The organism is Desulfovibrio faecalis (assembly GCF_053570625.1).
This window is the reverse complement of the sequence record NZ_JBRBQR010000001.1, coordinates 2,038,358-2,096,028: the sequence shown is the minus strand read 5'-3', so window position 1 is coordinate 2,096,028 and position 57,671 is coordinate 2,038,358. Positions and strand designations below refer to the sequence as shown.

The following is a 57,671-nucleotide window of genomic DNA, read 5'->3' as shown; positions in this document are numbered from 1 at the left end:
CCTGCGGCGTCTGGGAGTATTGCATGAGCGAACGCATGTCGAAGTTGGTAACAACAACACCAAGAAATTCCGTTCCATCATAGAGCGGCGAAGCAAGCAGAATTTCAGGCCCAAAAGAGGAGTTCTGGACGTCTGCGCGCAGGGCGCGCGTGCTCTGCTTTTTGTCTTCATAAAGCAGCGGAATGAAATCCAGCGGCTTCATGGGATTGGCAGGTTCCTGTCCAAGAATGGTGCCGTCGTACTTTACCCCGGCAAAACCACTGACCCAGGGGAAAGAGGTGAGGAAGGAAGCAAGCCACTCGCGCGTCGGCGGTTTGTCGGCATTGAGCATGGTCCGCTCAAGGCGGGTCAGCTCAACGTCAATACCCATCATGCTGTGCGTGAGGGAAAGCGCCTGGGGCGAAAGATTGCCCTTTTCTTCAAAATCCACGGTGGCCGGGGGGCTCACATAGGTGTTCCACAACGACTTTGTGGATTTCCAGACGTTCTTGGTGGGCTGGTATGAACTGCAACCCGTTACAAGAGATGCAGCAAATGCCAGCAAAAAGAAATAACGCACATATGATTTCAACACAGTGTTCTCCCTCATTAACTGTGCGCCCTGGCTTCGACACGTTCAGCCAAAGCTTCAAGCATGCTTATCAGCTTGTCCTTACCGCTGGCATGTTCTGCCGTTACAGCGGGTTGGACAGGATCTACCGTCTGGGCGTTGCCCAGTCGCGCAGTCAACGTAGTAATGCGCTGACGCAAATCAGCACTTTCTTCCGGATGTACCGCTGCAGCAGCAAGCTCATGGTAAATATCAAGTGCCCCCTTGATGTCACCCTGTTCTGCCAGCACTTCGGCCATTGAGCGGGTACGCAGCGAAAAACGCTCCTCCCCATCATCTGCATCGTCTACAACAACAGCTTCGGACTGTGTGACAGGGGCAGCATATGTGGCATATGCATCTGCACCGCGAGCCAGCATGGAAGGAGTGCCTTCCGGTTCTGCTGGCAGGGCCTCATCGTCCGCCATGGCAAGATCAGGATCAAAATCAATGGGATCGTGAGCGTCAACGTCATCAACATGAGCATCAACATCAAGCGGGGCATCCGCTTCATGCATGGAAGTTGCCGGGCCGGGAGCGGCTGCCAAGACAGGAGCGGCAACAAAGTACTCAGCCGCCTCTGCCACGGGCGCTACGGCCCCAGTTGCTGCATGGTGTGCAGACGTTGATGCCGCTGCAAATGCCACCTCATGTACGGATGAATCAGCAGCAGGGGTGGCAGCCTCAGAACGCGCCTGCAAACTAACCCCTGCGCCCGCAGTGGCTCCAGCTCCTGACAGAGAGGCCAACCCATGGTTGATGACCTCGTGCAATGATACCGGCCCCTTTGAAAAATTGAGGGCCAGGAAACGCAGCACGGCGGCAGTATCAGGCGCATCACCAGCAGCATTGATGCAGGCGGCCCATGCCTGCCAAAAGCCTGCATAGGTAGAAAACATTTTTGTCAGCCTGCCCACTTGCTTTTCGCAGGCCTCGAGCCGATTGGCGGTGTGCAGCAACTCTATGAGAAAAAGCCTGGCTTCAAGAAATTCCTCGTGCCGGGCAAGCCCCTGCTCCAGAATTTCAACGGCTTCATCTGTGCGACCAGCTTCGGAAAGCAGACGCGCCAGAGGGAAAAAGACCTTGGAATTGGGCTCAAGCTCCAGGACTTCTTTATACCATTCAATTTTTTCCGTCATGGTTTCTGCTCCCGCCCCGTTTTCGCCACCTCGCCAAAAAGATAGAGCACCTCATTATCGCGAATATAGTGGAGGCGCTGACGAATGACTTTTTCCATATACTGGCTGTCGGACTGCAAAAGGCGAATTTCACGGCTCAGAGAGAGGTTTTCCGCATCAAGGCTTGCAATCTGCTTTTCAAGCTCGGCGTACTGGTGCTTGAGCTCACGGTACTCAATAAGGCCGGTGGGCCCCCAGACCATGCGGGCAAAAAACACCACATTGACAAGGCCCAGCACAACCAGAATGAAGGTACGCCAAAACATTATTGCAGCAGCCGTTGTGGTTGAGAACCGTTACCCGCTGAAAGACGCAGTTCCGCCAAAAAAGTGGCCGTGGCTTTTTCAAGCCGCGTAACGTCTTCTTCCGCAAGGTTCATCTGGTCTACCTGATGCAGATAATCCTTGAGGGTATTCAGTTCCTGATCAAAGTGACGGCCCCAGACCCCGGCGCGCATGTCGGGCTCCAGCTCCAGAATGGTCTGGATGCAGTTTTTCAGGCGGATCTGCAACGTGCTCATGCGTTGTTCCCGTTAGCCTGCCTGTTTACGCGTATTGCGGTAAAAATCATAGCAATAGTTGGCCCCTGAAACCACGGCCAGCACCAGCGCTATATAGAGCAGCACAAGGCCTAGCAACCGCAGGTCCATACCCCACAAGGGATAATGCAGGGCCAGTGGCACAATGGCAAAAATCTGGAGCACAGTCTTGGCCTTGCCGAACTTGTCGGCGGCAAGCACGATGCCCTCGTCAATGGCAATGGCGCGCAGGCCCGTGACCACAAGCTCGCGGCATACAATAATGATAACCACCCAGGCGGGCGCCCAGTCCAGCTTCACAAACATGATCAGCACCGAGCAAATCAGCACCTTGTCGGCCAGCGGGTCCAAAAACTTGCCCATGCTGGTGACCATATTGGAGCGGCGGGCAATATAACCGTCTGCCCAATCGGTAAGGGAGGCAAAAATAAAGGCCAGAGTAGCCAAAATGCAGGTCATCGGGCCTTCAAAATAGAGCAGCAAAACAACCAGAGGGGTCATTAAAATGCGTAACAGTGTAATTTTATTAGCAAGATTAAGCATTCTTCCTCTCAGGCGCTCCGTGCGAATTTTTTAAAGCGTTACCACAAAAGAACACGGGAGAAAAGGAGAAAAAAGCTCCCCCGGCGACCGTGCACCAGCCGCCAGGGAAGCCTGCATTCTATCGGGACAAACCCGCAGGGGCGCAATTAGCTGCGCGAACCGGCAAGGGCTTCCAGGCTGCCGTCGGCGGCAGCAGCAATTGAGTCTGCCAAGCTAAGAAAGGCTTCCTTGGCTGCGCTTTCCGCATCAAGGTACACCACAGGAATGCCTTTGTCAGCCGCAACCACAGTTGTGGGATCCAGCGGCACAGCGCCGAGGAACTTGAGCCCGTAGCGTTTGGCCAGCTCTTCGCCGCCGCCCTTCTTGAACAGGTCGATTTCCTGATGGCAGTGCGGGCACACGAGGCCGCTCATGTTTTCCACCACGCCAAGCACGTTAGAGTTGGTGTACTGCAAGAAGTTGATGGCCTTGCGCACGTCTGCCAGCGAAATTTCCTGCGGGGTGGTCACAACCACGCACAGGGCATCGGGAATGGACTGCATGACTGTCATATGCTCATCGCCCGTTCCTGGAGGGGAGTCAATGAGCAGAAAATCCAGGTCGCCCCATTTCACGTCCGCAATAAACTGGCGGATAGCCGAAGTTTTTTTGGGGCCGCGCCACAGAATGGCCTGATCCTTGTCTTGCAGGAACGTATCCATTGAAATGACGGAAAGATTCTCGTCATAGGCGGCAGGAATCATGAGCTGGGTGGCTTCGTCAATTTCAACAGTGCTGGTAAGGCCGAGCAGGTTGGGCACGCTCGGGCCGTGCATGTCCACATCAAGAATACCGACTTTGAACCCGCGCCGCGCCAGGGCCGCTGCGGTGTTGACGGTCACGGAGCTTTTGCCCACGCCGCCCTTGCCGCTCATGACAAATATCTTGTGGCGTATATGGCCCAAGCGGTCAGCGATTACGCGGTCCTGCTTGGCCATAGGGTCATTGCACTCTCCATTGCCGCCATTGCTCTTTGCACTGGAGCAAGAGGACGCAGAAGAACAGGATGAACAGGATCCCATGACATCTCCTTCAATTGTAGCGGGTGCTTACGCTGGCCTGTCTACCAGCCGTGGTCGCCCACCAGATCTACAAAAACTACCGGCCCCAGGTCTTCGGAGCTAACGTGCCCCTGCTCTTTGCGCACACGCACAAGGCGCTGCGTACGGGGCTTTGACCCTACAGGGATAAGCATGATGCCGCCCTCGTCAAGCTGATCAACAAGAGGACGCGGCACTTCCGGCCCACCGGCAGTAACGATGATACGGTCAAATGGCGCGGCTTCGGGCATGCCAAGCGTGCCGTCACGCCGCTGCATGTGGATACCCCTAAGTCCCAGTTGCCGCAAGAGGCCTGAAGTAATTTGATACAGCTCGCGCATGCGCTCAACGGTAAAGACCGTGCAGCCCATGGTGGCAAGCACTGCGGCCTGATAGCCGGAGCCGGTGCCGATCTCAAGCACGCGCATCCCCCGCTGCACTTCAAGCAGCTGGGTCATCAGGGCAACAATATAGGGCTGGGAAATGGTCTGCCCGTAGCCGATGGGCAGGGGCGTATCTTCGTATGCCTGGGCGCGCAGCGCTTCCTGCACAAAAAGATGGCGCGGCACAGCAAACATGGCCCCCAGCACCGCAGGATCGCTGATTCCGCGCGCTTCAAGCTGCTCGCGCACCATCCTGCGCCGCAGACGTTTTGGGTCCACGGACGGAGAAGGCTCGCGGGACGTACCCCCAGCCGCAGAATATTTGCTGTACTGCATACTGCGGAAGTGAAAACAGATTTTTCCTGCCAAGTCAATGCGCCAACGGGGGGGCTTGCAGAGATATCAAGACAAGTTCCAGACTTTCCCTTGAAACTTGCCATTCTTTATGCAACCCTTCGGGAAGCGAGAATGAGGAGTCGGCAATGCGTAAAAGAAGTTTGTTTTCATCGGTACTAGGTGTTATAGTGGTCGCCATTCTGATTTTGGGCGGCTACACTTTTTTTAAAGATCTTGACGGCCCTACCGTTGACGTCACGCCAAATACAGGCAGGGTTTCGCCTGCCAGCGTGCTCAAAGTGCGCATGAAGGACCCCTCGGGCATCCGTTCCATTTCTGTAGGCGTGCGCAAAAACAACGTCCTCAACGTCATCTACAGCAAGCACTTTGACCAGTATCTTCCTGAACGCGAAGTGGATGTCCCCATGAAGGACGCCAACCTGCGCGAAGGTGCATTCGAGCTTGAAATCCGCGCTACGGACGGCTCCCTTGCCGGTTTTGGTCAGGGCAATACGCGCACCGTTCAACTGCCCATGCGCCTCGACACGCAGCCCCCGCGCATTTCTGTCAAAACCCTGCCGCCCAACGTGCGCAGAGGCGGCACCGCTGTTGTTCGTTACACCATTGATGAAGATGTGAGCAACAGCGGCGTTCTGGTGGCAGGTTACTTTGTGCCCGGCTACATGCAAAAAGACGGCAGCTATATCTGCTTTTTCCCTTTCCCGTACACAATGACCGCCAGAGACTACAAGAACAGCGTCGAGATCACGGCCACAGACCTTGCGGGCAACGTCACCAAAAGCCACCTCACAGTCATGTCCTTTGAAAGGACGTTCAAGGGCGACAGCATTGAAGTGACGGACAACTTCCTGATGGCGGTTGAAAGCAAGCTGCGCGATCTGGCCCCCGATGCCACAAACCCGCTGGAGTGCTATCTGTATATCAACAATCAGGTGCGCGCCGCCAATGTGCAGACCCTGCGCGAAATTGGGCGGGACACTGCCGCAGCCATGCTGTGGAGCGGCGTTTTTGAGCGGTTGCCGCGCTCTGCCCCGCGCGCCGGATTTGGCGACCACCGCTTCTTCAACTATCAGGGCAAGCCTGTGGGCGAATCCTATCATCTGGGATTTGACCTTGCTTCGGTGCGCAATGCCGAGGTGCCCGCCGCCAACAGCGGCCGCGTGGTCTTCTGCGGCAACCTTGGCATCTACGGCAATCTCATTGTCATTGACCACGGCCTGGGCCTCATGTCCATTTACTCCCACCTCAACGATCAGGCTGTAAAAGTGGGTGATGTGGTGCAGAAGGGCCAGCTCATTGGTCATACCGGCAGCACAGGTCTTGCCTTTGGCGATCATCTGCACTTTGGCATCCTGGTGGGCGGCGTGGAAGTGACCCCTCTTGAGTGGCTTGACCCCAAGTGGATCAAAGACAACGTCACTGGTCGCATTGATGCTTCCATGACACAGCAGTAGTTGTTGCAGAAAAGTATAGTTTAGCGTTTCAATATCCCTTTTTACTCCCGCTGATAAAATTACGGCCTGTAGATTTTGAACCGTTCCAAGAGTGGATGGTTTAAAATCAGCAGGCCGTAATTTTTTTATGCAAAGGGGCTTGAATTCTTTTCACGTTCAAGTGTAGCCTAAATTTATGAAAGAAAGTAAATAATTTCTGCTTCAGCTTTATTGAAGACATCAGGCCCAAATCACATAAACCTGTTTCATGTGAGGACTTGTACGTGTCTCCACCACTCTTTTATCTCGGCCTTGATATTGGCTCCACCACAGTAAAACTGGCGCTGCTGAACGGCGACGGCTCTGTTGCCGAAACCCGCTACAGCCGGCACGGCACGGCAGTTCGCGCTACCATGGCGGCCCTGCTTGCCGAAGTATCCCGGCTCTACCCCACAGCCGCCGTGCGCTGCGCCATGACTGGCTCCGGCGCTCTTGATCTCAGCAATCAGCTCTCCATCCCCTTTGTTCAGGAATTGCTGGCAACAGCCCGCGCCATTTCCTATGCTGCGCCGGATACATCCGTGGCTGTGGAACTGGGCGGCGAAGACGCCAAGCTGCTCTATCTGGGGCAGGATGTGGAACTGCGCATGAACGAATCGTGCGCGGGCGGCACCGGGGCCTTCATTGACCAGATGGCCCGCCTGCTCAGCACAGATGCGGGCGGCCTTAATGATCTGGCGGCACGGCATTCCACGCTCTACCCCATCGCCTCGCGCTGCGGCGTGTTCGCCAAAACGGATATTGTGCCCCTGCTCAACGGCGGCGTACCGCGTGAAGATATCGCGGCCTCCATCTTTCAGGCGGTGGTGGAGCAAACCATCGGCGGGCTGGCCTGCGGCAGGCCCATCACCGGCAAGGTTGCCTTTTTGGGCGGGCCTTTGCACTTTCTGCCCGAACTCAAAAATCTGTTCATCCAAAATCTTGATCTTGCGGAGGCGCACATTGCGCACCTGCCCCATGCCCAATGCACTGCCGCCATTGGAGCTGCGCGTTGCGCCATGTCGCTTGAAGAGCACGAAACAGACGCCGAGCCGCTCGATCTGGCCGATCTCGCCCGGCGCACCAGCAGCCTTTCGCACGCGCCCAAGGTCTCCGCAGAAAAGATTCTCCCTGCCATGTTTGCAGACAGCGCGGAATACGCACGCTTCCGCCAGCGGCATGCAACAGCCAACGTGCTGCCCTCCGCCGATATCCGGCAGGCACGTGGACCACTGTTCCTTGGGCTGGATCTGGGCTCTACCACTGTCAAGGCCGTACTGGTAGACAACGAACAGCGCATCCTTGATTCCTGCTACGCCTCCAACGGGGGCAATCCGTTACAAACCCTGCTGCCCCCGCTGGCAGACATGCTTGAACGCATCCCTGACGGCGCATGGCTTGCCGCATCCGGGGCTACGGGCTACGGAGCACATCTGGCGGAATCCGCCCTTGGCGTGGACACCGTGCTGGTGGAAACCCTGGCCCATTTCAAGGCGGCCACGCGCCTTGTGCCAGAAGTCAGCTATGTCATAGACATAGGCGGCCAGGACATGAAGTGCCTCAAGGTGGATAACGGCGTCATCAGCGACGTGAGCCTCAACGAGGCCTGTTCCGCTGGCTGCGGGGCTTTTCTTGAGAGCTTTGCCAAAGGCCTTGGCCTGAGCATGCAGGAATTTGTGGATATTTCCCTGTACGCCGCGCATCCAGCTGATCTTGGCTCGCGCTGCACGGTCTTTATGAATTCCCGTGTCACGCAGGCCCAGAAAGACGGTTTGCAGATTGCCGACATAGCGGCGGGGCTTTGCTATTCTGTTGTGCGCAACGCGCTGGACAAGGTGCTGCGCATCAAGAACATGGCAGAACTGGGCGAGCATGTGGTTGTACAGGGCGGCTCCTTCCTCAACGACGCCCTGCTCTGCGCCATGGAGCGCACTTTGGGGCGGCATGTGCACCGCCCTGCTGCTTCCGGCCTCATGGGAGCTTACGGGGCAGCCCTGGAGTCACTGGAAAAAGCGGAATGCGTGAGCGTGCGCTCTTCCATCACCGCCCCGCTTATCCGTGGGCTGGCCATGCGAACGCGCAGCTTTCGCTGCCGCGACTGCGGCAACAACTGCCTGCTCACAGAAACGCGCTTTTCGCACGGTTCGCGCCACATCGCGGGCAACAGGTGCGACAGGTTCAGCGAGGCGCGCCGTGGCGCAACCGTCACGGCTCCCAACCTTGTGGCCTGGAAAAACCAGCGCCTGTTCCGTTACGAACCGCTGCCGCTGGAATCCGCGCCGCGCGGCAGGCTGGGCATCCCCAGAGTTTTAAACGTCTACGCGCACTATCCTTTCTGGTTCACCCTCTTTACCGCGTTGGGGTTCCGGGTTGAAGTGTCGCCGCCGACCAGCCGCGCCCTGTTTGCGGCTGGCCTCTCGTCCGTGCCTTCCCAAAGTGTATGTTACCCGGCCAAACTGGCGCACGGCCATGTGCTGGCCCTGCTTGAAAGCGGCATCAAAAGCATTTTCTTCCCCTGCATACCGCGTGAGGCGCAGGAATTTGCCGAAATGTGCGATTCCTTCTCCTGCCCTGTGGCCTGCGGCTATCCGCAGGTAGTGCGCGAGAATCTGCCGGAACTCAAGGATGCGGGAGCCGTCATGCACTCGCCCTTTGTCAACCTCACGCATACGGCCTCTCTGGTGCGTAATCTCTGCCGCGAATTCAACCTGCCAAGGGGCGAAGTACGCTCCGCAGTACGTGCGGCGCGGCACGAACAAGCGCACTATTTGCGAGAACTGCGCGCCGAGGCGGAACACATCTATGCCGAAACCCTGCGCAACAAGGGCGTTCTGGTGGTTCTGGCTGGCCGCCCCTACCATGCGGACCCGCAGGTACACCACGGCCTGCCCGACTTTATCGCCTCACTGGGCGCTGCGGTCATCAGCGAGGACGCCATGCCCCGCAGCTGGACAGGACACCGCATGTCCTTTCCCCTGCGGGCGCGCAATCAATGGACATACGCCGCCCGTCTCTACCGGGCGGGATTATGGGCCTGCGAGGCAGATCATGGCAACGCGCGGGTGGAGCTTGTGCAACTGACTTCCTTTGGCTGCGGCATAGACGCCATCACCGCCGACCAGATGCGTGAACTCATGCGCGCCCACGGCAAGCTGTATACCCTCATCAAGATGGACGAGGGCAATGCACTGGCCTCAGCGCGTATTCGTATCCGCTCGTTGCTGGCGGTAAGCCGCAGCAGGGCTGGGGACAACACAGCAACCGAGGTTTCCCACGCACCGCCGATATTCAGCAAACGCGATGCAGCCACGCATACCATTCTTGTGCCGCAAATGGCCCCGCTGCATTTTCCGTTCATGACGCAGGCCATCGCGGGCAGCGGGCACACCATCCAATTGCTGCCCACGGTGAGCGCAGAAGCCGTGAGCCTGGGGCAGGCCTATGTAAACAACGATGCCTGCTACCCGGCCATCGTGGCTATTGGTCAGCTATTGCAGGCTCTGCGCGATGACGGGCTTGATCCGCGCCGCACGGCCCTGCTGCTTTCGCAGACCTGCGGCCCCTGCCGGGCCAGCAATTATCCGGCTCTGCTGCGCAGGGCGCTTATGGAATACGGCTACGACCCGGTGCCCGTGCTTACGCTCAATGCCTCGGGGTCAGAGAGCCAGCCCGGCCTACGGCCGGACCGCGCCCTGCTCTGGCGCATGCTGCTTGGCATGCTTGCCGGCGACATGCTGCAAAGGCTTTCGCTGTTTACAGGCACCTACGAATGCCATGCAGGGCAAACCGAAGACAGGGTGCAGCACTGGCTGCAAACCCTGATCCCGGTAGTGCGCAAGGGGGATGAAGCCGCCCTGCGCCAACTGCTGCCCCGCCTTGTGCAGGATTTTGCCTCTATCCGCACAGCACTGGCCCCCAAGCCTCGGGTGGCTGTTGTGGGCGAAATCCTGCTGACCTACCATGCTGACGCCAACAATCACATTGTCGAACAGATCAGGCAGGAAGGCGGAGAACCGCTCTTGCCGGACTTTGCCAACTTCATGCTCTACTGCCTGCGCGATGCCGTGTACGACTGGCGCTATCAGGGCGGCAGCGCCTGGGCGGCACTGGGCAATGCCTTTGTAATGCGCCGTATTGAAGGTGTGCGCCGCTACATGCGCGGCGCGCTCAACACCTCGCCCCTGAGCGCCCACGTCATGCCTGTGGCGCATATCGACGATCTGGCCCGGCTGGGCGAAAGCGTCATGTCCCTTGGCAACAGCGCCGGCGAGGGCTGGCTGCTGCCCGCAGAAATGCTGGAGTTTCTCGAACACGGCACAAACAACATACTCTGCCTGCAACCCTTTGGCTGCCTGCCGAACCACGTGGTGGGGCGCGGCGCGTTCAAGGCCGTGCGCCGTCAACGTTCCGAGGCCAACATCATGGCGCTGGATTACGACCCCGGCAGCAGCGAAGCCAATCAGCTCAACCGCATACGTCTTTTCATGGCTATCGCCAGAGAGAAGGAAAAGGAAAGGGAAGAAGCCGCCCGGCATGCCCGGCACACCTATACGGGCGCAATGGGAAGCGACAGAGTATACTGGCAGCAATAAACCGCAAAAAACCGCCCGCCGGAATACTTCCAGCGGGCGGTTTTATATTATCTGCACAAGATCACATCATGCCCAGTAAACTATCTGAAGCATGAGGGAACAAAAGGCCTGCTCCAGCTACGCTGAAAAAGGCTATTCTTCGCGGGGGGGCAGTTCCCGGCCGCCCTCTTCAAGGCGTTGCAGGAACTTGTCGCGGCATTCGTAGCTACAGAAACGGTGAACCTTTTCACCGTCACGCACGGAAATAGAGCCATCAACGGCCACATACGCGCCGCATTCGGGATCTTTGACCATTTCGCCAGCGGCAACCTTACGCTCCATTTCAGCAGCGCTTTCCTGCTTGTTTTCCTTTTTCTTCTTGTTCAGATCATTGGCAAAAAGGCGATATAGGGCGTAGCCCGCCAAAATCAGAATGAGCCACTTTACCATTTGTTATGCTCCTTAATCCCGTGGCACGGGTCGCGTAAGGCTGGAGTGCAGCCCTTTCAGGCATATTAAAGCCGTTGGAAACAGTATCACAGAGGGCGGCACCAGTCACTGAAAAATTCTGTCCCCTTCCACGCGGCATACTGTACGCGCCAGCCAATCCCTCACGGGCAGGCCATCTACAACGATCAGGGGCGCGACATCAAGTAATGGCCGCATGACAAAAGCCCGCACCGTCATCCGTGGGTGCGGCACAAGGCAATGGGGATCGGTACTCCGCTCCTGCCCAAAAAGCAGCAGATCAACATCAATCACACGCGGCCCAAAGCGCAGTACCGGGTCAGGGCTGCGCACCCGCCCAAGCCTGGCCTCTATGTCCAGCAAAGCATCCACAAGGCTGCAAGGCCGCCAGCTATCGCCGGGAAAAAGTTCAACAACCTGATTGAGAAACCAGGGTTGCTCCGTGTATTCCTGCGGTTCTGTGCGGTAGACAGGGGATACTGCGCCAATGCCCATTTCCGGCAGTTCCGCAAGGGCGTCCAGCGCTGCTGCAAGTTTTTCTGCCGCTGTGTCGCAGTTGGAGCCAAGGCTCACGTAAGACCGCAGCTTTGTTTGATCTGCCATCAGGTTTCCTTCAGATAGGTTCAGCCCGCATTTTAGCAAGGATTGCAGCATACCTTTTTTCGCGGAAAGGATAAAGCCCACCGCATGCAACGCATCCGGGCGGTTTTGATTGCAAAAGGCTTGCTCCGTTGCGGCAAGGCGGCTAGCATGGGCGCATGGCACATTCACGCACCAAAGCCCCTGCCCTGGCAACCCTTTTACCTCTGTGGCGGGATTTTTTACTGGCCCAGCGTGGCCTTTCGCCCAATACGGTTGAAGCCTACGGGCAGGATCTTGAGAGTTTTTTTCTGTACCGACAGGAGCTGGCTCAGGGCGCGGCGGAAGAATCCCTGCCCGACCCCGATGAGCAGGAGATTTTTCTGTACCTTGCCTGGTTGCGCGCGCGGCAGAACACGGGGCGCACCCTGGCACGCCGCCTTTCCGCCCTGCGGGCATTTTTTGCTTTTGCCGTTGATGAAGGCAGGTTGCGTAAAAACCCTGCTGAATTGCTGGAAAATCCCAAGTTGCCCCAACACCTGCCGGAGGTGCTGACAAGGGATGAAATGGAATCCCTGCTTGCCCAGCCAGACCTGCGCGACAAAAGCGGCAAACGCGACCGTTGCATGCTTGAACTTCTGTACGCCGCAGGCTTGCGTGTTTCTGAGCTGTGCACCATGTGTGTGCCTGATCTTGACCTGCAACGCGGCCTTGTACGCGTTTTCGGCAAGGGTTCCAAAGAAAGGCTGGTGCCCCTGCACGACATGATGCAGCAGATGCTGGCAGACTATATCAGCGCATGCAGACCCCTTTTTACGCCCACTGGCAACCAGCTTTTCGTCAACCGCTCGGGCCGTGCTCTGACGCGCCAGTACGTGTGGAAAATGGTTAAAAAATACGCACTTGAGGCGGGCATTCGCCGCGCCATTTCGCCGCACACGTTCAGACATTCCTTTGCCACCCACCTGCTCGAGGGCGGCGCGGACCTGCGCGCCGTGCAGATGCTGCTTGGCCATGCTGACATAAGCGCCACAGAAATTTATACCCATGTGCAGGCAGAGCGCCTGCGCGGCATACACCATCAATTCCATCCCCGGAGCCGCCAGTGACCCTTGCGCCGGAAACGACCCCACAGACGGCATCCGCCCAAACCACAGCTGGCCAGACTGCCCCCGTACAGGTGGCGTCCGCTTCTGCGGCCTCAACAGTGCAGCATACAGCCGGGACAACGCTCATCACCTGCCACGCAAGTGCAGATTTTGACGCCTTTGCGGCAATGCTGGCGGCACGATTCCTTTACACACCGCATGTGCTGCTCTTTCCCGGCACACAGGAGCGCGGCCTGCAAAAACTCATTGCCGGGCTGGATACGGCGGCGCTGGGCATTGTGGAAACTCCTGCAATTCGGTGGGATTCCATAACCCGCCTTGTGGTTGTGGATACCCGCCAGCGTGGCCGCATCAGCCATGTGGCCCAACTGCTCGACCGTGATGACGTAACCGTGGAATTGTGGGATCACCACCCGGATTCCACGGACGACATCACAAGCCCGCACACGCACATGGCGCACATAGGCTCTGTCACAAGCCTCATTGTGCAGGCCATTTCGGAGCGGGGCCTCAGCCTCAGCCCGGACGACGCCACCCTGCTGGGTCTTGGCATTTATGGCGATACCGGCTCTTTCACCTATTCTTCAACCACGCAGGCTGATTTTATGGCGGCTGCTTGGCTGCTCGGGCAGGGCATGGATGTGAACCGCATTGATGCCCTGGCGGCCCACGAACTCACGAGCCTGCACATACAGGCCTTGAACAGCCTGCTGGAATCCACCCAGACATACAACATCAACAATGTTCCGGTAACGCTTTCAGAAGCGGCCATGGAGCATTATCTGGGTGATTTTGCCTATCTGGCCCACCGCCTCATGGAGATGGAAAAATTCCCGGTGCTGTTTGCCATCGGGCTTATGGACGATCGTATTCAGGTGGTGGCCCGCAGCCGCAACGAGGCCATCAACGTGGGCGACATCTGCGCGGCCCTTGGCGGCGGCGGGCATGCCTACGCGGCTTCGGCCTCCGTGCGCACCATGACGGTGCATGAAGTGCGCGATGTAATTTTGCGCCACCTCTACGCCCAGGCTTACCCCGATAAAACCGCGCGCGAATATATGTCCTCGCCCGCCGTGGGCATTGAGGCCACCGCCACCATTCATGAGGCGGATGAACTCATGCTCCACTTCGGGCTCAAGGCCGTGCCCGTCTTCATGCCAGAAACCCGCCAGTGCACCGGTCTGCTGGATGCCCTCACGGCCTCGCGGGCCAGCGCCCACGGCCTTGGCGCATCCACGGTTGAAGACTACATGACCCGCAGAATCACCACACTGCCGCCGGATGCAACGCTCAAGGATCTGACCACAATCATCGTGGGAAGCCGCCAGCGCCTTGTGCCCATTGTGGAAGACGACAAGGTTATCGGCGTGGTCACGCGTACCGACCTTATCAATGTTTTTGCGCAGGAGCCGGGCCATATGCCGGAACCGCGCATCACCGGCGGCAAGGAGCGCAACCTTGGCAAGCTCATACAGGACAGACTGCCCCTTGCCAGCCGCAATATGCTGCACCTTGCGGGCCGGCTTGGCAGGGAGCTTGGCCTGCCGGTCTACGCCGTGGGGGGCTTTGTGCGCGATCTTCTGCTCCAGCGCCCCAACCAGGATATTGATCTGGTGGTGGAAGGCAACGGCATAGCCCTTGCGCGGGCACTGGCAAAAGAGCTCAACGGGCGGGTGCGCGAACACCAGAAGTTCCTCACCTCGGTGGTCATTTATACCGATGCCGCAGGGGCCGAAGCCCGCATCGACGTGGCCACGGCGCGCCTTGAGTACTATGAATACCCAGCGGCACTGCCCACGGTTGAGCTTTCGTCCATCAAGATGGATCTGTTCCGCCGCGATTTTTCCATCAACGCCCTGGCTGTGCGGCTTGATTGCGAGCCGTTCGGCCAGTTGGTGGATTTCTTCGGCGGGCAACGCGATATCAAGGAACGCGTCATCAGGGTGCTGCACACTCTGAGCTTTGTGGAAGACCCCACCCGCTGCCTCAGGGCTGTGCGCTTTGAGCAGCGCTATAACTTCCACATCGGGGCAGGTACGGAAAAGCTCATCAAGAACGCCCTCAAACTCAAGCTCATGGACAAGCTCTCGGGCTTTCGGCTGTTCCACGAATTTCAGCATATCTGCGATGAGGACGACCCTTCGGCCTGCATCCTGCGGCTCGACCAGCTTGGTGTGCTGGAGGCGGTTTCTCCCCTGCTGTCGCTCAATCCCACGCGCAAAAACCTGCTGTTGCGGCTTCAGGAAACGCTCACGTGGTACAGGCTGTTGTATTTTGAAGAGGCAGCCCAACCCTGGCTGGCCTTCTTTCTGGTTCTCAACCACAACATGAGCTATGCCGACACGGCCAACCATTATCAGCGCATGGGCCTGCCCGAACCACGGAGGGCCGACATTCTGCGCCAGCGCGAGCACATGCGCGTGGTGCGCGGCAAGCTGGAGCCGTGGCAAAAAGACCATGAGGCAGGCAAGGAGAGCATCAGCGCCCTGTGCGCCCTGCTGCGGCCCCTTTCGCTCGAATGCCTGCTCTACCTCATGGCAGACACAAGCGACGCCGCCCTGCAAAAAAATCTTTCGCGCTACATTACCCAGTGGCGCAAAGAAAAAACGGATGTGAGCGGCGAAGACCTGCGCATCATGGGGCTGGAACCCGGCCCCGCCTTTGGACGCATTCTGGACGCCGTGCTTGCTGCCAAGCTTGACGGCACCGCCGCAACGCCAGAGCAGCAGATGGACCTGGCGCGCAACCTCGTGTGCAGTATCGCTGCCAAATCCGGCAATGGGAATGAAGAACAAACCAGTCAGAATTCTTCACTTGCCCAGCGTTTATAAGAGGTGTATAGAAACCAACTATGAAACAACTATGGGCTCCATGGCGCATTGAGTACATTCTTGGCCCCAAGCCAGACTCCTGCGTGTTCTGCCTCCCCGATCATACGGCGGATGACGAGCAGCGCCTGGTACTGCACAGAGGCCGGATGGCCTTTGTCATCATGAACAAATTCCCGTATAATAACGGGCATATCATGGTGTGCCCATACCGGCACGTTATGCTGCTGGCTGACCTCAAGCCAGAAGAAACCCATGAAATCATGGATCTTTTACAACAGTGCACGGTAATCTTAAAGCAGCACTTTAACTGTGAAGGCATCAATATCGGCCTGAACCAGGGCCAGGCTGCGGGCGCGGGCATTCGCGAACATCTGCACTTTCACCTGGTGCCGCGTTGGACGGGCGACTCATCATTCATGGCAGTGTTTGACGAAGTGCGCACCATGCCCGAACACTTGAGCCGCACCTATGCGGCACTGAAACCGTATTTCACGAATGGCGCGGCCAATGGCAAGCAAGACCGCGCCGCTTCCACGCCCGGGCAGGAAGGTTGCGGCTCGTAAGGGCTGCATGACTTTGTGGCGGGGATTGTCTTTTTCGCAGGGGGCGACAAAGACCGGCTGGAGAGCGCGATGCTGTGCCCTCTTGGGCGATGCGGCATTCTCAAAAAGCCCGTGAAGTTTTTTTGAGATAGCTTTATTTAGCCTGAGGAGTATGTCTATGCGGTATATCAAAGTATTTTTGCTCGCCATCCTCTTTTTTCTCGCCCTTGTGTTCTTTTTTCAGAACCAGGGCGCGCTCTCCCAGAGCATGGTGCTCACGCTCAACCTGTTCTTTATTCCCGCCATGTCTTCCATCGCCCTGCCCTTCTATTTTCTGGTCATCGCGGCCTTCGCCTGTGGCGCCTTGATGACCCTGGGCTTTCTGGTGTGGGACAAGGTCAATCTGACCGCCCGCCTGATGAAGCAGAAATGGCAGATCAGCAGCCTTGAGCGTGAACTGGAAAAGACCAAGAAAAAGCTTGGCGCAGACACAGCCCGCGCGCAGTTCTTGAGCAAGAACGGCAAGGCCGACGCCCAGCCCGCGTCTGTGGCCCCCGTTGCCGCAACTGCTGCTGCCGAAGAATCTTTGGTTCCGGATCCTGACAAGCAGCACTAGACGTTTCGCAATCCGCTTTGTGGCGCTGTTCGGCTGAGGGTCTGGGCAGCGCCACAATTTTTTTATGGCTGCGGTAAACCGCACCCGTCACCGTCACCCCAAGAATTACTATGTCTGAAGCCCCCGCAAAACTGACCCCCATGTTTGAGCAGTACATGGGCATCAAGGCCGAACATCCCGATGCCCTGCTGTTTTACCGCATGGGCGATTTTTATGAACTGTTTCTTGAAGACGCCAAGGTCGCGGCCCGCGAGCTTCAGATTGCCCTCACCAGCCGCAGCAGGGATGCAGAAAACCCCATTCCCATGTGCGGCGTGCCGTGGCATGCGGTGGAGGGCTACGTGGCCCAGCTCATCGACAAGGGCTACCACGTCGCCATCTGCGATCAGACAGAAGACCCAAAGGCCGCCAAGGGGCTGGTCAAAAGGGCCGTTACGCGCGTTATCACGCCCGGTACCGTACTGGAAGACGCCAACCTCGCCAGCAAGAGCCATAATTTTTTGGGTGCGCTGTGCCTTTCCGCCTCGGGTGGGGCTGGCGGCCTGGCCTGGGCGGACATTTCCACGGGTCAGTGGTCAGGCGTTGAGTTCAAGCGCGAGGCCGAGCTGTGGCAGTGGGCGCAAAAGCTTGCCCCTCGCGAACTGCTGGTGCCGGAAGGGGTCGAGCCGCCCCAACGTTGCATTCTGGAAGGCATAAGGCTTGTGCGCATGCCAGCACCCCAGTTTGACCTTAAACGCGCCACAGAGCGCGTTGTGACCGCTCAGGGCGTGCGCGAGGCTGGCGCTCTTGGATTGGAAGGCAAGCCGGAACTTATGCGGGCCTGCGGCGCGCTGCTGGTCTATCTGAGCCAGACGCAGATGCGCAACCCCGATCACCTCATGCCCTTTGCTCCGCTTGATCTTGGCCGACGCCTGCTCATTGACGATGTGACCGAGCGTAACCTTGAAATTTTCTGCCGCCTTAATGGCCGCAAGGGCAAGGGCACCCTGCGCCACGTGCTGGACGATACCATGACCCCCATGGGCGGCAGGCTGCTTGAAGACATGCTGCGCCACCCCTGGCGAGAGCTTGGCCCCATCACCCGCGTTCAGGATGCTGTGGCCTTTTTTCATGCGGACGATGCCCGCCGCGCCGCACTGCGTGAAGCTTTGAAAAATGTCTACGACCTTGAGCGCCTCTCCACGCGCATCAGCCTGAATCAGGGCGCGCCGCGCGATTTTATTGCCTTGCGCAACAGCCTTGCGGCCCTGCCGGATGTGTACGCGGCCCTGCAAGGGGCTGGCGAAACTTCTGCCGATTCTTCTGGCGCCTCCGCTGCTGCGGACAACATGCCCAAGAGCGTTGCCGATGTGGTCAAATCCTGGGACAACATGCAAGACTGCGCGGCCCTGCTGCAAAGCGCCCTCGTGGACAGCCCTCCTGCGGTCATTACCGAGGGCGGCCTGTTCAAAACCGGCTATAATGCGGAACTTGACCGCCTGCTTGACCTGGCAGAACACGGCGAACAGAAGCTCCAGAACATGCTGGCCGACGAACAGGAAAAAACAGGCATCAGCAAGCTCAAGCTGGGCTTTAACCGTGTGTTCGGCTATTATTATGAGCTTACGCGCGCGGCCCACAGCGGGCCTGCGCCCTTCCATTTTATCCGCCGCCAGAGCCTTGCCAACGCCGAGCGCTTCACCACGGTGGAGCTGAAAGAGCTTGAAGAAGAGCTTCTCTCTGCCGCAGACAAGCGCAAGACGCTGGAGTACACGCTGTTTCAGGATCTGCGCACCCACATGGCCGCCCAGCGCGAACGCATTATTCACGCGGCGGATATGGTCGCCCAGCTCGACTACTGGCAGAGCCTCGCGCAGGTGGGCCGCACCAACAACTGGTGCAGGCCGGAGCTTGACGCGGAGGCCAATCTGGACATCCGCGAGGGGCGGCACCCTGTGGTTGAAGCCATGCTTGGCCGCGCCAATTTTGTGCCCAACGACTTTCGCCTTGATGCCGGACGCCGCCTGTGCCTGCTCACTGGCCCCAACATGGCCGGTAAATCCACCGTGCTGCGGCAAGTTGCCATCATCAGCCTGCTGGCGCAGATGGGTTCCATGGTTCCTGCCAGCGCCGCCCGCCTCGGGCTGGTGGACCGCCTGTTTTCGCGCGTGGGCGCATCAGACAACCTCGCGCAGGGCCAGAGCACATTTATGGTGGAAATGATGGAAACGGCCCGCATTCTGCGTCAGGCCACCCGCCGCAGTCTTGTGATTCTGGACGAAATTGGCCGGGGCACCAGCACCTATGACGGCGTGGCCCTGGCCTGGGCCGTGGTGGAAGACCTTGCAAAACGGGCTGGCGGCGACCTGCGCACCCTCTTTGCCACCCACTACCACGAACTGACCGCGCTGGAAGGCCGCATAGCGGGCGTGTTTACCATGAATATCGCCATCCGCGAATACAACAACGATATTCTCTTTCTGCACAAGCTGGTTCCCGGCCCTTCTGACCGCAGCTACGGCGTGGAAGTGGCACGCCTTGCGGGCGTGCCCGGCCCCGTGGTGCAGCGGGCCAGAGCCATATTGCAGGGGCTTGAGCGGGGGCGTGACAGCGCCAGAAAAACCGTGGTTTCTGCGGTGTCTCTGCCAGGCCTGAGCCTGCCTGAGCCAGCAAAAAAAGAGCCGGAACTGCCGGAAATTGCCGCCGCGCCGCCTCTCTCGGAACACCCGCTTGTGCTGCTGCTGCGCGAGCTGAATCCTGACGAGCTCAGCCCGCTGGACGCCCTGCGGCTGCTCATGGAATGGAAAAAACTGTGGAGCGACAGCCCGGAATCTGCCCCGCAAGCAGACGCCCTGCCGCCGGACGAGGATAGTCATGAGTAACGCCAATCCCTGGTCTGTCATCCAGCTTGTGGCGGAACGCCGCATTGAGGAAGCCCTGTCGCAAGGGGCCTTTGACAATCTGCCCGGCGCTGGCAAACCCCTTGAGCTTGAAGACCTCAGCCATGTGCCGGAAGACATGCGCATGGCCTACAAGATATTGCGCAATGCGGGCTGCCTGCCGCCGGAGCTTGAGGAGCGCAAGGAGCTGAACAGGCTTGTTGATCTGCTGGAGCACTGCGAGGACGAGCAGGAACGCGTGCGCCAGATGCAGAGGGTGCGCTTTATGGTCACGCGGGCCAAAATGCGCTTTCAGCGGCCCATGCAGATTGAGCAGGACGACCCCTATTACGACCGCCTGCTGGACAGACTGTCTGCCAATCCGCGCAAGGCGGGCTGATACAGACAGCATTGTCAGACGCCAGCCCCACAAAAAACACAATGGCCGGGAACATCCCGGCCATTTTTTGCATCAAATCTGCATATCTCCGATTCTGACCATGTGACGCCCTATGGATTGAAAAAGAAATAAAACTTCCCCATGACCTGCCCTAGTACAGGTCAGCATCCGCAGGCATTCTTTCCCAGTAAATACGGCCTTTTTTGCGATACTTGCGCAGCAGCACGTAGACGCTGCCCGGCCCGCCGTCATGGGGCTGGGCAGTGCAGAAAGCCAGCACTACCCGCTTGAAGGGATCCTGCGTCAGCCAGCTTTGCAGCTTTTCGCGCAGAACGCCCATGCCGTCAGGCGAATTGCGGCCACGGCCCGGCACCACCAGCACCGTGCGCAGACCCTTGTACCAGCTACCCTTAAAAAAACCGCGCAGTGCTTCAAATGCCTGCATCGCATTGAGGCCGTGCAGGTCAAGATGGGCCTCCGGACTGAGGCCGCCAGCACGGAGTTTGTTCAGAATCATCTGGTCAAGGCCGACCACATGACCCTCGAGGTATTCATCAGAGAACGTCAGCGCGAATTCCAGCTTGCCGTCCATGAAATCCTGAAGGCTCAGCTCGCCGTGAGGCGGTGGCGTTGCAGGGGCGGGAGCCGGAACAACATCACGCCCGCCGCCAGTGAGGGGGCTTACCGTGCCCATGGCGGCAAGAAAGGCCGCAGCTTCGTCATCGTCCTCATGCAGAGAGGGGTCAGCGGCGCTGGCAGGAGCCGCCTTGCCAGAACACGCCGGGGTAGACGAGGCCTGACCGCCCGAAATTTGGACCGCTCCCGGAGATGCGCCCTTGGGTTTGCCAGCTTCAGCTGTTGCGCCTCTGGCCGCAGTTTTTTTACCCTTGCTGCGTTCTTCAGCCAGTGCATCTGCCATGCTGGTCATGGTGCCTCGTTCTTCCAGCGAAAAACCCGGATTTGCAGCCTTGCGGCTGTTTTTGGCAGGGGTCACGCTGCTCACGGCGTTCAAAAACAGATCGCAGTCTTCATCCGAAACGTCAGCAGCCTGCGTTGTGCCAGCAGACGCGATAACGCGCTTGCCCTTGCCCTGCCCGTGGTGCGCAGGCTTGCGCTCATTGCCGCCGTTTTTTTGCTTTTCGGGGAATTTTTTTGCATTGAGCGCGCGGAACGGATTTGCCCCAAAGGCGTCTGCGTCAGACATAACGGCTCCACTCATAAGGTATGCGAATAAAAAAAGCCGCAGCACAGGCCGCGGCTTTAGCAGTAAAACAGGTGCTGCGCTTATTGAGCCGCAGGCGCCGGGGCCTTCTGCTCGGCAGGAGCAGCGGGCACCACAGGAGCCGGGGTCGCTTCCGCACCGGGCTTAACAGCCGGGGCGGCGGGCCTGGGAGCAGCAGGTTCTTCAATCTTCACGTCAAGAATCGTAGACTGACTGGAAGGACGCGAGCTGGTCACGAGGGTGTAGCTGAGCGACGTGATAACAAAAATCACGGCCATCAGGGCAGTCAGTTTGGCAAGAATGCCGCCTGCGCCGCCGCTGCCGAACACAGAGCTGTTGCCACCGCCAAAAATCACGCCCATGCCTTCCTTGCCCGCCTGAAGCAGCACAAGAATAACCAGCAACACGCACACAATGATATGCAGCGTAAGAATGAGAGTCTGCACGAATTCCTCCTCGCCGTCCGGCCACTGCCCGATGGCGCGCCCGAAGTGGGGTTAGGCCCCGATAATTTGTAAGAAGCTTTGCGCTTCTAAAGACGCTCCACCTACCAGAAGGCCGTCCACGTTGTCAAGGGCCATAAGCCCTGCGGCATTGTTTGGCTTAACGCTGCCGCCATAAAGAATGGGCAGCATGTCTGCGGTTTCACCCACAAGTTTTTTCAGCAAGGCCCGCGTGACGGCGTGGGCATCGAGCACTTCTTCCGGCCCGGCAACCTTGCCCGTGCCAATGGCCCACACAGGCTCGTAGCCAATGGCGAGCTTGCCCACAAGGGCCGCTCCGCGCAGGTTCTCGGGCATGTCCGAAAAAACTGCGGCGAGCTGGCGCTCAAGCACGGTGTTCAGCTTGCCAGCTTCGCGCTCGTCAAGTGTTTCGCCAATGCAGAACAGCACCTTGAGGCCGTGCTCAAGGGCAAAAAGTGTTTTGCGGGCTACAAGGGCATCATCCTCGCCCATGATGTGCCGCCGCTCGGAATGCCCGGTCAGCACCCAGCTTGCGCCAGCGTCAAGCAGCATGGCGGGCGAAGTTTCGCCCGTAAAAGCCCCTTCTTCTGCGGGATAGCAGTTCTGTCCGCCCGCCGAAAGCGCCGCAACGCCCTTGAAAGCGTCTGACACGCAGCTTATGGACGTAAAGGGTGCAAAAACAACCACATCCTGCCCCGCAGGCATGTTCCCGAGGCCTTTGACCAGATCGCTTGCGCTTTGGGCAGCCTGAGCGCGGGTTTTATACATCTTCCAGTTGGCGGCAAATATTTTTTGCATGGCGTCCTCAAGGATCAGATGGAACAAAGATAAATGAGCGCGTCTTCGCCAGTATCGGTATAATACTTTTTGCGCACGCCCTCTCGCTTGAAACCGCAACTCTCATACAGACAAATAGCGGGCCTGTTGCCCACCCTGACTTCAAGCAAGATTTTGTTTATAGCCATTTTACGCGCAAGGCGCAAGACCACGCCCAATATACGCCGTCCGTAGCCTCTGCGACGTTCATCCGGCAAAACTGCAAGATTGAGTATTTCCAGTTCATCCAGCGTGTGATATACTGATATATAGCCAATCAGCGCCTCATGCCGAAACATTCCCAGTGCCGAAAAAGCCTTTTGCCCAAAGGCGGCAGCGCACTGCTCTTCTGACCAGGGCAGAGGAAAGCACTGGCGCTCAATCTCGTACATGGCGGCGGCATGCTGCGGCCCAAGCATTTGAAGGCGTTCGTCCCGCACTGTGGAAGCATTCATGAAAATCAGCCTTTATCCTTTATTAGGCAACACTCCTGACTTGCAGGAGGTTGTAGACCACAACAACATACCCCTGTGCATCATGCGCGGCGAGGACATACTGCGGCAGAACCTGCGGCACCGGGCAGTGGGCCTGCTCGTGCGCGACCGGCTTGGGCGCGCCCTGCTGACGTACCGCCCTGGCCTTGGCTGGGGATTTTCGTCCTTCGGGAGGCTGCCCGCCGGGCAATCAAGCGAGCACAAGGCGCAGGAGCTGTTTAACAGCGATTGGAACCACGAAGGGCGCATACTGCCGCTCGGCGTTTCCCCACCGGGGCCGGACAACTTTAATGCTTTTGTGGCGCTGTATGAGGGCCGCATGCCCTCCTCGCTGGCTGCCGCCGCCGTGCGCGACCCGGATCAGCACATGCTGGTCGATTATGATGAATTGCGGGGCCTTGGAGTACACTTTGGCGAACTGCTTTCGCCCTTTTTGCGGCAGGCGGTGCAGTCTGGCCTTGTGCGCCCTCGCTGACCTTGCCCGCACACCCTCAATTTACCCGCGCGGCCTGCCAGTTGCAAAAAACTGCCGCCAAGGGCGGCCATACAGCGCTGTGTCTTATACGGCTGTGGGGCCAAGCAGATCAACAGCTTCCTGATGCACCAGGCCATTGGAGGCCATGAGCACATCACCAAAATGCAAGGCCTCGCCGCGCAAATTGGTTACCTTGCCCCCGGCTTCTTTTACCAGCAGCAAGCCAGCAGCAAAATCCCAGGGTTTCAGCCCTTCTTCATAAAACATATCCAGCCTGCCGCAGGCCACATAGGCCATATCCACCGCCGCCGCACCGATGCGCCGCAGGCCCTGGCTTTTGGGCAGCACAAGGGAGAGGCGTTCCAGTATTCTGTCGAGCCGCCCGCTAAAGTCATAGGGAAAGCCCGTGGCCACCAGCGCATCGCCAAGATTTTCAGCCTTGCTCACGCTTACCGGCGCACCGTTGAGGTACGCGCCCTGACCGCGCTGCGCGCTGAAGCATTCGTTCATCATGGGAATGTTGACCACGCCAAGTTCCACATGATCCTTGTTCCACAGCGCTACCGAAGTAGCCACCTGCGGGATGCGGTGCACAAAGTTGGTGGTGCCGTCCACCGGATCGATGATCCAGCACAGGCCGTCCGGTTCCTTCTCGCTCTCGCTGCTTTCCTCAGCCATAAAAGCGGCGCCGGGCACAAGGTTTGCCAGTTTTTCCTTCAAAAAAGCTTCCACCGCCAGATCTGTCTGCGTGACCAGATCAATGCGGCCCTTGTGGCGTACGTTGCTGGGCTTTGCCCAGTGCTCGCGCACGATGTCGCCGCTCTGGCGCACAATTTCCAGACATCCCTGCAAGATATCCTGTGATGCAAACATGGGGCTTCCTTTACGCGTGCGCGTTCTGCAACGCAAAATGCCGCAGGGTGGCCACCCCGCAGCAGACAGTTTTCAGAAAATGGATTGTCGCGGCCTCTCGGCAAGCGGGTTGGCGCGCAGCTAGTTAATAAAGACAGAATGGTACAATTGGCGGTCAAGCATGGCGCGGGCCGTGCCGCGCAGCACGGTGGTCAGTGGGTCTTTGTCCACAAAAACCTTGAGGCGCGTTTCTCTGGCGATAAACTGATCCAGCCCCTTGAGCAGCGAACCGCCGCCAGCCATAAGCATGCCGTTACGGTAAATATCCGCAGCCAGTTCCGGCGGTGTTTTTTCCAGCGCGCGCATCACTGCGCCAAGGATTGCCAGCACGGGCTCGCGCAAAGCTTCGCGCACATGCCCTTCCGTCACCTTGACCACGCGGGGCGCGCCGCGCACCAGATCCTTGCCCGAAACTTCGAGCACCGGAGCATTGGGCATGGGCATGGCGGAACCAAGAATCTTCTTCACGTTTTCCGCTGTGTTGTCGCCAACTTCCATGCGAAAAACATCGCGCATGTAGCGTTGCACGGCCATATTCATGGCATCGCCAGCCACGCGCACAGACTGCGCGTTGGCAATGCCCGCCATGGTGATAACAGCCACCTCGCTTGTGCCGCCGCCAATGTCGAGCACCAGATTACCCAGAGGCTCATGAATGGGCAGGTCAGCGCCGATCGCCGCCGCCATGGGTTCCTCGACCATGGCCACATCGGCAGCGCCTGCCAGAATGGCCGAGTCGATGACCGCGCGTTTTTCCACCTGGGTGATGCCCGTTGGAATGCAGATAACCATGGATGGCTTGACCAGCCGCAGCCCGGTAATGGCCTTGCGCACAAAGTAGGAGATCATTTCGCGGGTGATGTCGAAATCAGCGATGACGCCGTCCTTCATGGGACGCACGGCCTTGATGCGCTGGGGCGTGCGCCCCAGATATTCCTTGGCTGAAGCGCCTACGGCGAGAACAGAATTCTTGTGCGTGTCTATGGCCACCACCGATGGTTCATTGATCACAATGCCATCCGCCCTAGTGTAGAGCAGGGTGTTGGCTGTGCCAAGATCCATGGCAATGTCTTTGGACAAGAATCTGAAGAAACGCCGTAGAATCATATGTTAGTATTCTTTTGTTGGCGGAATGGGCGCGGTGTCGGGGTCATAGGCCTGGGGGCCGTCGTTATGCACCCGCGCTCTGGGCAACATGGTTCTGAGCCGCATTTTGAGATACAGATTTTCCAGAAACAGGGCCAGATGATCCACAGACTGACGAACAAAACTGCGCAGGGATTCGTCTATCTGGCGAGGATTGGTGTGCGCAAGGCAAAGTACGCCGCGCGTGCTTTTGTTGACCATAACCGGCATGCATATGGCAGCCTGAAAATCAGGCATATCCGGCAGTTTGCCAAACAGCACCGTGGCGGGCGCGCCCTCGACGCCTTCGGCGATCACTGGCTGATCGTTGCGAAAGACCCAGCCTGTAATGCCGCTGCCCATGGGCAGGATAAGCGGTTCTTCGCCGGTCAGCAGCAGGCGGGCAGATTCGCTCTCAACGCAATATGTTTCGCCCGGTTCGTCCACCGAGGCAAAGGCGCAGTAGTCAAAGCCCGTGGCTTCAACCATGATGCGCAGATAGTTTTGCAAAAACTGGGGCCAGCGCTTGTAACGAAAGCGCAGATCCTGAATAACGGACAATTCCGCAAAATAACGCGGAATATCCCCCGCAAGCTCCTGCCGTCCGGTGGAACCCTGCTGGCGCGAAATAAGCTCTGCGAACATTTGCAGGATCTTGTGGTCTTTGTCTGAAAAAGAGTACTGCCGCTTGCTGTCAACGCAGAGCGCGCCGCCAGTGGGCACGGGGCAGCCCATAAAGGCCTTGATGTTGGCCTCTTCGCCGCCGGTGTAGTAGCCAAGGTTGCTCTGGCGCTGGTCAAAATTCGGCACAAGCAGAGGTTGCCGGTTGCGAACAATCCAGCCGACAAGGCCCTTGCCGGGCAGCACCGATGCGTTGGACGCTATCCTTTCCCCCAGGCTGAAGGCAGCTGCAAGGTGGTGCGCTTCGCCTTCTTCGTCAGGCAGAAAAAGGACTACGGAATAAGCGTCAAAAACGCTGCAAACGATGCTCAGAATATGCTTTTCAACAGAGTTGGCGGTCATGGGCACATGGGGTTGATGGTGATGCCGCCCACAGGCGTGACGGCTCTCGGGTAACGCATTTCTTGTAGCAAAGGGCATGCGCCGCCGCAACTTCTTTTGCGCTGCTTGTGCTCATTGTTGCGGTGCCGAGCCCTTGGCAGGCAGCGCCTGCACCCGCTTACATCAAGCTTGGCAGGCCCGGTTGATGCCGTTTTTCGGGGAACCTGCATCATTCCCACTGGAAAATATTCTGAAAAGCAGGTAGTAAATAACAAATTTCTATAAGGGATGTACGGATGATTAAATGGCAAGAGGTATTCAGCAAGGACGGTCTGCCCTGGCAGGACGCTACCCAGTTGTCCTCTTCGATTGCCGTAAGCGACCTGACGCAGCTCAAGAAAATGCTTGATGCCGTGCATATCCGCCTGTGTCTTGTCAAACCCTATCAGGAAAACAAGAACTACCCTCTTGTGGAAGCGCGCGAGCTTTTGCCCTCGTTTGACAACGACATGTTTGAATACAAAGAGCTGCCCGGCTTTGCCATGGTGGCCTTTGCCCGCCAGCTTGACTATTTTTCAGAAATTTTTCAGTTCGATCGCCTGCACCCCGTAATTACCGAAGGCGACGGCGCATGCTGCCCCCTGGAAAATCAGGTCATGGTGCAGAACCTGCAAACTCTGGCCTCGCGGCTGCCGCGCGTACATCAGGATATTTTTCGCCAGCAGTTCCGCTCGACCGACACGGTTGTGCTTGAAACATACCCGGCCCTCATGCCCTACCTACTCAGCATGGACAGGGCGCACGTGCTGGCCTGGGGCGCTGACAAGCAGTTTCATCTGGCCGGAATATTCGCCTCCTTTCCGTCGGATATCGACAGCGAACTGAAGCGCTTTGGCATCCGCATCGGCAAGTTCGTGTACGGCGACAGCGATATTTACGAACGCAACCGCATGTTTGTGTACCAGTACCTCATGGAGCTTTACGGCTTCCCCATTGTTTCAGAACGCCGCACCTCGAGCGCGCTTTTTGCCCGCAAGCTGCACAAGATGGGCGAGCGCTTTTTGCTGCGCGTGCTGGGGCAGACGGACAGAACCATCACCACCTACATGGCCAATGGTGAGAACACGCGCTATCCCCTGCTGGAAAAAGTGGCCCTTGTGGCTGTGGACGCCGATCAGGACGAAGCATTGAGCGCCATTGACCGTGATGGATTTTTTTTGGACAAGCCGCGCCGGGTGGTCATTTTGCGCATCAAATACCGCCAGCACACCTTTGACGCCAGCAACGTGCGGCAGGACCGCGCCCTCTCCGTGGTGGCGCAGGAGGTGCTGCACCCCATCACGGGTGAAGCGCTCACCGGGCTTAATATCATCAAGGACACCTCCAACATGTTCCTGCGCCTCAACGACATTGTGCGCGGCGAATACACGGGGCGCATCATTTACAAGCGCACCGAGGTGGTGGAAAACACTGGCACGCACGAAAAGCGGCTCAAGTTCCTCTATAGCTGGCTGACCAAGCATCAGCGGCGCATGATCAGCTACAGTGACGAATTTTTCTCCAATGTAAGCAAGGTGTTGACCAACTACCTCTTTTCGCCGGACAATGACGAGGCCTTTGAAAACCTGCGCGAACTGTATCAGGAAGTCTGCACCCGGTTCAGCTACATCCAGCAGGCCCGGCGCGTGCGCATACTGGAAGACCTCTGCCAGCGCACCTTCAAGGGTGCGCGCATCACCTACCAGCAGATGTTCCGCGAGGCCCTGAACCTGCTCAACGAGCTGAAGTTTGAAATCGTCAGTTTCTTCCCCGGCCTGGTTGACGCCGTCATCGACTGTGTGGAAAGAATCCTGCGCGACAGTTATCTGCAACGCAAATACGTTGAACCGCCGGAAGATACCCTTACCCCGGCCGGTCAGGAAATTCGTAAAAATTACAGACGTCTTGTTTCATTGCAGGACGGTTTCAAGGCTGTGCGCAAGGCGCGCAGCGGCAAGGAAAACGTGGTGGCATGAGCGTACCGTTTTTTTATCTGGCCCCTGAACTCTGGGGCGATACACCTCTTCTTGAAGGGCAGGAAGCCCGGCATCTGGGGCAGGTTCTGCGCGCGGAACCCGGCACCGAAGTGGGCCTTCTGGATGGTCGGGGCCGCTCGGGCATATTTGTGGTCTGCAAGGTGGGCAAAAAAAACGTGCAGCTCCAGCGCGTTTCTGAAACTGTCACCCCGGCTCCGCATTCGCGGGCCATTGTGGCGCTGGCCTACAGCAAGGCCGTGCGGCGCGGCTTTTTTATGGAAAAGGCCGTGGAGCTTGGCGCGCATGGCGTATGGCTGTGGCAGGGCGATCACAGCCAGGGCAAACTTTCTGCCGCCGCAGAAGAAGCATGCCTTGGGCAGATGATCGCCGGGGCAAAGCAGAGCGGCAACCCATGGCTGCCAGAAGTGCGCGCCCTCTCGGGCGGCGTGGATCAACTCATCCATCTTTCGCACACTGCTGACTACCGTATTCTGCCCTGGGAACTTCAGGACGGCGTGCATATGCTCACCCCGGAAATGGCGGGTCAGCCCGGCCTTACCGTCTACGTGATCGGCCCCGAAGGCGGCTTTTCACAAAGGGAGCTGGCAGCTCTGGAAGCCGCCCACTTTACCGCCGTGAGCCTTGGCGCACGCGTATTGCGCTGTGAAACCGCCGCAACGCTCTGCCTCGGCCTGCACTGGTGGGGTTCGCAGCTTGGCGGCAAGGCCGATGCCACCCAAGGGAGCGGAAAGTGACCGTAAGCAAGCCGCTGCCGGAGCGCATGCGGCCTGATGATCTGGCGCTTTTTCTGGGTCAGACCCATCTTGGCGACCGCCTGCGCTCACTTATGAAGTCCGGGCGTTTGCCCAGCCTGCTTTTTTTCGGCCCGCCCGGCTGCGGCAAATCAACCCTGGCCCTGCTGCTGGCTAAATCATCCGGCAAGCCCTATCTGCGTTTGAGCGCGCCCGAGGCTGGCTTGCAGCATCTGCGGCGCTCGCTGACGGGTGTGGAAATTCTTGTGCTGGACGAACTGCACCGATTTTCCAAGGCGCAGCAGGACTTTTTTTTGCCGCTGGTGGAATCGGGCGAACTGACCCTGCTTGCCACAACCACGGAAAACCCCTCGTTCAGCGTCACGCGCCAGTTGCTTTCGCGCCTGCATGTGCTGCGGCTGCGTCCCCTGGGCCGCCCTGAGCTTATGGAGCTTGCCCGGCGCGGCGCAAAAGACCTGCAGCTTGAAATGACCGATGATGTGGCCGACCTGCTGGCCGGGGTTTCACACGGTGATGCCCGCACCCTGCTGAATCTTGTGGAGTATGTTGGCGCTCTGCCGGAAGACCGGCGCGATCTGGAGCATATCAAGGCGGCGCTGCCCGAAGTGCTTATCCGGCACGACAAGGACGGCGATAACCACTATGAACTGGCCTCGGCGCTCATCAAGTCCATTCGCGGCAGTGATGTGGATGCGGCCCTGTACTATCTGGCCTGCCTGCTTGAAGGCGGCGAAGACCCGCGCTTTGTATGTCGCCGCCTGATACTTTCCGCCTCCGAGGATGTGGGGCTGGCCGACCCGGACGCGCTGGGGCTGGCTGTGGCCTGCCAGCAGGCCGTGGAATTTGTGGGCATGCCGGAAGGGTTCATTCCGCTGGCGGAAACCGTCACCTATCTGGCTCTTGCCAAAAAGAGCAATACCTCCTACGCGGCCTATCTCAACGCCGCCCGCGAGGTCAAACTTAACGGAGCGCGCCCGGTGCCGCTGCATCTGCGCAATCCTTCTACCCAGTTGCACAAGGAATGGGGCTACGGCAAGGAATACAAGTATCCCCACAACTACCCGGAATCGTGGATCGAGCAGTCATATCTGCCGACAGAACTGGAAGGCCGCAGGTTCTACCAGCCGCGCGAAAATGGCGAAGAGCCACGACTCAGCCAGTGGTGGCGCAAACTGCATAAAATCAAAAAAACGGACGAATAGGCATGAACCCCTTTGTTGACGGCGCTTTTGAAGCCAAGTTTCTCACGGGCGACACATACAGCAGTCAACCTGCCAGTGCGGGTTTTTTCAGCCGTATGCTGCCCTCGCTCAGCTTTTACAGCCGCCTGTTTCTCGGCCCGGTGCGCTGGCTGTGCTCCAGAGCTTCCAAGGGGCAGTGCGACGATGCCGCCTGGGTATATGCCAGCGCGTGGGTGGCAGACCTTGTGGAGCGCATGGGCTGCCCCATCCAGATTGAGGGCATGGACGCCATTGAAGCTGTGGACGGCCCCTGCCTGTTTGTGGCCAACCACATGAGCACGCTGGAAACATTCATGCTTCCAGCCATGATCCGGCCCCGCCGCCAGGTGACCTTTGTGGTCAAAAAAAGCCTCACCACCATGCCGCTTTTTGGCCCGGTGATGTGCTCGCGCGACCCCATCGTGGTTGGGCGCACAAATCCGCGTGAAGACCTCACAGCAGTACTGAACGGCGGGCTGGAGCGCCTGAAAAAAGGCATTTCGATCATTGTGTTTCCGCAGCACACCCGCTCGCGCGAATTTAATCCTCAGCAGTTCAACTCCATCGGCGTCAAGCTGGCCAAAAAAGCCGGAGTGCCCATTGTGCCGCTGGCTCTCAAGACCGATGCCTGGGGACAGGGCAAAAAAATCAAGGAACTTGGCCCGGTCAAACCCGGCCTGACCATACGCTACACCTTTGCAAGCCCCCTCACCATTGCCGGGCAAGGCAAGGAAGAACAGGCGGCAATATGCCAGCATATTGAAAGCCACCTCGGCAAATGGCAGCAACAGGACGGCATCAACGAGTAGCCGAATTTTTGTGGATATTTTGCGGATATGACGTTCAAGGGCGGGGTAAACCCCGCCCTTGTTTTGGGAAGCACTCAGTTTTTTTCAAGCATGTCTGAGCGCTCAGCGGGCCTGCACTTTGCCCTCCCCAAAGTTTTCACCCAGCTCAGGCGGTTCCTCTGCCCTCGTCCGCTGCTGCCTGTTCAGCACTGTCGGTCTGCTCAGCGCTCTCTGGTTGTTCGGCCTGATTGTCATGCCCATCTGCGGCTGCCGCTGCATTTCTGAGCGCCAGATACCGCTCAAAGTCCTTCACCGCCAGCGGCACGCTGAACAGATAGCCCTGAAACAGCGTGCAACCCATGTTCAGCAGGGCCCTTTTCTGTTCGCGGTTTTCCACGCCCTCGGCCACGGTGGTTAAACCAAGGCTTTGCGAAAGCGCGATGATAATGCTGGCGATGGCGGCATCGTTGGGGTCTGTGAGCAGATCGCGAATGAAAGAACGGTCAATCTTGAGCTGATCCAGCGGGAGCAGCTTGAGATACGTCATGGACGAATAGCCCGTACCAAAGTCATCCAGCGAAAACCGGATGCCCAGATTGCTCAGCTTGACCATGGACGCTATGATTTCCTGCATGTTCACGGCCAGCTGACTTTCGGTCAGTTCCAGCTTCAATAGACCGGGGTCAATGCCAGTTTGTCGCACCGCTGCCGTAACATCTCGTACAAAATCACTTTCACGAAACTGGCGGGCGCTTACGTTGATGGCAATTGTCAGATTTGAGAACTCGGGTATCTCAGCCCAGCGCCCAAGCTGGCTGCATGCCTCCCGCACCACCCATGCGCCGATGCGGGCAATCATGCCGTTTTCTTCCGCAAGGGGAATAAAATCGGCAGGCGGCACAATACCACGTTTGGGGTGTTGCCAGCGAATCAGCGCTTCTGCGCCAAACACAGTGTCATCCACGCTGATCAGAGGCTGATAATACAGCACAAACTGCTCAAGGCGTATGGCTTCCTCAAGATCCCGCTCAAGCTCTATGCGCTCCATGACGGTTTGCTGCATGGCCGGATCAAAAAAACGCACGGTATTTCTTCCGGCATCTTTAGCCTGATACATGGCAAGGTCCGCCTGCTTGAGCAATTCATCCGGAGTGATGCTCTGCTTGCCGAACAGGGCGACGCCGATACTGGCGGTGCAGTTGCAGGTAATGCCCTCCACAATAATTGGCTCGCGCACGGCAGTGAGAATTTTGCGGCAGACAAGCGCCACGGCCTCAGCCGCCTCCTCGCTGTTACCCGACAGACCGTGCAATAACAAAACAAATTCGTCGCCGCCAAAGCGCGCCACAGTGTCGTCTGCTGGAACAATGTCAAGCAGGCGCTGCCCGACCTGCTTGAGCAGATTGTCTCCGTGTGCGTGACCAAGCGTGTCGTTGATCGTCTTAAACCGGTCGAGGTCAATAAACAGCATCGCGCTGAGCTTGTCCGTGCGCATGCCAACCGCAACTGCCTGCCGGATGCGGTCCGTAAGCAGGGGGCGGTTGGCAAGACCGGTCAGTTGATCGTAGTAGGCCAGCTCATTGATGCGGGCTTCGTTGCGGCGACGCTCCTCCTCCCATGTAAAATTATCCAGCGCAAAACTGACGTTCAGGGCCATTTCCCCCAAGAGTTCGCGCACCTCTGCATCAAAGGTTCCGGCATCGTTGGTGTAGAGTGTCAAATTTCCAACAACTTCTCCCCGTTGGCGCAAGGGGAGCGCCCCAACAGAAAGAAAACCCGTTTTGCGCACAAGCTGCCACCAAGGCGCAAGCCTGGGGTCAGTTGTGGTGTCGTCTGACCAGACAGATTCGTTGTTTCGGATTGCGCAGCCAGTTGGCCCGGACCCTTTGGGGTCAGACGCCCATACAGATATGTCGAGCTTTTGCAGATCGGCATTGCTCAGGCCAAATGACGCAACGGGCTGCACGTTGCCTGTCTGCTTTTCAACAAGTCCTATCCAGGCTCCCTTCATGCCGCCAGCTTCCACAGCAGCCCGGCAGACCTCTGCAAAAAGGTCGTTTCTGCCAGAGCAGCGCACAATGGCCTGATTGCATCTGCTGAGCGCCGCGTACATTTGTGAAATACGGTTTGCCCGCGCCTGAGCAAACTTTCTTTCACTTATATCCGTACACAGAAATGCTATGATTCCAGCTTCTGAGCGATAGGCAACAATATCTGCCCACAGGTTGTTGCCAGCAAGGTAAAATTCAAAATGAGACGGTTCACCGGTTTCCGCAGTGATTATGAGCGGATTCACCCAACGGGCTGTTTCGCTGGTTTTGGGGCTGATTCTTTGCAGCAGTGTTTTGCCGATAACATCTTCCCGCTCCGCCTTGAATACATCGCAGTAGGCCTGGTTGATCTCAACCAGTTTGAAGTCGCAAATTTTTCCATCTGGCGCAAAGACCGGCTCGCACAGGGCCATGCCTGCCTGCATATTGTCAAAAAGGCCCTTGTAGCGTTTTTCGCCCAATTCAAGTGCCTTGAGCTGACGGGTGTAGCTCATGCCGCTCCAGAATGAAATAAACACGCAGACTATCCATAATAAACCCAGTGAAATAATGTCCTGCCGCCATTTGGCAAGTACGGCCTGCTCATACAGGCCAATAGAAAGATACAGAGGCCATTGGCGAAGCTTGCGATAAAACGCGATCCTTTTTTTATCGCCAAAATCTGCACGCCTGTGCTGGTAGACGCTTGGGGCGGCATCGTGTTCAATAAGTTTTCGCAACGGGGGCGATGGCTTGGCGTCAAGCCAGAAACGTCCGCGCGGGTACTGCGTGACAAGACCAAGCTTTTTGTCCCACAGGGTGGCCACGGCGCTTGTGCCCACAATGACGGCTGAATCCATGATGTCCGAAAACATATCGATGGAGACAGCGCAGGCCACAACGCCGCCAAACGAACCGTCGGGCAACAAATAGCGCATGGAAAGCACAATGATGGGGCGCGTCCACAACTGGCTGTAAAATGGGTGGGAAATAACAAGCCCGGGGGAAGGATTATTGCGCAGCTGAACAAAGTGGTCGGCGTTGGTGATGGACATCTCGCCAGAAAGCGCGCGGGGAGAAGCGTACACTACCCGCCCCTGCGTATTTGTCAGCAAAAAGCCAAGGGTGTCCGGCAAGCGCTCATCAAGATTTTTACCGTATGTTTCAAAACGTTCCCAGGAGACATCGCCGCTCAGTGCCTGCTGTTGCGCTTCATCAACTGCGCCCAGCAGGGCAAGATTGATTTTCTCAAAACGCCAGGAAAGAACATCATCAATGGATCGGGAAACACTTTCAAGCGTGTTGGAGGCTTTGTCGAGTTCCTGCTGCCTGCTGCCTACAAGGGCAAAAATGATAATGCCCAGAACAAGCAAATTGATTGCGGCAATGACCCATAGCTGCTTGCGGGAATGCAGCCGGGATGATTTGCTGCGTTCAGACTCTGAACGAAGGTTTGGCTGGGAAGCAGTCATATGAACCCCGCATCGGCAGAATGCGTCAACTCCCAAGAAACAGAACAGCTGGCAGCAAGTGGAGGCAAAGGAGACCATGCAGTATTCAAAAAAAAGTGAGCGAAAAAAGGCTGTTACGGAAATATGAAAATTAAAAACCTATAGCAATAAACCTACTCCAAATCTTTGTTCCAAGCAAGTTCATGACCCGATATTATAAACTGGTATGGCATAATTACGCAGTTTAACACCTTAAATGCTCAAGAAATCAACCCACTGAAACTCTGTTTTTCCCCATTCTTTTTGCATGGTAAAGCGCAGTGTCCGCCCTGTGAATCAGGCTGTCCTGGGTATCATAGGGGCGCATTTCTGCAAGGCCAATGCTCACTGTACAGTGCAGGCCGTCTGCAAAGCTGAACTCTTCAATCCGGCGGCGGAGCTTTTCTGCAATTTCTCCGGCTTCATTGGCGCCTGTTTCAGGCAAAAGCACAAGAAACTCCTCCCCACCCCAACGCCCGGCAATATCCTGCGGGCGCATCACATCGACAGCCAGGGCGCTCAGGGCCTGCAACACTGCGTCACCAGCAAGATGCCCAAAGGTATCGTTGACATTTTTGAAGTTGTCCACATCCAGCAACAGCACGGAAAGAGGAACTTCCCGCTGGTGCGCACGCAGCATGGCCTCGGCCATATCGCCAGAAAGTTTTTGCCGGTTGGCAAGGCCTGTGAGCTTGTCGGTATTTGAAATATGTAGCAGCACTGCATTCAGCCGTCGCAGCCGGTACGTCCAGTAGCCCCAGAGCAGGGCAATGACAGCGCCTATCCCGCCGCCAAAAAGAAACCACATGGGGTTGATGGCTGACTGCACATTGATGGAAATGTGCTGATTTACCACCCTTCCCCGTTCCTGCGGTGTTATGGACATCACGCCCTTGTCCAAAATATTGCGCAGGGTGACATCACTTTTGCTTACGCCAATGCGCAGGTGGTTCATGTACATGGGCAATTGCCCGGCAATTTTCAGATTGAACAGCCCATTTTTGCGTATGGTGTAGGCGGCCACCATCAGGGAACGCATGGTCATGGAGCTGCGGCGGCTTGAGACCATTTTCATGGCCTCATCCTCTGACCGCACAAGCTTGATCTCAAGATTGGGATAGCGCTCCCTGATCAGACCTTCCATTGCAGTGCCTTCGGGAAAGACGATGGATTCGTGCTCAAGAGCTGCAGGATCAGAAATATAATGATGTTCTTCGCGGGTTATGAACACGTTGGGGTCACTGAACAGGGGCGAGGTAAAGATAAGCCATTCGCTGCGTTCTGTGGTCTGATTGAGAAAACTCAGCACCTTACACTGCCCGCTTTTGGAAAAAGCCAGGCTTTCATTCCAGTCGGCGGTGCGCACCAGTTCAAACTCAAGGCCGGTTCTGTCTGCAACCAGCGCCAGAAGATCGGCTGCAATGCCCACGTGTTTGCCCGATGCGTCTATCTGCTCATAGGGAACCCAGTCAGGGTCAACGCACAGGGTAACTTTTTTATGTTCGCGCAGGTAGGTCTGTTCGGTGGGGGTGAGGCTCACATCACCAATATGAGCGATAGCCGTATCAAACGCGCATGCCCCACCCGGCAATGCCTGCAAAATGAGCCAGACAAGCCCGCTACACAATAGTTTGATGGTGCGTTTGGTCGCGTTGGCACGTTGGATAGGCATCCATTCCCCCAGGCTTGAACTCTTGTCACTTTTTGCAAAAGCAAGACCGCTGGCATGCTCAGCCATAAAAGCGTGCGAATCAAAGCAGTACGTGCGACCGATCCGTCACGGCAAAACCATCATTTCATAATCTGCATATGAATGATTTTCTCCAGTCCTGCAATGGTGGAATGGGGTTCCACGCATATTCTCCAAAACCTGAAGACCGTACGCAGGGGAACGAAACAACCTGTGACTGCCGCGCCATACAAAAAAACCCGTTCCGGCCTGAAACCGCATACTACTGCGCTTTCAGGCCGGAACGGGCCGTTAACAAACTGCCGAAAAAATGGAATCAGGCAACTCTCCCCTTGCGGGTCGTGCCAAGCCTGGCAGCTTTTTTGACATAGGGCGCGTACTGCGCATCCATGCCCATAATGTGCTCCACAAGCCAGTCTTTTAGGAAGGACAGCAGATCCATGCTCAGGGTTATTGTTCCCTGCTTGAGGCCCTGCTCCACCTCATTGACCTTGGCCTCAAAGTCGCGGTGAATCTGAAGATGTTCCTTGATGGAAGGGTAATCGGTGTGAACAAAGTGCTTTTCTTCATCCCTGAAGTGAGTACTTGTGTAGTCACGGAGCTTGCGCAGAATGCCAAGCATCTCTTGCGCGCTGCTGTTATTGGTCATGGCGCTGTGCAGCTCGTTAATATAGTCAACAAGCAGGCGATGCTGGCTGTCTATATCATTTATGCCAAGATCCATATTACGCGTCCACTGCACAAACTTGCTTGAAGATGCACGATCATAGTCGCCGCTTGCCAGAGCGCCTACAATCATGTCCAGTTCTTCCATGCCGCCCTGAAATGCCAGCAGCGCAGCAGTAAACACCTTCATATTGCCGGAGGTCTGCTCCGCCACTATGCGGATTTCGTCCAGGGCTTTATTGGCGTCTTCAATATTTTCCGACTGCACTCCGGCGGTGGCGGCCACAGCCTGCAAATGCAGGGCTGTACCGGACATGGTCTCCAGAATTTCGCGCATGCGCTCGCCAGCCACAGAGGCGGAACTGGCGCCTTCAAGGCTGAGGCGCGCGGCGGCATCCACTGTTTCGGCATTACGGTGGGCCTCATGCTGAATGGCCTTTACGGCGTCTTCAACTTCCCGCGTGGCTCCCATGGTTTTTTCCGCGAGTTTGCGCACCTCGTCGGCCACAACGGCAAAACCGCGCCCGGCCTCGCCAGCCCGCGCTGCCTCAATGGCTGCGTTAAGGGCCAGCAGGTTGGTCTGGTCGGCAACTTCATTGATGACAGCCATCACCTTGCCGATATTACTGGCTTTTTCTCCAAGCCCCGCCATGGCTTCCTTGAGCTGCACAATGGTATTTTTGAGTTGCTCAATGGAACTAACAGCGCCGTCAACCTGCTCCTTGCTCGCAGATGCGCTGCCGCTGGCCGTTTGCGCGTTTTCCGAAATCTCGCGCACACGCATGGATGATTCGTGAGCACCCTGAGAGACCGTATCCATAGCGCCGCCGGTTTCGTTCAGGCGGTCGCGCTGCACGGCAACCCCCTGGTTCACTTCTGTAACCAGAGTTGCGAGGTTCTGTGCTTCGGCAGAGAGTTTGGCGCAAACCGTATGCGCCTTGTGCAGCACGGCATCGCCCTTTTCAAATTTCTCAATCAAGGCCGCATTTTCGGCCTGCGCCGCTTGCAGCTTTGCCTGAAGCGCCGCATTGTTGCCTTCAAGCCCGGCAGTGCGTTGCCGCTCGGCAGCCAGATTATCTTCCGCCGAACGCAGCCGCCCAAGGCAATAGGCAAGGCGTTCCAGATTATTTGCGCCGCCGGATTCGCCAGCGCGGCTGGCGACCTCATCCATCTGCTCGCGCATTTGCCTGGCCTCAGCCAGGGCGCGTAGCCATATAATTGCATCAACCGCCAGGCAGGCAGCCACGCCGCCCAAGGCAAGCCACAACAATCCGTCAATTTTTCCAACAACCGCGAAAATAACCAGCATGGCAAAAGCAAACGCATGGGAAATAAAAACCATAAACCCACCCTTGTCGGAAAACGGATAATTGTGCCCGAGGCTAAAAAAACAGCCTCTCAGTAAACCAAGCAGAACGATCATATTATCGTTTATCGGACATTACAAGCCGCACCAATAGCGCCAAATTTTAAAAAAATGTTACATTTATGCGTCTGCCCTCAATTGGGACGGCAGCACGTGCGAGGTCAACACAAGCGGATGTCATATTGACACCAAAGCCAATATTTATAATGATGCCGAGGTATTTTAATGAAAATTTTGATGCAGGTATCCTGCCGCAAACATAACTGCTTGTGGTTCCTGTATTCTAGGAGCGATTTCACCTTGTAATCGCTCTTAAGGCTGTGCGAGCAAGCGCCTGATTATGAGGCGCGAGCGCTTTTTACCCGCCGGGGTAAACGCCTGAACATGTGACGTAAAATTTTGCGAATACCTTTTCGCATCATTTAAGTGCTCAAGAACGCAGCGACGCCTCCCCCCCAAGGCACCAGTCAGCGATGGATCATGCACCGCTAAGCGCCGCATGGTTTGGTATTTTTCTTTGTCGGTTGCCGCGTATCGTTCACAGAAGCGTGAAGCGGCGTGCGCTGAACCACGATAGCGCACCCGGCTTTCTTGCCTGCCAGCATCGGCGCGCCCGATGAGCGCAGACACTGCACTCTGGCAGAGACTCAGGGAAACTGTTTGCCGTAGACGTGCTCTTGCACAACGGCACCCCATCAAAACCAGAGCACCGTAAACAACGAGTGCGAGGCTTTGCTTTTATGGGTTTGGCAAACACCATTTTCCAGGTAGTTTTCTTGGGCGGCGCTGCTATTTGGCAACGGGGCGCCGTCTTCCGTAAATGCCATTCCAGGAGGAAACCATGGCGCTGAAGAAATCCATTTTGTCCGCTCTTGCGGCTCTGCTTCTGCTGACCTCTGTTCAGGGCGGCCAGGCGCAGGCAGAGGAACTCACCGGGACCTTGAAAAAAATCAAGGATACTGGCGTGATTGTTGTGGGTCACCGTGAATCTTCCGTGCCTTTTTCTTACTACGATCTTCAGCAGAACGTTATCGGCTACGCACAGGATTATTCCAACAAGGTTGTGGAAGCCGTTAAAAAACAGCTGAACATGCCCAACCTCCAGGTGCGTTTTGTGCCCATCACCTCGCAGAACCGCATTCCCCTGCTGCAGAACGGCACCTTTGATTTCGAGTGTGGCTCGACCACCAATAACCTGGAACGTCAGCAGCAGGTTGACTTCTCCAACACCTTTTTTATCATCGGCACCCGCCTGCTGGTCAACAAAGACTCCGGCATCAAGGACTTTGACGGCCTGAAGGGCAAGAACGTTGCCGTGACCTCCGGCACCACGTCTGAAAAGCTGCTGAACAAGATGAATGACGAGAAGGGCCTCGCCATCAACATCATCAGCGTAAAAGACCACGGCGATGCGTTCCGTACGGTGGAATCTGGCCGCGCTGTGGCCTTCTTTATGGATGACGCGCTGCTTGCCGGCGAACGCGCCAAGGCCAAAAAGCCCGCTGACTGGATCATCGTGGGTACCCCGCAGAGCTTTGAAGCTTACGGCTGCATGGTGCGCAAGGGTGATGCCCAGTTCAAGAAGCTGCTCGACGACGTGATCGCTGCGGAACAGGGCAACGGCAATGCCGAAAAGTCCTTTAACCGCTGGTTCATGCAGCCCATTCCGCCCAAGAACATGAACATGAATTTTGAAATGTCTGATGAAATGAAGGCTCTCTTCAAGGCCCCCAACGATAAGGCCTTGAACTGATTTTAGGCATGCCCGGGAGCTTCAGGCGCAAGCGGGCGCTCCCGGGCATGCGTTTAAGCCCGCTGCAATGAGATACGTTTTTTACACAGGGATGGAACCAACGAATGCAGGCTAACTGGAACTGGGGCATTTTTTTTGAGCAGGCGCCGTTCGGAAACGTCACCTACTTTAGCTGGCTGGTGGACGGCTTTTTGACGACAGTGGCCCTGTCTGTCTGTGCCTGGATTCTGGCTTTTCTTCTGGGCTCTTTTTTCGGTATTCTCCGCACTCTGCCCAACAAGATTTTGAGCAACATTGGCGCAGCCTATGTGACCATTTTTCGCAACATACCTCTTATCGTTCAGTTTTTCATATGGTACCTTGCAGCACCAGACCTGCTGCCCTACAAAGCAAGTGTATGGTTTAAGGCAGAACTGAACCCCAACATCCAATTTTTTATCATTTCCACCTGCGCGCTGGGTTTCTTTACCGGGGCGCGCGTCTGTGAGCAGGTCAGGTCTGGCATTCAGGCCCTCTCGCGCGGGCAACGCTACGCAGCCCTGGCCCTTGGCCTTACGCTGCCGCAAACCTATCGTCATGTTCTGTTGCCCAATGCCTACCGCATTATCATTCCGCCTTTGACCTCCGAGATGCTCAATATGGTCAAGAACTCCGCAGTTGCCTCAACTGTGGGGCTTATCGAACTGACCGCGCAGGCCAACCGCCTTCTGGAATTTTCCGGCTACGCGTATGAATCGTTCATTGCGGTTACGCTTGCCTACGCCTTCCTGAATTTTGTGGTCATGCGTTCCATGAAACTGCTGGAGAACAAAATGCGTTTGCCCTCCATGAGCACAGGAGGCAAAAATGTTTAGCATAGACTGGAGCATCATCCAGCAGAGCCTCCCCCTGCTTGCGCAGGGGGCAATGGTAACGCTCAAGATCACCATCACGGCCATTGCCTTTGGCATGGTGCTAGGCACGTTGCTGGCAGTGGCGCGCATTTCTGTTTACGCGCCCATGCGCTGGCTCTCTGCCGCCTACGTGAACTGCTTCCGCTCCATCCCCCTTGTGATGGTGCTGTTGTGGTTCTACCTCATTGTGCCGCAGTTTTTGACTTCATTTTTCAATCTTTCGCCGCAAACAGACATCCGGCTTGTTTCCGCCATAGTGGCCTTTACCGCATTTGAGGCGGCCTACTATGCAGAAATTATCCGCGCTGGCATGCGCAGTGTTTCCAGCGGCCAGTATGCGGCATCCCTTGCGCTTGGCATGACCAAGTCGCAAACCATCACCTATGTCATCCTGCCGCAGGCATTCCGCGTTATGACGCCCCTGCTGCTGACTCAGGGCATGATTCTTTTTCAGGATACCGCCCTGGTGTACATCATCGGCCTTGCCGACTTTTTCCGCACCGCTTCCAACATTGGCAAAACAACAGGCTATGAAATTGATATGGTACTGATTGCAGGATCCGGCTACTTTGTGGTCTGCCTCTGTGTGTCAGCCACCGTAACCATGGTAAAAAAGAGACTCAATCAATGATTAATCCCACCGATGAAGCCATGATCATTCTGGAAAACGTATCCAAGTGGTACGGTGACTTCAATGTGCTGAGCCACTGTAGCACGCGCATACACAAGGGCGAGGTTGTTGTGGTATGCGGGCCTTCCGGTTCGGGAAAATCCACACTGATCAAAACCGTGAACGGCCTTGAACCCGTGCAGTCTGGCAAAATTTTTGTGAACAACACAGAAGTAACCAGCAAAAAGACCAACCTGGCCCAGCTCCGCAGCCACGTTGGCATGGTTTTTCAGCATTTTGAGCTTTTTCCGCACCTGAACATCATCCATAACCTTGTTCTGGCTCAGGAAAAGGTGCTCAAGCGCAACCGCGAAGAATCCATGGAAAAGGCCCACATGCTGCTCAAGCGGGTCGGTCTTGAACAGCAAACGGAAAAGTATCCTTCACAGCTCTCCGGCGGGCAGCAGCAGCGCGTTGCCATTGCCCGCGCCCTGTGCATGGATCCCGTGGCCATGCTTTTTGACGAGCCAACCTCCGCACTTGACCCCGAGATGATTAACGAAGTGCTGGATGTCATGGTTGAACTGGCCTACGAAGGCATGACCATGATGGTCGTTACCCATGAAATGGGCTTTGCCCGCAAGGTCGCTAACCGGGTTCTCTTTATGGAAAGCGGCCAGATTCTCGAAGACTCCCCCAAGGACAAATTCTTCGACAATCCGGCAACCCAACGCGCCAAGGACTTTTTGGCCAACATCATTCCGCACTAATCGCCGCATTAGGGCGCTGACAACAGCATACCCCGGCCTGTTCCCTGATACATGGGGGAACAGGCCGGGGTTTTTCTGTGTGGTGCGCACGGCTCACGACCTTAACGAATACCTTTTCCTAAAGCGTATGCCTGCGCTCAAAGCTGCCTGTGCATCGTGCGCAGAAGTTGCCTCATCATACAAAATCCTTCTGCAGTCAGCCTCCATGTTTGAAGCAAGCAAAGTGGTCTGAGCGAATGCCTTGATATACTGTCAAAAATTCCTCTCCGGAGAGGGAAAATTTTTCCCTTGGGAATTTTAATCTTATAACTATTTAAATTATAACAATTTTTTTTATTGGCACATGGATTGCATATTGGCGAGTACAGCTTAGTAACCACCAGGAGGTGTCCCATGTCTTTGGTCATTAACCATAATATGATGGCCGACAACACGGCCAGAAATTTAAATGCGCATTACTCGGCACTGGGAAAATCCATGCAGCGCTTGTCGTCTGGTCTTCGCGTCAACAGCGCCGCTGATGATGCCGCAGGTCTGGCAATTCGAGAACTGCAACGCGCCGACATAACCACCCTGCATCAGGGCGCGCGTAACGCTAACGACGCTATCTCCATGATCCAGACCGCCGACGGCGCGCTTGGCATCATCGACGAAAAGCTCACGCGCATGAAGGAACTGGCGGAACAGGCTGCCACCGGCACCTATGATTCCACGCAGCGCCTGATGATCGAGTCCGAGTACCAGGCAATGGCTTCGGAAATAACCCGTATCGCCAACGCCACCGACTTCAACGGTATCCACCTGTTGAACGGCACGCTGTCCTCTGACACGCACGATGGCAGCGGCATGACGTCTTCAGGCAAGCTGAAGGTTCACTTTGGCACCGGCAACGATTCCGCAGAAGACTATTACTATATCACCATCGGCTGCACCACCGCGTCTTCCCTTGGTATTGGCAACCAATCCATCGACAACGCTACCAACGCCTTGCGCGCGGGCGGCACAGTTTCCACGCAGCAGGCCGCGCAGCAGTCGCTTGAAGCCATCACCCAGGCCATTGTGTCCAAGGATAAAATCCGAGCGCACCTTGGCGCGGTGCAGAACCGTCTGGAAAATACGATTACCAACCTGAATACTCAGGCTGAAAATCTCCAGGCTGCTGAATCCCGTATTTCCGACGTGGACGTTGCGACAGAAATGACGTCCTTTGTCCGCAACCAGATTCTCACCCAGTCTGCGGTGGCCATGTTGTCGCAGGCCAACTCCTTGCCGCAGATGGCCATGAAGCTTATCGGCGGTTAGGCCATCATAAACTAGGCTGTGGTGGACCAAAGATGGGAGGCCCGGGGGCTGTGCCCCCGGGCCGGGACAATCCTGATTATGCCCGCATGCTTTGCGGCGGCATATTGGGGGATTTGTCAGTTCTTTTTTGGTATTGCAGTAGACTCAAGAACGGCAAGCGCCTGCTGGGCGGCATTTTGTTCCGCCTTTTTGCAGCTGCTGCCAGTGGCGGCAAATTCGGTTCCATCCGGCAGCCGCAAGGCTATCTCAAAAATTTTGGCATGCTCCGGCCCCTGGCTGCCCATGCGGGTATAGAGCGGCGCTTCGCCAAAGCGCTGTTGCGAAGCTTCCTGAAGCCTGGTTTTGTAATCCTTGGGCATGGTCTTGCTTGCAGCCGTGGGCCAGCGGTCGGCAAAAAGCCGCGCTACCACGTTCTGGGCTGCAGCAAAACCGCCGTCCTCATACACGGCGGCAAGCACTGCCTCCAGCGCATCGCTCAACACGCCGTCGCGATTGCGGCCCCCCTGGCTTTCTTCTCCGCGTCCCAGTTTCAGCAAGGTAACAAGCCCGATCTTTCGTGCCCGCTCCGCAAGGCTTACGGTGCTCACCAGATGCGCCCGCATCTTGGTCAACTCGCCTTCGCGTGCGTCAGGAAACCGCCTGAACAACTGGGCGGAGACGCACAGTTCAAGCACGGCATCGCCTAAAAATTCAAGGCGTTCGTTATGGTTTTGCCCTGTGCCGCATTCATTGGCCCACGAGCTGTGCGTCAGGGCAAGATCCAGCAGCGCGGGCTTTGTAAAGACATACCCGAGCACTGGTTCCAGCACTTTGGCCGCTGCTGCGGGGTCTGTATTGATGGGTGCGTCAAAATTCTGCATGTCCGTACTGTAGTCATTTCAAAACTGTTGGCAACATAAAATACCTTGACATGCGTTGCGCCAATGCCTAGGTAAAACCAACGACTACCGAGGAGTTGAGCATGGCTTATGATATCCGTTTGATGAAGCTGGTGACGGGCGAACTGATCATCGGCAAGTATGACGCCGACAAGGACTGCCTTAACGAGGTGGCCACCCTTCAGACTGTCCCCACCCAGCAGGGTGTGCAGATGATGCTGTTGCCCTACGGCTATCCCTTTGAACCTGATTTTACGGGCAGCATTGAGGGAAAAAATTTCCTCTACCGCTATGCCAACACCCCCAAGGAACTGCAGGACAAGTACATCGAAGCCTGCACCAATCTGACCGTGGCCGGCGGCCTCGGCAAGATGCAGTTCAGCTCCGAACCCTTTGGCGGTTCCGGCAGCGGCCTGATCAAGTAATTACAAGAAGAACTTTTGCAGCAAACCCCTTTGCGCCAGGCGGCTTTGCCGACTTTAACGGCGCAATACCCGAGAAACGGGGTTTGCTATCACTCTTGGGGCGGCGCAAAACGCCGCCCTTTTTGCACCCTTCGCCTTTTCTCCAACCCACACAAGGATAGACATGCGCCCACTGCTGCCCCTATTGCCCAAACCCAGCCGCTATGCGGGCATTGAGGACAACGCCTGCCGTAAGAACCCCGAAGACGTACGCCTGCGCGTGGCCCTGGCCTTTCCCGATACCTATGATGTGGGCATGTCCTACCTTGGGCAAAAAATTCTTTACAATATCGTCAACAGCGAACCCCGCTGGTGGGCAGAACGCGTCATGGCTCCTGAAAAGGAAGCCGCAGATATCCTGCGCACCCACAACACGCCCCTTGCCACGCTGGAATCAGACACGCCCCTGGGCAGCATGCACTGCCTGAGCTTTTCCATCACGCACGAGCTCTGCTATACAAATGTGCTCTACATGCTTGATCTGGCGGGCATTCCACTACGCACGGCAGACAGGCCGCAGAGCCTCACCCAATGCCCCCTGGTTATTGCTGGCGGCGGCGCGCTGCTGAGCGCGGAACCGCTGACCCCCTTTGTGGATATCATGGTGCTCGGCGATGGCGAAGAAAGCCTGCCCGACGTGCTGCGCATGCTTGAAAAAGCTCTGGATCAGGGCTGGACGCGCGATGAAATGCTGCTGCAATCGCGCACCATTCCCGGCGTATACGTGCCGTCCCTTTTCCAGCAGGAATTTGACGCCACAGGCGCGCCCGTGTTCCCGCTCAAGCCCCTGCGCGACGACTATCAGCGTCCCACGAGGCGCATTGTGGCCGATCTCAACAATGCGGCCTACCCCACGCGGCAGGTTGTGCCTGTGGGCGCGGTGCACAATCGCCTTTCGCTCGAAATTGCGCGCGGCTGCACACGCGGCTGCCGTTTTTGCCATGCGGGCATGGTTTACCGCCCTGTGCGCGAGCGCTCGCTCGACAATATCAATGAACTCCTGAGCAAATGCCTGAACGAAACGGGCTTTGACGAAATTTCCTTCCTTTCTTTGAGTACGGGCGATTTTTCCGCATTGAAGACCCTGAGCTTCGGCGTGCTTGACCGCTGCGCCCGCGAGCAGATCAGCCTTTCCCTGCCCTCGCTGCGCGTTGGCTCCATTGATGACGAAATCATTGAGCGCATGGCCGATCTGCGCCGCACTGGCGTGACTCTGGCCCCCGAGGCTGGCAGCCAGCGCCTGCGCGATGTCATCAACAAGGGCGTTACCGAAGAAGGCCTGCTGCTGCACGCGCAGAAGCTGGTCGAACACGGCTGGCGGCTTGTGAAGCTCTATTTCATGATCGGCCTGCCCACAGAAACGGATGAAGATTTGTCGGCCATTGCGGATATCTGCCGCAAGGTGCGCGATGCCGCCGGTCGCGGCAATCCCCGCTTACAGGTGACAGCCGCCCTCTCGCCCTTTGTGCCCAAACCATTCACGCCCTTCCAGTGGGTGCCGCAGATCGGGCAGGATGAAATCCAGCGCCGCGTCAATCTGGTGCGGACGCAGTTCAAGGGGCAGAAGTTCCTCAAGCTGCGCTGGCATGAACCCGCCATGAGCCACCTTGAAGGGGTCTTGTCGCGCGCAGACCGCCGTATGGCCGACGTGGTGGAAAAGGCCTACCGCAAGGGTGCGGTCTTCACGAGCTGGATGGAACATTTTTCTCTGCCGCCCTGGCTTGAAGCCCTTGAAGAATGCGGCATCAGCGCGCAGGAATGCACCGGCCCGCGCGAACCCGGCGCGGCCCTGCCATGGAGCCACCTTGAAGCTGGCATTTCCGAGGAATTTCTGTTGCGTGAACGTGAACGCGCCCTGTCGGAAAAAATTACCGACGACTGCCGCTATGGCGCGTGCCGCCAGTGCGGCGCCTGCGACACCAAGGCTGGCCCCTCACGCATGCAACACGCATCCGCCCCGGCAGACTCGGACGAACCAGGCCAGCCCCTGCACCGCAACAGGCTTATTTTGCCGCAGCGCGACCAGATGGCCCACGCGCCCACCCTGGACGAGGAAGGCCGCCTTGTATGTCGTCCGCAAACCAGCCGCCCGCCCAAGATCACGGCGGAGCTGACCGTCAAGGCGGCCCAGTACCGCCTGTGGCACAGCAAGGCCGGGGGTAGCGCATATTTGAGCCAGCTTGAATTGCAGGCCGTGCTTGACCGCGCTCTGCGCAGGGCTGCCATGCCCCTGGCATTTTCGCAGGGTTTCCACCCCATGCCCTTGCTCTCCTTTGGCCGTGCGCTGCCTGTGGGCGTGGAAAGCCAGGCGGAGTGGTTTGCCCTTACACTTCACAAAAATTTGCCGCCGGAAGAAGTTGCCGCGCGCCTGGCCCCCCTGCTGCCCCCCGGCATGAACGTTCTGCGGGTGGAACCTGTGGAAAAAAGCCGCCGCACAGAACAGGCCGTTGCCGAGGCCTTTACCCTGCGCATGCCCACTCAGGAAGAAACCGCAGATGCGGCCAGCTGTTTTGCCGAATTTGCAAAGCTGCCCGAGCGCATGTTTACCCGCGATACCAAGAAAGGCCCGCGCACAGCAGATATCCGACTGATGTTGCGCGACTGGTCTACAGAGACCAATGCAGCGGGTCAGGTGGAGGCCGTGACATTTGTGGCAGACTGGAGTAACGGTTACTTGTCTCCTCTGGTTTTCTGCATGGCAGTGCTTGAAACCCTGGGAACACCCGAAATTCTGCGCCAGCGCATAGGCTTGCTTAAAACAGCGCAGATATTTGCGGATGGTCAATCCTATCCAGAGTAACCATATGCCGCATACGACACCAGCCTGGTTCTTTTTTGGCGATTCGCTGACGCAAGGCGTTAACGATTGCCTCATGCCGGGCGGGTGGGTAAGCAGGCTGGCGGTGCTTGCGCACAAAGCAGGCCTTTGCCCCATACCACGCGCCACCTTTTATAATCTTGGCGCGCGGCGGCACGGCACGGCTGACATTGCCGCCCGCTGGCGGCAGGAGCTGGAAAACAGGCTTATACCCGGCATGAAGCCGCACCTTGTTTTTTGCGTGGGCGTGGTGGATATGGCTGCCCCAGGCGGCGGCCAGCCCGCAGACCCGGCATTGACGGCAGCACTGCTGCAACCCGTGCTGGAACAAGCGGCGGCAACCGCACCCACACTGGTGATCAGCCCGCCGCCCGTTGCGGCAGCGGAAACGAACACCCGCATCGCGCAACTGTGCAAGCTGCAACAAATGCTGTGCGACCAGCGCGGCATTCCGTTTGCGCAGGTGCATGAGCTTTTGATAACCAATTCCGTCTATATGGACGATCTGAGCGATGGGCTGCACCCAGGATCACAGGGTTGCGCCCAGATGGCGCAAACGCTGCTGGCGCAGCAATGCGTAAGTGAATTCATGCGCGCCGCGCAGTAGGAGAACACAATGGGTTCATGTATTCCCTTTATTGACGAACAGCCTTTTGCAGAACGTGTCAAAACAATGGCTGATGACGAACTGCTCGAAATCTGGGAAGAAACCCAGCAGCTTGAAAGCATGTTGTGCAATGCCTTGCACACAGACCTTGCCCTGGCTCCTGATTACGAAAAGGTCATTGTGGAGGAGCTTTTTCTGCGGTCGAGCCGCCGGGTACGGCAGCAGTCGCTGGGCAAATAATTCTCTTTTTTCTGTTGATACGGCTCCTGCGCAATAGTGCCGGGGCCGTTTTTCTCATTGCGGCGTTTGCCTTGTCGTGCAGGTTCCCTGCGCGTGACAAAACGCGCCAACCAGTCATCCCGCCACAAGATAAAAGGCTTGCGCGCTTTCTGCAGCAGACAGCAGCCGCTGGCGCGCCTCCGCGTCTCCCCTCTTTTCCCGGTTCACCACGAGATCAAATGCAGTGTTTGACTGCGTCACCATTTAAAACAGGCCGAGCTTGCGCCCGGCCTGTTTTAAATACCCTTTCGGCATGTTGTCATAATCTGCTGACACGGCAACCAAGCAGCCAAGGTATACGTGGCTACGCTACGGATGCCGGAAACTACGGGCGCAGTCAGAGAAATCGGCGCAGGCACAAGCCTCCACACGCGACTCTGCTGGCAATGCCGCGCCAGATGCCGGGCTACGGGCTAGACGGCCGTCAACATCTCCAGGTCATCGCTGGAAAGCAGCTTATCAAGGTCAAGCATGATAAGCAGGCGATCCTGCAACTTGCCCACGCCGCTGATGTAGTCCGAGTCCACCCCGGCAACAACCGGCGGCGGCGGTTCCACCGTGCTTGCGGGTATGCGCAATACCTCAGAAACGGCATCGACAACAAAGCCCACGATGATGTTGTTGATTTCAATGACGATAATCCGCGTGTTTTTGTCATGCCCCTTGGGTGCAAGACCAAAACGCCGACGCAGGTCAATGATGGGGATCACCTTGCCGCGCAGATTGATGACGCCTTCCACAAATTCCGGAGCACGGGGCACCTTGGTGATTTCCATGGTGCGGATGATCTCCTGAACTTTCAGGATGTTCACCCCGAACTCTTCTTCACCGATGCTGAATGTCACCAGTTGCAGAAGTTCGTCTTCCTGTTTTTTTTGACTCAGATCCATGTCTGCTCCCTTGTCGCAAGTAGGCCGCAGTCGTGTGCAGAAAAATTACATGAGGGACAACCATTGGGCCGTGGACCTCTTTTCCATTTCAAGCACTGCTGTATGGTCACACATTAGACAATATCGGCAGGGCAGTAAAGAACCATAGGGCAATCTACGAAAAAGGCCATTATTTTTCATAAGTTTCGTTCAGGGCCTGCTCAAGTGTCCGGGCGCTATACACATCGCGCAACACAAGCGGCTGCCCGGCCTCATCCCCGGCGGGGAAAATGGCTGTGAGCGGAATACTTTTGCTGCCCAAAGCGTCCAGCAGGCGCACCGCATAGGCATTGGCGTTGGTCAGGTCCACGCGTACGAGTTCCATGCCGTACCGGGCCTGAAGTTTGCGCATGCGCTCGTCCGTCAGCACTGTGGCTTCCATAAATTTACAGTTGGGGCACCAGTTGGCGGTAAACTCAAGCAGCATGGGCTTTTTGCCAAGATTGGCCTCAAAAGCCTCCGGCGTGAATTGTCGCCATTGGGGCAGGGGCGCAACCGGGCGCAGCACCCAGAACACAGACGCCACAAGCAGGCCCACGCCCAGCACGCCCATGATCTTGCGCCTCAGGGGCGGCGCGGTTATGCCGCAATACTGCCCCCACAGCCAGGCGCAGAGCGAAAGCACCAGCAACACGGTGAGCACTTGCATATGCCGCTCAACAGGCAGCACAGAAAGCAGGTAAAGCGCTGTGCCCATGAGCATAAAGCCCACTATGCGCTCAAATACGTGCATCCATGCTCCGGGTTTTGGCAAAATACGCGCCAGATCGGGCCAGATGCAAAACAGGATGTACGGCAGGGCCATGCCCAGCCCCACAGCCCAAAAAACCACAACAACTATGATGAGCGGTTGGGTAAAAGCCCAGCCCAGCACACCACCCAGCAGTGGGCCGCTGCAAGGCGTGGCCAGAAAGGTCGAAACAAGCCCCGTAAAATATGCCTGCAAGCAGGGATTTTTGCTGTTCGCCCCGGTCTTGAGGTCAATAACCGGCAGACTGAACACGCCAAGAGTGGACAATCCCATCAAAAAGACCACCAACAGCATGACCATGAGCACAGCCTGATTTTGATAAAGCTGCCCCCACATGAGGTCTGCAAGCCCCAGCACAAGGGCCAGCGCGCTGAACAGCGTCATGACCCCAGCTGCAAAGCAGAGGTTGTGCTGCCGAAAGCGCTTGAGCCCGGCGGCATCACGCCCGCCAACCATGAGCAGCCCGCTGACCTTGAAGGTAAGTACCGGCAGCACGCAGGGCATGGCGTTGAGCAGCAGGCCTGCGAGTATGCCAAACAGCAGGGCCTTGCCCAAGCCGGAAATTTCCATGGAATCATCAAGAAAACGCGGCGAAAGGCGCACGTCAAAACCATCCGGCGGCGGCAGTTTTTCCATGCCTTCCTCTGCCCATCCACTGGTAGTGGCCTGCGCAGACTCCCTGGCCCACGCATCGCCCGCCGCATCATCGTTGCCGTCCTCCTCCGCCGGGGTTGCTGGCGGCGCCGCAGGCGCGCGACGCTGCAATTCCTGCCACTGTACGCGCCAGGGCATGCCGCTGAGGGGCGCGGATTCGCGCGCAACCACGCCCGACACTTGTTCATTGACGGGCATGCACTTACGGCTGGAGCACAAAAGCATGCTCAAATCAGCCACAAAGGGCTTTCCCGCAGCATCTGCCGGCAAGGGGATGTAAAAGGTCACGTTGCCTTCGTACACGTTCACAGTGGCCGCTGGATCGTAATAATCGCGCTGAACTGCTCCATCAGGGTAATAGACTGGCAAAGCCCGCCCCCCTGCTACAGAAAAAGCCACAGTGGTGGGTCTGCCCGCCTCGCCCGGCTCGTGCCCGTAGGCGTGAAATTCCGCAGGAATAACAATATGCAACGCAGCAATCAGGTTTTGCCCGTCGCGGGCAGTTTCAAGCCTTGGTTGCAGATCCTCGGCCCGCGCCCCAAAACTCATAAAAACAGCGGTGCACAGCACTACGAGGCCTGCACACAGTGCTCTCCAGACCGGGGCAAGCGGCATGGCGGAAGCTACGGCCAGTTTGTCATATTTCAATGCATTGTCTCTTTTTAGCTGATTTTTTTCAAATTGCTTGACAGGCAGGGCCGCATGAGCGTAAACACCTTTTCACGCAATGCGGGTCATTAGCTCAATTGGTAGAGCAGCTGACTCTTAATCAGTTGGTTCGGGGTTCGAGTCCCTGATGGCCCACCAGAAAATTCAGGTTCGCGGTTCAACCGCGAACCTTTTTTTGTTGTTGCTTTATGTTTTTTCATGGCGTTCACCTGTTGCAAGACAATAGCCGCTCCTCGAAGGCAAGTCTAGACAAGCGCTTTTCGGTCACGCCACTTGTGAAAACCGCAGCTTACGGCCTTTCTTGTTCGCATTTGCCTGCTACAGCCATTTGCCAGCCCATCACAGGCAGATTCTGCCCCTTCTGCTGCCGATTTTTCCTAACAGTCTTGCAAGGATAAATATTCCCGGCAACACCGGGCCTGAAGCCTGATGGCAGGTGCAGACGCTACGCCGCAGTTACGGATTTATTGCCGAAGCACGTAATAAGTCACTCTTTCATCTTTCTGCTTGTGCCAAAAAAAATTTTCAACAACTTGCCGAGCGCTGCCCAATTTGTTCGACTGGCTACGACAGCCCCCCTGCCCCAAACCAAAGCATCACGCCGCAAAAAATAAGGCCCGCTGGACATGCCGACCCCAGAGGGACGCGCACACCAAGCGGGCCTTTACAGCCTGAAAACGCTGCCAGAGCGTTATTTGCTCATGCTGGGAGGCAGATGCTTACTCTGCTTTTTCAGCTTGTAGCCCAGCCATACAAAGGCAATCCAGATGGGGGCAAGCATTACCGCAAGGCTTTCGCCAATAATCACGAGGACAACAAGCACCATAACCATAACCAGCAGGCACAGGTAGTTGGTGAAAGGATGCCAAGGCGCCTTGAAATGAACGAGTTCGCCAGCTCGAACCATGGCAGCGCGGAACTTGAGGTGCGTCAGGCTGATCATGGCCCAGTTAATGACCAGAGCGGCCACAACAAGCGACATGAGCAGGCCAAGAGCCTTGCCGGGGATGGCGTAGTTGATGATGACGCAGATCAGCGTGGCAAGAGAAGAAATAAGCAGGGCGTACACCGGCACGCCGCGAGCGCTGACAGTGCCTAATGCCTTGGGGGCGTTGCCCTGAAGGGCCAGACCAAACAGCATGCGGCTGTTGCAGTACACGCAGCCGTTGTAGACGGAAAGGGCCGCAGTGAGCACCACAAAGTTCAGCGCATGCGCGGCAAAAGGAATGCCGATGAGGTCAAAAATCTGCACAAAGGGGCTGGCCACCATGGCCTGGGCCCAGTGGCTCTTGTCCACGGGTGCGCCAAGCTGGCTCCAGGGGTGCAGGGTCAGCAGCACAAGCAGCGCGCCGATGTAAAAAATAAGAATGCGGTAGATGATCTGGTTCACAGCCTTGGGGATGGTCACGCGCGGATTGTCGGTTTCCGCAGCGGCAATGCCCACGAGCTCAAGCCCGCCGAACGAAAAGGCCACGACCGCCAGTGCGGTAAACACGCCTTCCCAGCCGTGGGGCAAAAAGCCGCCGTGCATCCAAAGGTTGCTCACCGCCGCATCAGGGCCAGCATGACCGCTGAACAGCAAAAAAGACCCCAGCAGGATCATGGAGACAATGGCCACAATCTTGATGGAGGCAAACCAGAATTCCATTTCGCCAAAAAGGCTCACATGGCAAAGGTTTACGCCAGTGATAAGCAGGAAGAAAAAGGCCGTGGTCTGCCATGGCTGAATACTGGGAAACCAGTATTGCACATATACGGCAACAGCCGACAGCTCGGACATGCCCACCAGAACATACAGAATCCAGTAGTTCCAGCCAGAGAGCAGACCGGGAAAATCACCCCAGTACTTGTGGGCAAGGTTGCTGAAAGATCCGGCAACGGGTTCTTGCGCCATCATTTCGCCAAGCTGGCGCATGATCATGAAGGCAATGAACCCGCCAAGCGAGTAGCTGATCAGAACAGCTGGGCCAGCCATCTGGATGGTGCCGGCCGAACCAAGGAACAAGCCGGTGCCAATGGCTCCGCCCAAGGCAATGAGCTGTACATGCCTGTTTTTCAAGGCTCTTTTCAATTCTGGTGTTTCGTTTTTCATTTGCAGAAATTTGGCTATGCGGCTACTCCCCGCCAGAGTCGCCCTGTTGCACAGAATCCGGTATGCGGCCGGCCAATCCTCGTGTCGCCAAAAACGAAAGGCGGCTTCCACAACAAAACCGACCTTTCGCGCACATTCGCCTTTTGCCCGGTCAGCGGCAAACGGCTGACCCAACATTCCACAGGCCGCAACGCAGCCCGCCGCAGCTATTGGCACTGCGGTGGGCAAACCACGTATGCGGCCCTGCGCCTGACACAGTAACAAAACGCCGCTCGAAAACAAGCGGCGTTTTGCGTCAGGACAGTTATTTAGGCTGCTCTGCGGGGGTACCCGTACCGGAGCCGCCCTGCTCGGACACATCCCTGGCGTCAATGATCCTCACGCCAAACTCGGCCACGCCATCAGGCGGTGCGTAAAACAGCACCATAAACGGTACTTCGCCGCCGCGCGGCACATTGGTGTTGTTGGTGAGAATCTCAACCTTGTTGTTGAGGAAGGATTCCATTTCCTTCTCGCTCAGCACCTGAAGCTGAAAAAGTGAAAGCTGCACGCCGCCGAGCTGTTTTTTGACAGCCAGGGCTTTCTTGTCCTTGTCATAGATGGCGGCTTCAATGGTAATAAGTTCCTTTGGCTGGGGAAACTCGTTAACCACCCTGCCCTCTATCACAAAAACCTTGCCCACCTTTTCATTATCAACATAATACTGCCGCACATTGCGCATGGTCAGCAGTTCGACCTGCTTGGCAATTTCCTGCTCACTAGGCTGCTTGGCAGCATTCTTGAGCGAATAATAATACCAGCCGCCGCCTGCACAGGCCAGCACCAGCACAAAAATCAGCGCCAGTTTGACCAGTGGCAGCTTCTTTTTGATGGGCATTTCCGGCAGCGGCCCCTGTTCGGCCAGGGGAACTTCCGGCTCATAGGTGAAAACCGTCTTGCAGACCGAGCAACGCAGCTTGACGCCCGGCTTGGCAAGCTGATCCGGCAAATTGAAGCGGCTACCGCAATTGGGACACTTTATTTCCATGCCATTACTCCAAAACCTACCGGCTGCCGGAGCCGGGAAAAGCCTATTCGGGAATCACTTCAAACACGCCGGGCAACATACGGTAATGCTCGGCGTAGTCCAGGCCATAGCCCACAATGAACCCCTGGTTCAGCTTGAAGCCCGCAAAATCGACCTTGACGTCAACTTCCCGGCGTTCATCCTTGTCCACCAGTGCAGCCAGACGCAGACTGCGCGCCTTGCGCGCCGCAAACTGCCCGAGCAGAAAACGCATGCTGTGCCCGCTGTCCACGATATCTTCAACAATCAGCACATGCTTGTCGCAAATGTCAATCTCCACATCTTTGCTGAAGATCACATGCTTGGAGCTGGAAGACCCTTTGCCATAACTGGACAAACGGACAAAATCCAGTTCCAGATTTTTGTTTTGCAAAAATCGAACCAGATCACTAAAAAACATGAAGCCACCCTTGAGCACACACACTGCCACCATCGGCTCATCACCGTACTCGGCGTTGATCTCTGCGGCCAGTTCCTGGATCCGGGCTGCAATCTGTTCCGGCGTGAATACCGGTTTCAGTTCTTTTACCTTGATGTCGTTAGCCTTGGACATGCACCTCTCCTACGTCCTTTGCAGCGGAATCCAGTTCAAAATAGACGGCTGTTTCGTCGCAGTTGGGGTACTTGGCGCAGTGCACGCAGTCGGCCCAGATTTTTTGCGGCAAAACATCCTTGTCCACAACCCTGAAACCCAGGCGGGCGAAAAACGCCTCCTGGTATGTAAGCGCAAACACTTTCTGAATATGCAGATCGCGGCATTCACTAAGGCAGGCGTCGACAAGCTCCCTGCCTGTTCCCAGGCGGCGGACGTCTTCACGCACCACAAGCGAGCATATTTCGGCCAGGTCTTCCCACACAGGGGCAAGGGCGCAGCAGCCCACTATCTCGCCAGCAGTATTTTCTGCAACCATAAAGTTGCGCACATGTCCATAAAGATGGATCAGCGCGCGGGGCAGCAAAAGCCCTTTCTGGGCGCATTGCAGCAAAAGCCCATGCATGGACTTTACATCGTCCATGTGGGCCTTGCGCACCACAAGGGTATTTTCCATTATTTCTGTTCCAGCAGCTTTTTAAAGACCATTTCGACCATTTCTGCGTCCGCCATACCGGGTTCAGAAAGAATGAGCTGGCCATCCTTGCTGTAGAAGGCATTGTGCGGAATCTGCGAAATCTTGAACGCCCGCGCCACTTCGCGGTCAGCGACAAAGACGGGGTATGTCATCTTCATCTTTTCCACAAAGGGGGGCACAACCTTGGAGTCTTCATCAAGGGAGATGCTAACAATAAGCACGTCTTTTTCCGCGTACTTTTTGCGAACATTCACAAGCTCAGGGATTTCAACGCGGCACGGAGGGCACCATGTGGCGAAGAAATTGAGCATGATGACCTTGCCCTTGTTTTTGGCAAGCATATCCGTCAGCCCGGCCAAATTCAGGGTAGGAACCGATGACGAGGCCGCCAGCGCCGAGCACGGCAAAGCCAGACACAGCAATAAGGCCAGGATGAGTTTCTTCATAGTTTATACCCGAAGTTTTGAATGAGGAGCAAAGGCCGCGCCAGGGCGCGGCTAAACAAACTGCTTGGCGGCCTTTACCGCACCTACGGCGTCAGCGCAATACGCATCTGCGCCGATGGCATCGGCAAAAGCCTGCGTAACGGCAGCCCCGCCCACCAGTACCTTGATGGGCAAAGCGCGCTCCCTGACGATTTTGATGGTGTCTTCCATGCGAACCATGGTGGTGGTCATCAATGCCGACAAGCCGATGATACGCGCGTTGTGCTTGAGTGCGCAAGCAACAATGGCTTCTGCCGGAACGTCCTTGCCCGCGTCCACCACGTCAAAACCGTGGTTGCCGAGCAGCAGCGAAACAATGTTCTTGCCAATATCATGGATATCGCCTTCTACCGTGGCCATCACTACGACAGGACGCGTTTCCGGGCCGCGCCCGGCCTCCAGCAAAGGCTTGAGATACGCAAAAGCCGTCTGCATGGTTTCTGCCGCGCGGATGAGCTGGGGCAAAAAATACTCCCGCCGTTCATAGCGCGCGCCCACTTCCGTAATAGCCGGAATGAGCGTTTCCTGCACAAGGGTAAAGGGGTCGGCTCCCGCGTCAAGCTCGGCCGTAAGCAGAGTCAGCACATTTTCCTTGTCGCCGTTGAGCACGGCTTCGGCAAGGGTTTTGGCCGCAGCCCCGCCGCCCTGGCGCACCTGCACGGAGCCTTCGCCGGGCTTCCAGCCGGAATAGGAGGCTATAAACGAGGATGCGTGGGCATCGTGGTTGCACAGCACCTTGAGCGCGTCTGCCGCCTCGCGCAGCCGCTGGGCAGAGGGGTTGGCGATGCACGATGTAAGCCCCGCGCCTGCCGCAAGGGAAAGAAACGTGGAATTAAGCAGTTCGCGCGCCGGTAGGCCGAAAGAAAGATTTGAAAGGCCAAGCGTTGTGGGCAGGCCATTGGCAGCGCACCAGCGCGTCA

50 protein-coding genes and 1 tRNA gene (2 of these 51 running past the window's edge) are annotated in these 57,671 nt (G+C 57.0%); 23 read left to right on the top strand and 28 right to left on the bottom strand.

Annotated features, from left to right (window positions below):
- From ACUZ79_RS09300 to ACUZ79_RS09270, 7 genes are all read right to left on the bottom strand, one after another.
- Positions 1-574, bottom strand: the beginning of a protein-coding gene (locus ACUZ79_RS09300; RefSeq protein WP_240824404.1) for a hypothetical protein. Its footprint begins 803 nt before the window's first position; only the first 574 of its 1,377 coding nucleotides appear in the window; it begins with the start codon at positions 572-574; its stop codon lies beyond the left edge, outside the window.
- A 14-nt stretch (positions 575-588) separates the two neighbouring features.
- Positions 589-1,728: a tetratricopeptide repeat protein gene (locus tag ACUZ79_RS09295; protein WP_449251395.1), complete on the bottom strand. Its 1,140-nt coding sequence runs from the start codon at positions 1,726-1,728 to the stop codon at positions 589-591.
- The gene (locus ACUZ79_RS09290; protein ID WP_240824406.1) at positions 1,725-2,033 is read right to left on the bottom strand and encodes an FtsB family cell division protein; all 309 of its coding nucleotides are present in this window, start codon (positions 2,031-2,033) and stop codon (positions 1,725-1,727) included. Before ACUZ79_RS09290 ends, ACUZ79_RS09295 begins: the two co-directional genes overlap by 4 nt.
- Entirely contained in the window at positions 2,033-2,287 is a 255-nt protein-coding gene (locus ACUZ79_RS09285; protein ID WP_022658717.1) for a hypothetical protein, read from the bottom strand. The genes ACUZ79_RS09290 and ACUZ79_RS09285 overlap by 1 nt, the downstream gene beginning before the upstream one ends.
- 12 nt (positions 2,288-2,299) lie before the next feature.
- Positions 2,300-2,848 carry a CDP-diacylglycerol--glycerol-3-phosphate 3-phosphatidyltransferase gene (gene pgsA / locus ACUZ79_RS09280; RefSeq protein WP_192111859.1) on the bottom strand — a complete coding sequence of 183 codons (549 nt, stop codon included), beginning with the start codon at positions 2,846-2,848 and terminating at the stop codon, positions 2,300-2,302.
- Positions 2,849-2,994: 146 nt separating this feature from the next.
- Entirely contained in the window at positions 2,995-3,909 is a 915-nt protein-coding gene (locus tag ACUZ79_RS09275) for an Mrp/NBP35 family ATP-binding protein (protein WP_240824407.1), read from the bottom strand.
- A 41-nt stretch (positions 3,910-3,950) separates the two neighbouring features.
- Positions 3,951-4,562 carry a protein-L-isoaspartate(D-aspartate) O-methyltransferase gene (locus ACUZ79_RS09270; RefSeq protein WP_240824577.1) on the bottom strand — a complete coding sequence of 204 codons (612 nt, stop codon included), beginning with the start codon at positions 4,560-4,562 and terminating at the stop codon, positions 3,951-3,953.
- A gap of 230 nt (positions 4,563-4,792) precedes the next feature.
- On the opposite strand from ACUZ79_RS09270, the gene ACUZ79_RS09265 reads away from it, so the two are divergent.
- Both ACUZ79_RS09265 and ACUZ79_RS09260 read left to right on the top strand, forming a co-directional pair.
- Entirely contained in the window at positions 4,793-6,121 is a 1,329-nt protein-coding gene (locus ACUZ79_RS09265) for a M23 family metallopeptidase (RefSeq protein ID WP_449251394.1), read from the top strand.
- Between the two features lie 263 nt (positions 6,122-6,384).
- Entirely contained in the window at positions 6,385-10,731 is a 4,347-nt protein-coding gene (locus tag ACUZ79_RS09260) for an acyl-CoA dehydratase activase (RefSeq protein ID WP_449251393.1), read from the top strand.
- 132 nt (positions 10,732-10,863) lie between these two features.
- Here ACUZ79_RS09260 and ACUZ79_RS09255 read toward each other — a convergent pair whose 3' ends face one another.
- Both ACUZ79_RS09255 and folK read right to left on the bottom strand, forming a co-directional pair.
- Positions 10,864-11,160, bottom strand: a complete 297-nt coding sequence (locus ACUZ79_RS09255; protein WP_022658711.1) for a TRASH domain-containing protein — start codon at positions 11,158-11,160, stop codon at positions 10,864-10,866.
- 105 nt (positions 11,161-11,265) lie between these two features.
- Positions 11,266-11,781: a 2-amino-4-hydroxy-6-hydroxymethyldihydropteridine diphosphokinase gene (gene folK / locus ACUZ79_RS09250; RefSeq protein ID WP_449251392.1), complete on the bottom strand. Its 516-nt coding sequence runs from the start codon at positions 11,779-11,781 to the stop codon at positions 11,266-11,268.
- A 155-nt stretch (positions 11,782-11,936) separates the two neighbouring features.
- Here folK and xerD point away from each other — a divergent pair, with 155 nt between their 5' ends.
- From xerD to ACUZ79_RS09220, 6 genes are all read left to right on the top strand, one after another.
- Positions 11,937-12,866 carry a site-specific tyrosine recombinase XerD gene (gene xerD, locus ACUZ79_RS09245; protein ID WP_449251391.1) on the top strand — a complete coding sequence of 310 codons (930 nt, stop codon included), beginning with the start codon at positions 11,937-11,939 and terminating at the stop codon, positions 12,864-12,866.
- 98 nt (positions 12,867-12,964) lie between these two features.
- Positions 12,965-15,697 (top strand): CBS domain-containing protein, encoded by a 2,733-nt coding sequence (locus ACUZ79_RS09240; protein WP_449252173.1) that lies wholly within the window; start codon positions 12,965-12,967, stop codon positions 15,695-15,697.
- 20 nt (positions 15,698-15,717) lie between these two features.
- The gene (locus ACUZ79_RS09235) at positions 15,718-16,260 is read left to right on the top strand and encodes an HIT family protein (RefSeq protein WP_240824413.1); all 543 of its coding nucleotides are present in this window, start codon (positions 15,718-15,720) and stop codon (positions 16,258-16,260) included.
- A 157-nt stretch (positions 16,261-16,417) separates the two neighbouring features.
- A complete protein-coding gene (locus ACUZ79_RS09230; protein ID WP_449251390.1) occupies positions 16,418-16,855 on the top strand; it encodes a LapA family protein in 438 nt (145 codons plus the stop codon).
- Between the two features lie 110 nt (positions 16,856-16,965).
- Complete coding sequence (mutS, locus tag ACUZ79_RS09225; protein ID WP_449251389.1) at positions 16,966-19,716, top strand: DNA mismatch repair protein MutS; 2,751 nt, start codon at positions 16,966-16,968, stop codon at positions 19,714-19,716.
- A complete protein-coding gene (locus tag ACUZ79_RS09220; RefSeq protein WP_411330642.1) occupies positions 19,709-20,113 on the top strand; it encodes a DnaJ family domain-containing protein in 405 nt (134 codons plus the stop codon). The genes mutS and ACUZ79_RS09220 overlap by 8 nt, the downstream gene beginning before the upstream one ends.
- A 151-nt stretch (positions 20,114-20,264) precedes the next feature.
- Here the strand turns inward: ACUZ79_RS09220 and ACUZ79_RS09215 are convergent, their stop codons facing one another.
- From ACUZ79_RS09215 to rimI, 4 genes are all read right to left on the bottom strand, one after another.
- Positions 20,265-21,317, bottom strand: coding sequence for a Smr/MutS family protein (locus ACUZ79_RS09215; protein ID WP_449251388.1), 1,053 nt, complete (start codon positions 21,315-21,317; stop codon positions 20,265-20,267).
- Between the two features lie 80 nt (positions 21,318-21,397).
- Complete coding sequence (gene secG / locus ACUZ79_RS09210; RefSeq protein WP_209819245.1) at positions 21,398-21,781, bottom strand: preprotein translocase subunit SecG; 384 nt, start codon at positions 21,779-21,781, stop codon at positions 21,398-21,400.
- A gap of 51 nt (positions 21,782-21,832) precedes the next feature.
- The gene (gene tpiA, locus ACUZ79_RS09205; RefSeq protein ID WP_449251387.1) at positions 21,833-22,597 is read right to left on the bottom strand and encodes a triose-phosphate isomerase; all 765 of its coding nucleotides are present in this window, start codon (positions 22,595-22,597) and stop codon (positions 21,833-21,835) included.
- A gap of 14 nt (positions 22,598-22,611) precedes the next feature.
- Entirely contained in the window at positions 22,612-23,070 is a 459-nt protein-coding gene (gene rimI / locus ACUZ79_RS09200; RefSeq protein WP_240824419.1) for a ribosomal protein S18-alanine N-acetyltransferase, read from the bottom strand.
- On the opposite strand from rimI, the gene ACUZ79_RS09195 reads away from it, so the two are divergent.
- The gene (locus tag ACUZ79_RS09195) at positions 23,069-23,584 is read left to right on the top strand and encodes an NUDIX hydrolase (protein ID WP_449251386.1); all 516 of its coding nucleotides are present in this window, start codon (positions 23,069-23,071) and stop codon (positions 23,582-23,584) included. The genes rimI and ACUZ79_RS09195 overlap by 2 nt on opposite strands.
- 84 nt (positions 23,585-23,668) lie before the next feature.
- Here the strand turns inward: ACUZ79_RS09195 and ACUZ79_RS09190 are convergent, their stop codons facing one another.
- The 3 genes from ACUZ79_RS09190 to ACUZ79_RS09180 form a co-directional block, all read right to left on the bottom strand.
- On the bottom strand, positions 23,669-24,457 hold the full coding sequence (locus ACUZ79_RS09190; protein WP_240824421.1) for an inositol monophosphatase family protein: 789 nt from the start codon (positions 24,455-24,457) through the stop codon (positions 23,669-23,671).
- Between the two features lie 120 nt (positions 24,458-24,577).
- Positions 24,578-25,603, bottom strand: coding sequence for a rod shape-determining protein (gene mreB, locus ACUZ79_RS09185; protein ID WP_022659408.1), 1,026 nt, complete (start codon positions 25,601-25,603; stop codon positions 24,578-24,580).
- 3 nt (positions 25,604-25,606) lie between these two features.
- Complete coding sequence (locus ACUZ79_RS09180; RefSeq protein ID WP_022659407.1) at positions 25,607-26,644, bottom strand: GAF domain-containing protein; 1,038 nt, start codon at positions 26,642-26,644, stop codon at positions 25,607-25,609.
- A gap of 275 nt (positions 26,645-26,919) precedes the next feature.
- Between ACUZ79_RS09180 and ACUZ79_RS09175 the strand changes: the two genes are divergently transcribed.
- The 4 genes from ACUZ79_RS09175 to ACUZ79_RS09160 are packed head-to-tail and all read left to right on the top strand — an operon-like array spanning position 26,920 to position 31,440.
- Positions 26,920-28,638, top strand: coding sequence for a hypothetical protein (locus ACUZ79_RS09175; RefSeq protein ID WP_449251385.1), 1,719 nt, complete (start codon positions 26,920-26,922; stop codon positions 28,636-28,638).
- Positions 28,635-29,393 carry a 16S rRNA (uracil(1498)-N(3))-methyltransferase gene (locus ACUZ79_RS09170; RefSeq protein WP_449251384.1) on the top strand — a complete coding sequence of 253 codons (759 nt, stop codon included), beginning with the start codon at positions 28,635-28,637 and terminating at the stop codon, positions 29,391-29,393. Before ACUZ79_RS09175 ends, ACUZ79_RS09170 begins: the two co-directional genes overlap by 4 nt.
- Positions 29,390-30,613, top strand: a complete 1,224-nt coding sequence (locus ACUZ79_RS09165; RefSeq protein ID WP_240824423.1) for a replication-associated recombination protein A — start codon at positions 29,390-29,392, stop codon at positions 30,611-30,613. Before ACUZ79_RS09170 ends, ACUZ79_RS09165 begins: the two co-directional genes overlap by 4 nt.
- A gap of 2 nt (positions 30,614-30,615) precedes the next feature.
- A complete protein-coding gene (locus ACUZ79_RS09160) occupies positions 30,616-31,440 on the top strand; it encodes a lysophospholipid acyltransferase family protein (protein ID WP_240824424.1) in 825 nt (274 codons plus the stop codon).
- A 145-nt stretch (positions 31,441-31,585) separates the two neighbouring features.
- Here the strand turns inward: ACUZ79_RS09160 and ACUZ79_RS09155 are convergent, their stop codons facing one another.
- The 3 genes from ACUZ79_RS09155 to ACUZ79_RS09145 all read right to left on the bottom strand — a co-directional run bounded on the left by ACUZ79_RS09155 (position 31,586) and on the right by ACUZ79_RS09145 (position 38,637).
- Positions 31,586-34,921 carry an EAL domain-containing protein gene (locus tag ACUZ79_RS09155; RefSeq protein ID WP_449251383.1) on the bottom strand — a complete coding sequence of 1,112 codons (3,336 nt, stop codon included), beginning with the start codon at positions 34,919-34,921 and terminating at the stop codon, positions 31,586-31,588.
- A 247-nt stretch (positions 34,922-35,168) separates the two neighbouring features.
- The gene (locus tag ACUZ79_RS09150) at positions 35,169-36,611 is read right to left on the bottom strand and encodes a diguanylate cyclase domain-containing protein (protein ID WP_240824426.1); all 1,443 of its coding nucleotides are present in this window, start codon (positions 36,609-36,611) and stop codon (positions 35,169-35,171) included.
- 334 nt (positions 36,612-36,945) lie between these two features.
- Positions 36,946-38,637 (bottom strand): bacteriohemerythrin, encoded by a 1,692-nt coding sequence (locus ACUZ79_RS09145; protein ID WP_449251382.1) that lies wholly within the window; start codon positions 38,635-38,637, stop codon positions 36,946-36,948.
- Between the two features lie 865 nt (positions 38,638-39,502).
- On the opposite strand from ACUZ79_RS09145, the gene ACUZ79_RS09140 reads away from it, so the two are divergent.
- From ACUZ79_RS09140 to ACUZ79_RS09120, 5 genes are all read left to right on the top strand, one after another.
- Positions 39,503-40,414, top strand: a complete 912-nt coding sequence (locus tag ACUZ79_RS09140) for a glutamate/aspartate ABC transporter substrate-binding protein (RefSeq protein WP_240824428.1) — start codon at positions 39,503-39,505, stop codon at positions 40,412-40,414.
- A gap of 104 nt (positions 40,415-40,518) precedes the next feature.
- Entirely contained in the window at positions 40,519-41,268 is a 750-nt protein-coding gene (locus ACUZ79_RS09135) for an amino acid ABC transporter permease (protein ID WP_240824429.1), read from the top strand.
- Positions 41,261-41,938: an ABC transporter permease subunit gene (locus ACUZ79_RS09130; protein WP_240824430.1), complete on the top strand. Its 678-nt coding sequence runs from the start codon at positions 41,261-41,263 to the stop codon at positions 41,936-41,938. The genes ACUZ79_RS09135 and ACUZ79_RS09130 overlap by 8 nt, the downstream gene beginning before the upstream one ends.
- A 20-nt stretch (positions 41,939-41,958) precedes the next feature.
- Positions 41,959-42,687: an amino acid ABC transporter ATP-binding protein gene (locus tag ACUZ79_RS09125; protein WP_192112092.1), complete on the top strand. Its 729-nt coding sequence runs from the start codon at positions 41,959-41,961 to the stop codon at positions 42,685-42,687.
- Between the two features lie 393 nt (positions 42,688-43,080).
- Positions 43,081-43,989 (top strand): flagellin N-terminal helical domain-containing protein, encoded by a 909-nt coding sequence (locus ACUZ79_RS09120; RefSeq protein ID WP_449251381.1) that lies wholly within the window; start codon positions 43,081-43,083, stop codon positions 43,987-43,989.
- Positions 43,990-44,105: 116 nt separating this feature from the next.
- Here ACUZ79_RS09120 and rnc read toward each other — a convergent pair whose 3' ends face one another.
- Entirely contained in the window at positions 44,106-44,849 is a 744-nt protein-coding gene (rnc, locus tag ACUZ79_RS09115) for a ribonuclease III (RefSeq protein WP_240824432.1), read from the bottom strand.
- Between the two features lie 101 nt (positions 44,850-44,950).
- Between rnc and ACUZ79_RS09110 the strand changes: the two genes are divergently transcribed.
- The 4 genes from ACUZ79_RS09110 (at position 44,951) to ACUZ79_RS09095 (ending at position 48,996) form a co-directional block, all read left to right on the top strand.
- Complete coding sequence (locus ACUZ79_RS09110; protein WP_192111886.1) at positions 44,951-45,292, top strand: hypothetical protein; 342 nt, start codon at positions 44,951-44,953, stop codon at positions 45,290-45,292.
- A 163-nt stretch (positions 45,293-45,455) separates the two neighbouring features.
- A complete protein-coding gene (locus ACUZ79_RS09105; protein WP_449251380.1) occupies positions 45,456-48,131 on the top strand; it encodes a TIGR03960 family B12-binding radical SAM protein in 2,676 nt (891 codons plus the stop codon).
- Between the two features lie 4 nt (positions 48,132-48,135).
- Entirely contained in the window at positions 48,136-48,756 is a 621-nt protein-coding gene (locus ACUZ79_RS09100; protein ID WP_449251379.1) for a GDSL-type esterase/lipase family protein, read from the top strand.
- A 9-nt stretch (positions 48,757-48,765) separates the two neighbouring features.
- Positions 48,766-48,996: a hypothetical protein gene (locus ACUZ79_RS09095; protein WP_240824435.1), complete on the top strand. Its 231-nt coding sequence runs from the start codon at positions 48,766-48,768 to the stop codon at positions 48,994-48,996.
- Positions 48,997-49,448: 452 nt separating this feature from the next.
- Here the strand turns inward: ACUZ79_RS09095 and ACUZ79_RS09090 are convergent, their stop codons facing one another.
- The gene (locus tag ACUZ79_RS09090) at positions 49,449-49,925 is read right to left on the bottom strand and encodes a chemotaxis protein CheW (protein WP_449251378.1); all 477 of its coding nucleotides are present in this window, start codon (positions 49,923-49,925) and stop codon (positions 49,449-49,451) included.
- A 169-nt stretch (positions 49,926-50,094) separates the two neighbouring features.
- Positions 50,095-52,017, bottom strand: a complete 1,923-nt coding sequence (locus ACUZ79_RS09085; RefSeq protein ID WP_449251377.1) for a cytochrome c biogenesis protein CcdA — start codon at positions 52,015-52,017, stop codon at positions 50,095-50,097.
- An 83-nt stretch (positions 52,018-52,100) separates the two neighbouring features.
- Between ACUZ79_RS09085 and ACUZ79_RS09080 the strand changes: the two genes are divergently transcribed.
- Positions 52,101-52,176: transfer RNA gene (locus ACUZ79_RS09080), tRNA-Lys, on the top strand.
- 553 nt (positions 52,177-52,729) lie between these two features.
- On the opposite strand, the gene ACUZ79_RS09075 is transcribed toward ACUZ79_RS09080, so the two are convergent.
- The 6 genes from ACUZ79_RS09075 to ACUZ79_RS09050 form a co-directional block, all read right to left on the bottom strand.
- Positions 52,730-54,097, bottom strand: a complete 1,368-nt coding sequence (locus tag ACUZ79_RS09075) for an amino acid permease (protein WP_449251376.1) — start codon at positions 54,095-54,097, stop codon at positions 52,730-52,732.
- Between the two features lie 337 nt (positions 54,098-54,434).
- Positions 54,435-55,157: a zinc-ribbon and DUF3426 domain-containing protein gene (locus tag ACUZ79_RS09070; protein ID WP_240824440.1), complete on the bottom strand. Its 723-nt coding sequence runs from the start codon at positions 55,155-55,157 to the stop codon at positions 54,435-54,437.
- Positions 55,158-55,200: 43 nt separating this feature from the next.
- On the bottom strand, positions 55,201-55,749 hold the full coding sequence (gene hpt, locus ACUZ79_RS09065) for a hypoxanthine phosphoribosyltransferase (RefSeq protein WP_240824441.1): 549 nt from the start codon (positions 55,747-55,749) through the stop codon (positions 55,201-55,203).
- Positions 55,736-56,245: an N-acetyltransferase gene (locus ACUZ79_RS09060; RefSeq protein ID WP_240824442.1), complete on the bottom strand. Its 510-nt coding sequence runs from the start codon at positions 56,243-56,245 to the stop codon at positions 55,736-55,738. Before ACUZ79_RS09060 ends, hpt begins: the two co-directional genes overlap by 14 nt.
- A complete protein-coding gene (locus tag ACUZ79_RS09055; RefSeq protein ID WP_022659376.1) occupies positions 56,245-56,712 on the bottom strand; it encodes a TlpA family protein disulfide reductase in 468 nt (155 codons plus the stop codon). The genes ACUZ79_RS09060 and ACUZ79_RS09055 overlap by 1 nt, the downstream gene beginning before the upstream one ends.
- A gap of 51 nt (positions 56,713-56,763) precedes the next feature.
- Positions 56,764-57,671 carry the 3' end of a homocysteine S-methyltransferase family protein gene (locus tag ACUZ79_RS09050; RefSeq protein ID WP_449251375.1) on the bottom strand. Its footprint extends 1,489 nt past the window's final position, so the window shows 908 of its 2,397 coding nt (coding positions 1,490-2,397); the start codon falls outside the window, past its right edge — the gene reads right to left on this strand; its stop codon occupies positions 56,764-56,766.

Excerpts from the sequence above, each read along its gene's own strand:
- ACUZ79_RS09295 (WP_449251395.1), bottom strand. The coding sequence starts at position 1,728 with ATGACGGAAAAAATTGAATGGTATAAAGAAGTCCTGGAGCTTGAGCCC.
- ACUZ79_RS09290 (WP_240824406.1), bottom strand. The coding sequence starts at position 2,033 with ATGTTTTGGCGTACCTTCATTCTGGTTGTGCTGGGCCTTGTCAATGTG.
- ACUZ79_RS09285 (WP_022658717.1), bottom strand. The coding sequence starts at position 2,287 with ATGAGCACGTTGCAGATCCGCCTGAAAAACTGCATCCAGACCATTCTG.
- pgsA (WP_192111859.1), bottom strand. The coding sequence starts at position 2,848 with ATGCTTAATCTTGCTAATAAAATTACACTGTTACGCATTTTAATGACC.
- ACUZ79_RS09275 (WP_240824407.1), bottom strand. The coding sequence starts at position 3,909 with ATGGGATCCTGTTCATCCTGTTCTTCTGCGTCCTCTTGCTCCAGTGCA.
- ACUZ79_RS09270 (WP_240824577.1), bottom strand. The coding sequence starts at position 4,562 with ATGGTGCGCGAGCAGCTTGAAGCGCGCGGAATCAGCGATCCTGCGGTG.
- ACUZ79_RS09265 (WP_449251394.1), top strand. The coding sequence starts at position 4,793 with ATGCGTAAAAGAAGTTTGTTTTCATCGGTACTAGGTGTTATAGTGGTC.
- ACUZ79_RS09255 (WP_022658711.1), bottom strand. The coding sequence starts at position 11,160 with ATGGTAAAGTGGCTCATTCTGATTTTGGCGGGCTACGCCCTATATCGC.
- folK (WP_449251392.1), bottom strand. The coding sequence starts at position 11,781 with ATGGCAGATCAAACAAAGCTGCGGTCTTACGTGAGCCTTGGCTCCAAC.
- xerD (WP_449251391.1), top strand. The coding sequence starts at position 11,937 with ATGGCACATTCACGCACCAAAGCCCCTGCCCTGGCAACCCTTTTACCT.
- ACUZ79_RS09235 (WP_240824413.1), top strand. The coding sequence starts at position 15,718 with ATGAAACAACTATGGGCTCCATGGCGCATTGAGTACATTCTTGGCCCC.
- ACUZ79_RS09230 (WP_449251390.1), top strand. The coding sequence starts at position 16,418 with ATGCGGTATATCAAAGTATTTTTGCTCGCCATCCTCTTTTTTCTCGCC.
- mutS (WP_449251389.1), top strand. The coding sequence starts at position 16,966 with ATGTCTGAAGCCCCCGCAAAACTGACCCCCATGTTTGAGCAGTACATG.
- ACUZ79_RS09220 (WP_411330642.1), top strand. The coding sequence starts at position 19,709 with ATGAGTAACGCCAATCCCTGGTCTGTCATCCAGCTTGTGGCGGAACGC.
- ACUZ79_RS09215 (WP_449251388.1), bottom strand. The coding sequence starts at position 21,317 with ATGTCTGACGCAGACGCCTTTGGGGCAAATCCGTTCCGCGCGCTCAAT.
- tpiA (WP_449251387.1), bottom strand. The coding sequence starts at position 22,597 with ATGCAAAAAATATTTGCCGCCAACTGGAAGATGTATAAAACCCGCGCT.
- ACUZ79_RS09195 (WP_449251386.1), top strand. The coding sequence starts at position 23,069 with ATGAAAATCAGCCTTTATCCTTTATTAGGCAACACTCCTGACTTGCAG.
- rimI (WP_240824419.1), bottom strand. The coding sequence starts at position 23,070 with ATGAATGCTTCCACAGTGCGGGACGAACGCCTTCAAATGCTTGGGCCG.
- ACUZ79_RS09190 (WP_240824421.1), bottom strand. The coding sequence starts at position 24,457 with ATGTTTGCATCACAGGATATCTTGCAGGGATGTCTGGAAATTGTGCGC.
- mreB (WP_022659408.1), bottom strand. The coding sequence starts at position 25,603 with ATGATTCTACGGCGTTTCTTCAGATTCTTGTCCAAAGACATTGCCATG.
- ACUZ79_RS09180 (WP_022659407.1), bottom strand. The coding sequence starts at position 26,644 with ATGACCGCCAACTCTGTTGAAAAGCATATTCTGAGCATCGTTTGCAGC.
- ACUZ79_RS09175 (WP_449251385.1), top strand. The coding sequence starts at position 26,920 with ATGATTAAATGGCAAGAGGTATTCAGCAAGGACGGTCTGCCCTGGCAG.
- ACUZ79_RS09170 (WP_449251384.1), top strand. The coding sequence starts at position 28,635 with ATGAGCGTACCGTTTTTTTATCTGGCCCCTGAACTCTGGGGCGATACA.
- ACUZ79_RS09160 (WP_240824424.1), top strand. The coding sequence starts at position 30,616 with ATGAACCCCTTTGTTGACGGCGCTTTTGAAGCCAAGTTTCTCACGGGC.
- ACUZ79_RS09155 (WP_449251383.1), bottom strand. The coding sequence starts at position 34,921 with ATGACTGCTTCCCAGCCAAACCTTCGTTCAGAGTCTGAACGCAGCAAA.
- ACUZ79_RS09150 (WP_240824426.1), bottom strand. The coding sequence starts at position 36,611 with ATGCCTATCCAACGTGCCAACGCGACCAAACGCACCATCAAACTATTG.
- ACUZ79_RS09145 (WP_449251382.1), bottom strand. The coding sequence starts at position 38,637 with ATGGTTTTTATTTCCCATGCGTTTGCTTTTGCCATGCTGGTTATTTTC.
- ACUZ79_RS09140 (WP_240824428.1), top strand. The coding sequence starts at position 39,503 with ATGGCGCTGAAGAAATCCATTTTGTCCGCTCTTGCGGCTCTGCTTCTG.
- ACUZ79_RS09135 (WP_240824429.1), top strand. The coding sequence starts at position 40,519 with ATGCAGGCTAACTGGAACTGGGGCATTTTTTTTGAGCAGGCGCCGTTC.
- ACUZ79_RS09130 (WP_240824430.1), top strand. The coding sequence starts at position 41,261 with ATGTTTAGCATAGACTGGAGCATCATCCAGCAGAGCCTCCCCCTGCTT.
- ACUZ79_RS09125 (WP_192112092.1), top strand. The coding sequence starts at position 41,959 with ATGATCATTCTGGAAAACGTATCCAAGTGGTACGGTGACTTCAATGTG.
- ACUZ79_RS09120 (WP_449251381.1), top strand. The coding sequence starts at position 43,081 with ATGTCTTTGGTCATTAACCATAATATGATGGCCGACAACACGGCCAGA.
- rnc (WP_240824432.1), bottom strand. The coding sequence starts at position 44,849 with ATGCAGAATTTTGACGCACCCATCAATACAGACCCCGCAGCAGCGGCC.
- ACUZ79_RS09110 (WP_192111886.1), top strand. The coding sequence starts at position 44,951 with ATGGCTTATGATATCCGTTTGATGAAGCTGGTGACGGGCGAACTGATC.
- ACUZ79_RS09105 (WP_449251380.1), top strand. The coding sequence starts at position 45,456 with ATGCGCCCACTGCTGCCCCTATTGCCCAAACCCAGCCGCTATGCGGGC.
- ACUZ79_RS09100 (WP_449251379.1), top strand. The coding sequence starts at position 48,136 with ATGCCGCATACGACACCAGCCTGGTTCTTTTTTGGCGATTCGCTGACG.
- ACUZ79_RS09095 (WP_240824435.1), top strand. The coding sequence starts at position 48,766 with ATGGGTTCATGTATTCCCTTTATTGACGAACAGCCTTTTGCAGAACGT.
- ACUZ79_RS09090 (WP_449251378.1), bottom strand. The coding sequence starts at position 49,925 with ATGGATCTGAGTCAAAAAAAACAGGAAGACGAACTTCTGCAACTGGTG.
- ACUZ79_RS09070 (WP_240824440.1), bottom strand. The coding sequence starts at position 55,157 with ATGGAAATAAAGTGTCCCAATTGCGGTAGCCGCTTCAATTTGCCGGAT.
- hpt (WP_240824441.1), bottom strand. The coding sequence starts at position 55,749 with ATGTCCAAGGCTAACGACATCAAGGTAAAAGAACTGAAACCGGTATTC.
- ACUZ79_RS09060 (WP_240824442.1), bottom strand. The coding sequence starts at position 56,245 with ATGGAAAATACCCTTGTGGTGCGCAAGGCCCACATGGACGATGTAAAG.
- ACUZ79_RS09055 (WP_022659376.1), bottom strand. The coding sequence starts at position 56,712 with ATGAAGAAACTCATCCTGGCCTTATTGCTGTGTCTGGCTTTGCCGTGC.